Annotated in this window: 41 protein-coding genes, 3 tRNA genes and 1 pseudogene; 28 read left to right on the top strand and 17 right to left on the bottom strand. The window is 72.9% G+C overall.

Features of this window, described 5'->3' with window-relative positions; translation table 11 throughout:
* Positions 1-135: 135 nt before the first annotated feature.
* Positions 136-1,530, top strand: a pseudogene (locus ACZ4VT_RS33875) (sensor histidine kinase); the annotation flags it as partial.
* Between the two features lie 175 nt (positions 1,531-1,705).
* On the opposite strand, the gene ACZ4VT_RS33870 reads toward ACZ4VT_RS33875, so the two are convergent.
* On the bottom strand, positions 1,706-2,140 hold the full coding sequence (locus tag ACZ4VT_RS33870; protein ID WP_467955233.1) for an Lrp/AsnC family transcriptional regulator: 435 nt from the start codon (positions 2,138-2,140) through the stop codon (positions 1,706-1,708).
* A 68-nt stretch (positions 2,141-2,208) separates the two neighbouring features.
* Between ACZ4VT_RS33870 and ACZ4VT_RS33865 the strand changes: the two genes are divergently transcribed.
* The 3 genes from ACZ4VT_RS33865 to ACZ4VT_RS33855 all read left to right on the top strand — a co-directional run bounded on the left by ACZ4VT_RS33865 (position 2,209) and on the right by ACZ4VT_RS33855 (position 4,491).
* On the top strand, positions 2,209-2,559 hold the full coding sequence (locus ACZ4VT_RS33865) for a LysE family transporter (protein ID WP_467955232.1): 351 nt from the start codon (positions 2,209-2,211) through the stop codon (positions 2,557-2,559).
* Positions 2,560-2,786: 227 nt separating this feature from the next.
* Positions 2,787-2,912, top strand: coding sequence for a hypothetical protein (locus ACZ4VT_RS33860; RefSeq protein ID WP_467955231.1), 126 nt, complete (start codon positions 2,787-2,789; stop codon positions 2,910-2,912).
* Positions 2,913-3,144: 232 nt separating this feature from the next.
* Positions 3,145-4,491, top strand: coding sequence for a carboxyl transferase domain-containing protein (locus ACZ4VT_RS33855; RefSeq protein ID WP_467955230.1), 1,347 nt, complete (start codon positions 3,145-3,147; stop codon positions 4,489-4,491).
* 703 nt (positions 4,492-5,194) lie between these two features.
* Here ACZ4VT_RS33855 and ACZ4VT_RS33850 read toward each other — a convergent pair.
* The gene (locus ACZ4VT_RS33850; RefSeq protein ID WP_467955229.1) at positions 5,195-6,028 is read right to left on the bottom strand and encodes a helix-turn-helix domain-containing protein; all 834 of its coding nucleotides are present in this window, start codon (positions 6,026-6,028) and stop codon (positions 5,195-5,197) included.
* 48 nt (positions 6,029-6,076) lie between these two features.
* On the opposite strand from ACZ4VT_RS33850, the gene ACZ4VT_RS33845 reads away from it, so the two are divergent.
* Positions 6,077-6,439 carry a cupin domain-containing protein gene (locus ACZ4VT_RS33845; RefSeq protein ID WP_467955228.1) on the top strand — a complete coding sequence of 121 codons (363 nt, stop codon included), beginning with the start codon at positions 6,077-6,079 and terminating at the stop codon, positions 6,437-6,439.
* A gap of 339 nt (positions 6,440-6,778) precedes the next feature.
* On the opposite strand, the gene ACZ4VT_RS33840 is transcribed toward ACZ4VT_RS33845, so the two are convergent.
* The gene (locus tag ACZ4VT_RS33840) at positions 6,779-8,119 is read right to left on the bottom strand and encodes an MFS transporter (RefSeq protein ID WP_467955227.1); all 1,341 of its coding nucleotides are present in this window, start codon (positions 8,117-8,119) and stop codon (positions 6,779-6,781) included.
* Between the two features lie 137 nt (positions 8,120-8,256).
* Between ACZ4VT_RS33840 and ACZ4VT_RS33835 the strand changes: the two genes are divergently transcribed.
* On the top strand, positions 8,257-9,414 hold the full coding sequence (locus ACZ4VT_RS33835) for a carboxylate-amine ligase (protein WP_467955226.1): 1,158 nt from the start codon (positions 8,257-8,259) through the stop codon (positions 9,412-9,414).
* Between the two features lie 106 nt (positions 9,415-9,520).
* On the opposite strand, the gene ACZ4VT_RS33830 is transcribed toward ACZ4VT_RS33835, so the two are convergent.
* The 3 genes from ACZ4VT_RS33830 to ACZ4VT_RS33820 all read right to left on the bottom strand — a co-directional run bounded on the left by ACZ4VT_RS33830 (position 9,521) and on the right by ACZ4VT_RS33820 (position 9,935).
* Positions 9,521-9,594: transfer RNA gene (locus ACZ4VT_RS33830), tRNA-Ile, on the bottom strand.
* A 190-nt stretch (positions 9,595-9,784) separates the two neighbouring features.
* Positions 9,785-9,857: transfer RNA gene (locus ACZ4VT_RS33825), tRNA-Asn, on the bottom strand.
* 5 nt (positions 9,858-9,862) lie between these two features.
* A tRNA-Asn gene (locus tag ACZ4VT_RS33820) sits at positions 9,863-9,935 on the bottom strand.
* A gap of 145 nt (positions 9,936-10,080) precedes the next feature.
* Between ACZ4VT_RS33820 and ACZ4VT_RS33815 the strand changes: the two genes are divergently transcribed.
* The 5 genes from ACZ4VT_RS33815 (at position 10,081) to ACZ4VT_RS33795 (ending at position 16,359) form a co-directional block, all read left to right on the top strand.
* Positions 10,081-10,380, top strand: a complete 300-nt coding sequence (locus ACZ4VT_RS33815; RefSeq protein WP_467955225.1) for a YtxH domain-containing protein — start codon at positions 10,081-10,083, stop codon at positions 10,378-10,380.
* A gap of 98 nt (positions 10,381-10,478) precedes the next feature.
* Entirely contained in the window at positions 10,479-11,936 is a 1,458-nt protein-coding gene (locus ACZ4VT_RS33810) for an FGGY family carbohydrate kinase (protein ID WP_467955224.1), read from the top strand.
* A gap of 145 nt (positions 11,937-12,081) precedes the next feature.
* Positions 12,082-13,815, top strand: a complete 1,734-nt coding sequence (locus ACZ4VT_RS33805) for an ABC transporter ATP-binding protein (protein ID WP_467955223.1) — start codon at positions 12,082-12,084, stop codon at positions 13,813-13,815.
* A complete protein-coding gene (locus ACZ4VT_RS33800; RefSeq protein ID WP_467955222.1) occupies positions 13,812-15,734 on the top strand; it encodes an ABC transporter ATP-binding protein in 1,923 nt (640 codons plus the stop codon). The genes ACZ4VT_RS33805 and ACZ4VT_RS33800 overlap by 4 nt, the downstream gene beginning before the upstream one ends.
* 109 nt (positions 15,735-15,843) lie before the next feature.
* Positions 15,844-16,359 (top strand): GNAT family N-acetyltransferase, encoded by a 516-nt coding sequence (locus tag ACZ4VT_RS33795; protein WP_467955221.1) that lies wholly within the window; start codon positions 15,844-15,846, stop codon positions 16,357-16,359.
* A gap of 65 nt (positions 16,360-16,424) precedes the next feature.
* Here the strand turns inward: ACZ4VT_RS33795 and ACZ4VT_RS33790 are convergent, their stop codons facing one another.
* The gene (locus ACZ4VT_RS33790) at positions 16,425-17,477 is read right to left on the bottom strand and encodes an RNA polymerase sigma factor (RefSeq protein ID WP_467955220.1); all 1,053 of its coding nucleotides are present in this window, start codon (positions 17,475-17,477) and stop codon (positions 16,425-16,427) included.
* Between the two features lie 173 nt (positions 17,478-17,650).
* Between ACZ4VT_RS33790 and ACZ4VT_RS33785 the strand changes: the two genes are divergently transcribed.
* Positions 17,651-18,238 carry a hypothetical protein gene (locus ACZ4VT_RS33785; protein ID WP_467955219.1) on the top strand — a complete coding sequence of 196 codons (588 nt, stop codon included), beginning with the start codon at positions 17,651-17,653 and terminating at the stop codon, positions 18,236-18,238.
* Positions 18,235-19,194, top strand: a complete 960-nt coding sequence (locus ACZ4VT_RS33780) for a nucleotidyl transferase AbiEii/AbiGii toxin family protein (protein ID WP_467955218.1) — start codon at positions 18,235-18,237, stop codon at positions 19,192-19,194. Before ACZ4VT_RS33785 ends, ACZ4VT_RS33780 begins: the two co-directional genes overlap by 4 nt.
* Here ACZ4VT_RS33780 and ACZ4VT_RS33775 read toward each other — a convergent pair whose 3' ends face one another.
* The 3 genes from ACZ4VT_RS33775 to ACZ4VT_RS33765 all read right to left on the bottom strand — a co-directional run bounded on the left by ACZ4VT_RS33775 (position 19,195) and on the right by ACZ4VT_RS33765 (position 22,965).
* A complete protein-coding gene (locus tag ACZ4VT_RS33775) occupies positions 19,195-21,270 on the bottom strand; it encodes a molybdopterin oxidoreductase family protein (RefSeq protein ID WP_467955217.1) in 2,076 nt (691 codons plus the stop codon).
* 137 nt (positions 21,271-21,407) lie between these two features.
* Positions 21,408-22,178: a glucose 1-dehydrogenase gene (locus tag ACZ4VT_RS33770; protein WP_467955216.1), complete on the bottom strand. Its 771-nt coding sequence runs from the start codon at positions 22,176-22,178 to the stop codon at positions 21,408-21,410.
* 79 nt (positions 22,179-22,257) lie between these two features.
* Positions 22,258-22,965: a SanA/YdcF family protein gene (locus tag ACZ4VT_RS33765; RefSeq protein ID WP_467955215.1), complete on the bottom strand. Its 708-nt coding sequence runs from the start codon at positions 22,963-22,965 to the stop codon at positions 22,258-22,260.
* A gap of 313 nt (positions 22,966-23,278) precedes the next feature.
* On the opposite strand from ACZ4VT_RS33765, the gene ACZ4VT_RS33760 reads away from it, so the two are divergent.
* The 4 genes from ACZ4VT_RS33760 to dnaG all read left to right on the top strand — a co-directional run bounded on the left by ACZ4VT_RS33760 (position 23,279) and on the right by dnaG (position 28,662).
* Positions 23,279-23,998, top strand: a complete 720-nt coding sequence (locus ACZ4VT_RS33760) for a sirohydrochlorin chelatase (RefSeq protein WP_467955214.1) — start codon at positions 23,279-23,281, stop codon at positions 23,996-23,998.
* A 37-nt stretch (positions 23,999-24,035) separates the two neighbouring features.
* Positions 24,036-25,361, top strand: a complete 1,326-nt coding sequence (locus ACZ4VT_RS33755; RefSeq protein ID WP_467955213.1) for a deoxyguanosinetriphosphate triphosphohydrolase — start codon at positions 24,036-24,038, stop codon at positions 25,359-25,361.
* Between the two features lie 93 nt (positions 25,362-25,454).
* On the top strand, positions 25,455-26,729 hold the full coding sequence (locus ACZ4VT_RS33750; protein WP_467955212.1) for an NAD(P)/FAD-dependent oxidoreductase: 1,275 nt from the start codon (positions 25,455-25,457) through the stop codon (positions 26,727-26,729).
* 34 nt (positions 26,730-26,763) lie between these two features.
* Positions 26,764-28,662, top strand: coding sequence for a DNA primase (dnaG, locus tag ACZ4VT_RS33745; protein ID WP_467955211.1), 1,899 nt, complete (start codon positions 26,764-26,766; stop codon positions 28,660-28,662).
* Positions 28,663-28,668: 6 nt separating this feature from the next.
* On the opposite strand, the gene ACZ4VT_RS33740 is transcribed toward dnaG, so the two are convergent.
* Entirely contained in the window at positions 28,669-29,133 is a 465-nt protein-coding gene (locus ACZ4VT_RS33740) for a gamma-glutamylcyclotransferase family protein (protein ID WP_467955210.1), read from the bottom strand.
* A gap of 402 nt (positions 29,134-29,535) precedes the next feature.
* Here ACZ4VT_RS33740 and ACZ4VT_RS33735 point away from each other — a divergent pair, with 402 nt between their 5' ends.
* Both ACZ4VT_RS33735 and ACZ4VT_RS33730 read left to right on the top strand, forming a co-directional pair.
* Positions 29,536-30,078, top strand: coding sequence for a hypothetical protein (locus ACZ4VT_RS33735; RefSeq protein ID WP_467955209.1), 543 nt, complete (start codon positions 29,536-29,538; stop codon positions 30,076-30,078).
* Between the two features lie 129 nt (positions 30,079-30,207).
* Complete coding sequence (locus ACZ4VT_RS33730) at positions 30,208-30,924, top strand: class F sortase (RefSeq protein ID WP_467955208.1); 717 nt, start codon at positions 30,208-30,210, stop codon at positions 30,922-30,924.
* A gap of 7 nt (positions 30,925-30,931) precedes the next feature.
* Here the strand turns inward: ACZ4VT_RS33730 and ACZ4VT_RS33725 are convergent, their stop codons facing one another.
* Complete coding sequence (locus tag ACZ4VT_RS33725; protein ID WP_362852541.1) at positions 30,932-31,708, bottom strand: sulfite exporter TauE/SafE family protein; 777 nt, start codon at positions 31,706-31,708, stop codon at positions 30,932-30,934.
* Positions 31,709-31,977: 269 nt separating this feature from the next.
* Here ACZ4VT_RS33725 and ACZ4VT_RS33720 point away from each other — a divergent pair, with 269 nt between their 5' ends.
* From ACZ4VT_RS33720 to nirD, 3 genes are read left to right on the top strand one after another with little or no spacing between them, the layout of a single operon-like run.
* Positions 31,978-33,423 (top strand): NAD(P)/FAD-dependent oxidoreductase, encoded by a 1,446-nt coding sequence (locus ACZ4VT_RS33720; protein ID WP_467955207.1) that lies wholly within the window; start codon positions 31,978-31,980, stop codon positions 33,421-33,423.
* 1 nt (position 33,424) lies between these two features.
* Positions 33,425-35,950 carry a nitrite reductase large subunit NirB gene (nirB, locus tag ACZ4VT_RS33715; protein WP_467955206.1) on the top strand — a complete coding sequence of 842 codons (2,526 nt, stop codon included), beginning with the start codon at positions 33,425-33,427 and terminating at the stop codon, positions 35,948-35,950.
* Positions 35,947-36,279, top strand: a complete 333-nt coding sequence (gene nirD, locus ACZ4VT_RS33710; protein WP_030711012.1) for a nitrite reductase small subunit NirD — start codon at positions 35,947-35,949, stop codon at positions 36,277-36,279. Before nirB ends, nirD begins: the two co-directional genes overlap by 4 nt.
* Positions 36,280-36,294: 15 nt before the next feature.
* Here nirD and ACZ4VT_RS33705 read toward each other — a convergent pair whose 3' ends face one another.
* On the bottom strand, positions 36,295-36,708 hold the full coding sequence (locus tag ACZ4VT_RS33705; RefSeq protein WP_362811817.1) for a VOC family protein: 414 nt from the start codon (positions 36,706-36,708) through the stop codon (positions 36,295-36,297).
* 301 nt (positions 36,709-37,009) lie between these two features.
* Between ACZ4VT_RS33705 and ACZ4VT_RS33700 the strand changes: the two genes are divergently transcribed.
* Complete coding sequence (locus ACZ4VT_RS33700) at positions 37,010-38,170, top strand: alkaline phosphatase PhoX (RefSeq protein WP_467955205.1); 1,161 nt, start codon at positions 37,010-37,012, stop codon at positions 38,168-38,170.
* Between the two features lie 269 nt (positions 38,171-38,439).
* Here the strand turns inward: ACZ4VT_RS33700 and ACZ4VT_RS33695 are convergent, their stop codons facing one another.
* The 3 genes from ACZ4VT_RS33695 to dusB form a co-directional block, all read right to left on the bottom strand.
* Positions 38,440-39,438, bottom strand: a complete 999-nt coding sequence (locus ACZ4VT_RS33695) for an ArsR/SmtB family transcription factor (protein ID WP_362811823.1) — start codon at positions 39,436-39,438, stop codon at positions 38,440-38,442.
* Between the two features lie 386 nt (positions 39,439-39,824).
* Complete coding sequence (ppdK, locus tag ACZ4VT_RS33690; protein WP_467955204.1) at positions 39,825-42,533, bottom strand: pyruvate, phosphate dikinase; 2,709 nt, start codon at positions 42,531-42,533, stop codon at positions 39,825-39,827.
* Positions 42,534-42,897: 364 nt separating this feature from the next.
* On the bottom strand, positions 42,898-44,058 hold the full coding sequence (gene dusB, locus ACZ4VT_RS33685) for a tRNA dihydrouridine synthase DusB (RefSeq protein ID WP_467955203.1): 1,161 nt from the start codon (positions 44,056-44,058) through the stop codon (positions 42,898-42,900).
* Between the two features lie 34 nt (positions 44,059-44,092).
* Between dusB and ACZ4VT_RS33680 the strand changes: the two genes are divergently transcribed.
* Entirely contained in the window at positions 44,093-45,541 is a 1,449-nt protein-coding gene (locus ACZ4VT_RS33680; protein WP_467955202.1) for an MFS transporter, read from the top strand.
* Positions 45,542-45,574: 33 nt separating this feature from the next.
* On the opposite strand, the gene ACZ4VT_RS33675 is transcribed toward ACZ4VT_RS33680, so the two are convergent.
* On the bottom strand, positions 45,575-46,039 hold the full coding sequence (locus ACZ4VT_RS33675; RefSeq protein WP_467955201.1) for a MarR family winged helix-turn-helix transcriptional regulator: 465 nt from the start codon (positions 46,037-46,039) through the stop codon (positions 45,575-45,577).
* Between the two features lie 79 nt (positions 46,040-46,118).
* Here ACZ4VT_RS33675 and ACZ4VT_RS33670 point away from each other — a divergent pair, with 79 nt between their 5' ends.
* The 4 genes from ACZ4VT_RS33670 to ACZ4VT_RS33655 all read left to right on the top strand — a co-directional run bounded on the left by ACZ4VT_RS33670 (position 46,119) and on the right by ACZ4VT_RS33655 (position 49,054).
* Complete coding sequence (locus ACZ4VT_RS33670) at positions 46,119-46,475, top strand: DoxX family protein (RefSeq protein WP_467955200.1); 357 nt, start codon at positions 46,119-46,121, stop codon at positions 46,473-46,475.
* 54 nt (positions 46,476-46,529) lie between these two features.
* Positions 46,530-47,576: an aldo/keto reductase gene (locus ACZ4VT_RS33665; protein WP_467955199.1), complete on the top strand. Its 1,047-nt coding sequence runs from the start codon at positions 46,530-46,532 to the stop codon at positions 47,574-47,576.
* Between the two features lie 21 nt (positions 47,577-47,597).
* Positions 47,598-48,191: a TetR/AcrR family transcriptional regulator gene (locus ACZ4VT_RS33660; protein WP_467955198.1), complete on the top strand. Its 594-nt coding sequence runs from the start codon at positions 47,598-47,600 to the stop codon at positions 48,189-48,191.
* Between the two features lie 140 nt (positions 48,192-48,331).
* A complete protein-coding gene (locus tag ACZ4VT_RS33655; protein ID WP_467955197.1) occupies positions 48,332-49,054 on the top strand; it encodes a VC0807 family protein in 723 nt (240 codons plus the stop codon).
* The last annotated feature ends 146 nt before the right edge of the window (positions 49,055-49,200 follow it).

Below are 49,200 nucleotides of genomic sequence, written 5' to 3'. Positions count from 1 at the left end.
CGGGGGGGGGGGGGGGTGTGGGGGGGCCCCCCCCCCTCCCCCCCCCCCCCCCCCCCCCCCCCCCCCACCCCCACCCCCCCCCCCCCCCCCCCCCCCCCCCCCCCCCCCCCCCCCCCCCCCCCCCCCCCCCCCCCCCCCCCCCCCGCCCGGCTGACCGGGCTGTTCACGGCCGGGCTGACCGAGGCGGAGCGGGCCGCGATCCCCCGCCTCCCGGACGGGCGCTCCGGGCTGCTCGGCGTCCTCATCAGCGACCCGCGCCCGCTCGTGCTGGACGACCTCACCCAGGACCCCCGGGCCGCCGGATTCCCGCCGGGCCACCCTCCCATGCGCAGTTTCCTGGGCGTCCCGATCCGGGTGCACACGGAGGTCTTCGGCAACCTCTACCTCACCGAGAAGCGGGGCGGCGGCCCGTTCACCGACGAGGACCTCGCCCTGGTGCGCGTACTGGCCTCGCAGGCGGGCATAGCGATCGGCAACGCCCGGCTGTACGAGACCGCGCGCCGCCGGGAGCGCTGGATCGACGGCGCCGCCGCCGTGACCACGACCCTGCTGGCCGGCCGCCCGGCGGCCGACGCCCTGATGTGCGTGGCGGAACGGGCCCGGCTGCTCGCGGACGCCGCGGCCGGCGTGGTGCTCCAGCCGACCCCCGAGGGCGGCATGGAGATCGTCGCCGCCTCCACCCACGGGGACCCCGGCGACCTGGTCGGCACCGCGATCGCCCCCGGCAGCCCGGTCCTCACGCAACTCCTCGGCGGCGAGCCGGTCTTCATAGAGGACTCGGCGACCGACTCCCGGATGACCACGCACGTGCGGGAACGGTTCGGCCCGAGCATGATGCTGCCCCTCCAGAGCGGCGGCCAGCTGATCGGCACCCTGGCCCTGCCGCGCGCCCGGGGCGGCCCCCCGTACGACGCGGTGGACCGGCTGCTCGCCTCGCAGTTCGCCTCCCAGGCCGCACTGGCCCTCGTCCTCGCGGACGCCCAGCACGACCGGGAACAGCTCGCCGTGTACGAGGACCGCGACCGGATCGCGCGGGACCTGCACGACCTCGTGGTCCAGCGGCTCTTCGCCACCGAGATGATGCTGGAGAGCACCCGGCGGCGCGCCGCGAACGCCCCCTCCGGAGACACCGTGGGCGACGAACTCAGCCGCGCCGTCGACGAACTGGACTCCACCATCCAGGAGGTCCGCACGGCCATCTTCGCCCTCCAGCAGCCGCCGACCGACGCCCCGACGACCTTCAGGGGACGGGTCCTGCGCGAGACGGGCGGGGCGGCCGTCCTGCTCGGTTTCCAGCCGTCGGTGCATTTCACGGGCGCGGTGGACGCCCTGCTGCCGGATCCGGTCGCGGGCGGCCTCCTGGCCGCCCTGCGCACCGCCCTGGCCGCGGCGCACCGGCGCAGCGGGGTCACCTCCATCGAGGTGAAGGTCGACGCGACCCCGTCCCGCGTCCGCCTGACGGTGAGTGACGACGGTCGTACGGAGTCGGGCGCGCGGGGCACGTCGGCGACGTGGGAGTCGGCGCTGTAGGAGGCCGGGCGGGGCGGCTGCGGGATCGTACCGATCCCTGACGTCCCCTCCGGCGAGGAGGCCGACGCGGCCCGCCGGGAACGCGGTGACCTCGCCCTGGAGGTCGAGCGGCACCGCGTCGGGCACCGGGCGTAGGGGAGCCGGCTCCGGCCACGGCACGGTCCGTGCCCGGAGTTCAGGCCGGGCGGTTGGCGGCGCGGAGGGCGATCCGGGTGTTGGACTGGGCCACGCCCGCCTCCCGTTTCAGCCGGCGGAGCAGCCCGTCGAGGGCGGCGGGGTCGGCGGCCCGGGCGCGCAGGAGGTAGTCGTGCGCGCCAGTCACGTGCACGGCCTCGGTGATCCCGGGCAGCTTGGCGACCTTCCGCTCGAACTCCTCGTTGGTGGTGTCCTGGCGCAGGGTGACGTCGATGAAGACGACGAGCCCGCCGGCGGTGTCGGCGGCCGGATCCACCACGACGGTGAACCCGCGGATCACCCCCTCCCGGCGCATCCTGCGCACCCGGTCCGCGGTGGCGTTGGCGCTGAGGCCGACGCGGACACCGAGATCCCGGTACGAGATCCGCGCATCCTCCCGCAGGATGCCGAGGATTTCCCTGTCGAGGCGGTCCATACCGCGATTCTCGCAGCCGGGCCCGGTATTCGCGCGCATCCCCCGGGGCCGGGGCCGACCCTCGCCGTATGAGCGAACTGATGACGCCGGCCCTGGCGGGCGCGGTCGCGGGCCTGGGCGTGGCGATGCCGATGGGGGCGATGAGCGTCCTGCTGCTCCAGGAGGCCGTGCGGCACCGCCGGACGGCGATGGCCGCGGCCGCGGGCATCGCCCTGGTCGACCTCGGCTACGCGGCCCTGGCCACGGCCGTCGGCCCCTGGGTGGCCTCCCACGTCTCCCCGATCGAAGCCTGGGTCCGCCTCACCTCGGCCGCCGTCCTCCTGACCATCGCAGCCCACGGCCTCACCTCCGCAACCGGCCCGGCGCGAAGCCCCGACTCCCAGCCCCGCCGGCGTTTAAGGCGCGGGGCCCGGGGCTGAGCCCCGGCAACGGCGCGGCACCCGGCCCGGAACCCCGCACCGTCACGCACCCCGCGGCAACGGCCTTCGCGCGCTACATCGGCCTCACCGCCCTCAACCCCACCACCGCCCTCTACTTCGCCGCCCTCACCACCGCCCAGGGCGCCACCCTGCGCACCGGCCCGGCCGGAGCCGCCTTCCTCCTCGGTGTCAGCGCCGCCTCGCTCCTCTGGCAGCAGACCCTCGTCGTGCTCGGCTCGCTCGCCGGCACCCGGATCTCCGCCACCGCCCGCGTCTGGACCTTCCGCCTCGGTTACGGCCTGGTCGCCGCCTACGCCCTGAAGATCGCCTTCCCCCTCCCCTCCCTCGGGTAAGGCGGTCAGGGAGCCCCGGGGGACGCCTCGGGGTGCCCTCGGGGTGATGCCGGATACGGCCCGGCACCCTGCCGAACATGATCAGCGCGGGTGACGGTCGTGATCACCACGGCTGAGCCTCGACCTGCTGCCGCTCGCCGGCCTCCTCTTCGCCGCGGCGCTCATCCCGCCGGCCCGCCCCCGCCCTCCGCGAGCCCGGCCTCATCGGCAAGACACCCCCTAGGGTGACCCCGTGACGACGACCCGCCTCTCGGCCCGCGCGGCCATCGCCTCCGTGACCGACCCCGGCAGCTTCGCCGAACTCCCCTCCCCCCGAAGGGAGTCCCCCGCCGACGGGCCCCTGGCCTGGACCGGCTACGACGACTCCCGCGCCCGCGCCGCCGACCGCACGGGCGAGCACGAGTCCGTCGTCGTCGGCACCGCCCGCATCGGTGGCCGCGAAGCCACCCTCGTCTCCTTCGAGTTCGGCTTCCTCGGCGGGTCCCTCGGCGAACGCACCGGAGACCGGCTCGAAGCCGCGTACGCCCACGCCCGCGAGCACCGCCTCCCCCTCGTCTCGCTCATCGCCACCGGCGGCTCCCGCATGCAGGAGGGCATGCTCGCGCTGACCCAGCTCCAGCGCGTGGCCCGCCAGAGCGTCCTGACCCGGGCGGCGGGCCTCCCCCAGCTGGCCGTCCTGCGCGATCCGACCACCGGCGGCGGCTGGGCCACGCTCGGGGCCGGGGCCGACGTGGTCCTCGCGCTCCCCGGTGCGCAGGTCGGCTTCGCCGGCTCCCGGGTGCGCCCGGCGGACGCGGATCCGGCGGCCTACTCCGCCGAGGGCCAGTACGCCGCCGGCCACGTGGACGCCGTGGTCCCCGCCGCCGAGCTGCCCGGCGCCCTCGCCGACTGGCTGCGCGTGCTGGCCGCGCCCCGCCCCGCCGGGCCCGTCGAGCCCCCGGCCGCACTGGCCGACACGGCGCCGCCGGCCACCGGCTGGGACGCCGTCGGCCAGGCCCGCCACCCGGACCGCCCGCACGCGCCGGCGTACCTGGACGCGTACTTCGAACTCCGCCTGCCCCTCTCCGGGGACCGGGCGGGCGGCACCGACCCCGGCATGCTGTGCGGATTCGGGCTGCGGGAGGGCCGGGCCGTGGCCTACGCCGCCCAATGCGGCACCGCCACCCGCCCGGCGGGCTACCGAACGGCGGCCCGTGTCATCCGCCTCGCGGACCGGCTCGGCATCCCCGTGCTCACCCTGGTGGACACCCCGGGCGCGGCCAACGACGCCGCCGCCGAACACGCGGGCGCGGGCGCGGCCATCGCCGACACCTTCGCCGCGCTGGCGGGCGCCTCGGTCCCGGTCACCACCCTGCTGATCGGCGAGGGCGGCTCGGGCGGCGCCCTCGCCCTGGCCGCGCCGGGCAACACCTGGGTCACCCCGGACAGCTACTTCTCGGTCATCGCCCCGGAACTGGCGGCGGCCATCCTCAAGCGCCCCCCGTCGGCCGCCCCGGCCACCGCGGACCAGCTCCGCATCCGCCCCCAGGACCTGGTGGCACTGGGAATCGCCCGCGGCATCGTCAGCACGCGGCCTTAGGCCCTGCCGATTGGCTGCCGGTTGGCTGCGCCGCTCGGACGGTGGCCGGTCGTGGCGGGGCCGGGCGCCCGGTCGGCTGCGCCGCCGGTTGGCTGCGCCGCTCGGACCGTGGCCGGTCGTGGCGGGACCGGGCGCCAGTCGGCTGCGCCGCGGGTTGGCTGCGCCGCTCGGACGGTGGCCGGTCGTGGCGGGGCCGGGCGCGGGTCGGCTGCGCCGCTCGGGCCGGATCGGAGGGGGCCGGTTGTGCCGGGGTCGGGCGCGCGCCGGGGCGTCTCCTCGGGCGCCGAACGTGTCGGGGCGTCGGAGAGCGGAGGCACCTTGCGTTCGACGCCCTGCGGGGATCACCCCGACACACACCCGACCCCGGCCCAACCGGCCGGTGCGATCTCAGCCCTGCGGCCCCGCCGGACCACCTCCAGCCTGACCGCACAATCCGGCCTCGCCGCACCAATTCAGCCCCTCCGGCGTTTGAGGAGCGGGGTGCGGGGCGGAGCCCCGGCCCCGACCGGCGGACCTTCGGCGAGTAAAGCGCCGACCTGTCGGAGACCGCGGCGACCGTGCCGTCCTTGTCGACGGCGAGGCCCCCGTCGCTCGTGGTCTTGTCGGGCGCGTCGGAATAGCCCGCGACGGAGAGGTACGGCGAGCAGGCCCGGCTCTCCTTCGGGGCCGCGACGGCGAGCGGCACGAGCATGCCCACTCCGCTTCACATCCGGCCGGAACGGGCGAACCGCGCCGGGCTGATCCCCACGTGCCGCCCGAAGTGCCGGGTCAAGTGCGCCTGGTCGTAGAAGCCCGCGGCCGTCGCCGCCTCGGCGGGCCGCATGCCCGCCAGCAGCAGCCGCCGTGCCAGCTCCACCCGCCGCCCCGTCAGATACGCGTGCGGCGGCAGCCCGTACGCCGTCCGGAAGCTCCGGATCAGGTGGGTGGGGTGGACATGGCCGAGCTCCGCCGAGGCCTCCTCCAGGCCGATCCCCTCGGTCACCCGCGCGTCGATCAGCTCGCGCAGCCGTACGGCGAGCCCCGCGCCCGGCGCCCCGTACTCCGTCGGCGCGCGGCCCGCGAGCCACCGGTGCAGCCGCTCCCGTACGAAGGCCAGCCGCGACTGCGCCTCCAGCCGCTCGACGGCCCCGGCCGGCAGCTCCCGCGTGCCGAGCGCCCGGTGCAGCCCGTGGACGCGCTCCCGCAGCACCGGGTCGAGCAGCAGCGGCGCGTCGACGGCGGCCCCGGTGAGGCTCTCGGGCAGGACGGAGGCGTCGAGGTAGAGGTTGCGCTTGCGGAAGCCGGCCTCGGTGACGGTCCGCCCGTCGTGGACCACCCCGGGCGGCAGCAGGATCACGCAGTCCCGGACCCCGGCGCCGTGCCGCTCGCGGTCGAGCGTGAAGTCGACCCGGCCGCCGTCCAGGATCATCAGCGTCCAGGTGTCGTGCACGTGCGCCGGATAGGCGTGGTCGGTGAACCGCGCGTGGAAGACCTCGGCGATCCCCGGGACCGGCGGCTGCCAGGCGGAGACCGTACTGCGCGGACGTATCGCGGCCATGTCAGGAACGTACAAGACCGCCCGCGTCCGCTCCGCGAGGCTGTCCGCATGACGACACACAAGGTCAACATCGCCGAGAAGCTGGCCGGTTTCACCGAGCACTGGGCCCCGCACCGCATCGCCCGCGTCAACGACTACGAGGTCAAGACCGCCAAGCTCCAGGGCGAGTTCGTGTGGCACAGCCACGAGGACACCGACGAGCTCTTCCTCGTGATCAGCGGCACGCTGACGATCCGCCTGCGCGACGGGGAGGTGGTGCTGGGCCCGGGCGAGATGTACGTCGTCCCGCGCGGGGTGGAGCACTGCCCGGCGGCGGACGAGGAGACGGCGATCCTGCTGTTCGAACCGGCGGGCACCACCAACACCGGCACCGCCGGCGGCCCCCGCACCCGCACCCCCATCAACGCCTAGCCCCCCGCGTGCGCCGCCTCCGTTCCCAGGTTGGGCTGCGCCACCGGGACTCCGCCCCGCACCCCGCTCCTCAAACACCGGAGGGGCTGCATTTGTGCGGCAAGGTGGCAGGGTCTGGGGTAGCAGCCGGGCCGGTTGGGCCGGGGTCGGGTGTGTGTCGGGGTGTCCCCGCAGGGCGCCGAACACAACAAGGCTCCGCTCTCCGACCCCTCGCCACGTTCGGCGCCCGAGGAGACACCCCGGCGCGCGCCCGACCCCGGCACAACCGGCCCCCACCCCACCCCGCCCGAGCGGCGCAGCCAACCGGCAGCCAACCGGCCGGCCCAGTGGTCCCAACGGCTACGCCTGCGGCGACCTCGCGTCGTACCGGGCGAAGTTCCGCCACCGCAGCGCGAGCAGCCCCAGGACGAGCACGCACGCCAGCCCCCCGCCCGTGACCGCGAGGCCCGGGGAGGTCAGGTCGGCGGTGCTGCCGGCGATGAAGTCCCCGAGCCGGGGCCCGCCCGCGACGACCACGATGAACACGCCCTGGAGGCGGCCCCGCATCTCGTCGGGCGTGGCGGCCTGGAGCATCGTGCTGCGGAACACCATCGAGACGGTGTCCGCGGCCCCGGCGAGGGCCAGGAAGAACAGCCCGAGCCACAGGTTCCGGGTGAGTCCGAACGCGGCGATGGCCAGCCCCCAGCCGGCGACGGAGAGCAGGATCGCCAGCCCGTGCCGCCGGATGCGGCCCTGCCAGCCGGAGAAGAGTCCGCCCAGCAGCGCCCCGGCGGCGATCGCTGCCACCATCAGGCCGACCGTCTTCGCGTCGCCGCCGTACCAGAGCACGGCGGCGGCCGGGAACAGTGCCTTCGGCTGCGCCAGCACCATGGCGGACATGTCGGTGAAGAAGGTCATCCGGATGTTGGGCCGGGTCCCGAGGAAGCGCAGTCCGTCGACCACAGAGGCCCGGCCCCGCGCCTCCTCGGCCCGGTCCGGCTTCATCGACGGCAGCCGCCACATCGCGTAGAGCGCGGCGGTGAAGGTCACGGCGTCGATCAGGTACGCCGTCTGGTAGCCGCCGACGGCGACGATCAGGCCGCCCAGCGCGGGTCCGACCATCGTCCCGAAGGTCATGGTCACGGAGTTCAGGGCATTGGCGGCGGGCAGCTGCTCGGCCGGCAGCAGCCTCGGGATCATCGCGGACCGCGCCGGTCCGGTGAGCGCCCCGCACACCGCCTGGAGGGCGACGACCCCGTACAGGAACCAGACCCGGTGGTAGTCGAGCAGCGCGGCCCCGGCGAGGGCGACCGACAGGGCGGCGGCGCCGAGGGAGCTGTAGAGGCCGAGTTTGCGCCGGTCCACGGTGTCGGCGATGGCGCCGCCGTAGAGACCGAAGACGACGAGCGGGACGAGCGAGAAGAGCCCGACGAGTCCGACGGAGAAGCTGGACCGGGTGATGTCGTAGACCTGGAGCGAGATCGCGAGGGCCGTCATGGCCTGGCCGACCCACGAGATGGTGCCGCCGACCCACAGCCGCCGGTAGTCCGCGGACGTGCGCAGCGGGGTGAGGTCGGCGAATATTCGCCGCCGGGGGCGGGTGGGAGCGGTCGTCGGGGGCACAGGGGATCCTAACCGCCGGCCGTTCGGCGCACCGAGTGGTGATCGCGTGGCTTCGCACACCGGCAACAGTCGCCCCATCCGGCCCGGCGGTCCCGCCGCGGATGGCGCCTTGCCGGTAACTCGCCACTATCACCGGACATTTGACTGAATCGACCCGCGCTCCTCACCTCGTGTTCAGCTCATGATGAAAAGACTCGTATGTCCAGGGAGGCGTAGTGATCGAACCTGGCAACAGCACCACGAGCACCGGCACGACGCAGAAAACGGTGCGCCCCACCGTCCCCCTCACCGTCGGCGTCGAGGAGGAGTTCCTGCTCGTCGACGCCCGTACCTTCCGGGTGGTCCCCGCCGCCCCGCTGGTCCTCGCGACGGCCGGCGGGCTGCCGGGCGAGCTGCACCCCGAGGGCACGCGCTACCAGGTGGAGATCTCCACCCCGATAGCCCATTCCGCGGCCGCGCTGCGCACCGAACTCGCCGCCCTGCGGCGCACCCTCGGCCGGGCGGCCCGCGCTCACGGCTGCCGGCTGCTGGCCGCGCCCTCGCCGGTGGTCGCGGTGGAGGGGCCGCTGCACCTGACCGACGACGAGCCGCGCCAGCGCGAGCAGCACCGCCGCTTCGGCGCGCTCACCGACACCCTGGTCAGTTGCGGCCGGCACATCCACATCGGCACGCTCGACGTGGACACCGCCGTGGCGGTGTCCAACCGGATCAGACCGTGGCTGCCCACGCTGATCGCCCTGGCGGCCAACTCGCCGTTCTGGGGTGGCCGTGACACGGGGCATGCCAGCTGGCGGGCGATGGCCTGGTCCGGCTGGCCCTCGGCGGGACTGCCGCCGCATTTCACGTCGACCGCCCACTTCCGGCGTTCGGTGCAGACGCTGCTCGGCTCCGGGGCGGCCCTGGACGTCAAGATGGTCTATTGGGACCTCCGCCCGTCCGGGCACTGGCCGACGCTGGAGATCCGGGCGCCCGACATGTCCCCGAACATCGACTCGGCGATCCTCCAGGCCGAACTGGCCCGCGCGCTGGTCTCCACGGCCCTGCGCGAGATCGAGGAGCGGCGCCCCGAGCCGGCCGTACGGGACGACGTACTGCGCCTCGCCCGCTGGCGGGCCGCCCACGACGGACTGGAGGGCTTCGGGCTCGACCCGTACACGGGCACGGAACTCCCCGCGGCCGACCTCGCGGAGGCCCTGCTGGACCTGGTCGCACCGGACCTGGCCGCCGCCGGCGACCTCGACCACGCGGCCAAGACCCTGGCGGGCCTCCTGCGCGATGGCTCGGGCGCCCACCGCCAACGCGTGGCCTTCGCCCGCCGCCAGGACCTGACGGACGTACTGCGCCACCTCGCGGACGAAACGGAGGACTTCTGACCCGGTCCGGCCCGGGGCGGGCCCGCACCGGCCCGCGGGAACCCCGAAGTGACCCACAACACGCCGAAGCCGCAGGTGCGATCGTTTCTGCACCTGCGGCTCGCAGTGGGGCGGGTGGGACTCGAACCCACGGCCGACGGATTATGAGTCCGCTGCTCTAACCGGCTGAGCTACCGCCCCTTCACGGCGTGGCGCGTACACGTGTGCGCGCCGTCTGCCGCAGCATAGCCGCTCATACGATCTCCTGCCTCGGATGCCTCGCATGATCGGCTTCGCCTGTTCAGAGAGACCGCGCTGAGGGCTGCCCGGTTCCCGGACGGGGTGGCAAAGAAAAGAAGAGGACCCCGTGGGGCCCTCTTCTTCTTCCTTGCTCCCCCGGCTGGACTCGAACCAGCAACCCTCCGGTTAACAGCCGAATGCTCTGCCAATTGAGCTACAGGGGACCGCGCTCCCCCGACTGGACTCGAACCAGTAACCTGCCGGTTAACAGCCGGCTGCTCTGCCAATTGAGCTACAGGGGATTGCTGCGGTGCATCGAACAGCCCACCTCCGGCCTTGCCGGGGGGCGACTGCCCGTTGCGAGTCATAGATTAGCGCAAGCAGGGGGGTGCTCCGCCAATCGGTATCGACAGCGGGCCGGGCACCACACGACGAAGGGTGGCAGGCATGCGGTACAAGGTCACGTTCGTGGTCGGACTGGCCCTCGGGTACGTGCTCGGAACCCGGGCCGGGCGCGAGCGCTACGACCAGCTGAAGAAGTCCGCACGCGAGATCGCGCAGAACCCGGCGGTGCGCAACGCCGCCGAGACCGCGGGCCACACCGGGCGCGAGTACGCCGGCAAGGCCTTCGCCGTGGTGAGCGAGAAGGTCGGCGACGCCGTGCCCGCCTCGCTGGCCGGGCGGGTACGGGGACTGCGCGACCGGTCCGGCGGCGGTGAGGACGACTGGGGCACGAGCAACACCTGAGGCGTCCGGCGTCCGCCGCGCGGGGTTCCCGGGACCGGTGAGGTTCCGGGGGCTCCGCGGCGGTCGAGACCGGCCCCGCGTGCGGCAGAATCCTCCACATGGGGATAGTCGCCGGGCTGGACAGCTCTTCCGCCTTCACACGCATCGTCGTCTGTGACACCGAGACCGGCGCCGTGCTGCGCCAGGGGTACGCACCCCATCCGCAGCCCACGGGCGAACCCGACGGCGCCAGCCCCCACGAGACCGATCCACAGGCCTGGCTGCTCTCCCTCGGCGAGGCCGCCGGCGGCGGGCTCCTCGAAGGGGTCCAGGCCATAGGGGTCTCCGCGCAGCAGCACGGCCTGCTGCCGCTGGACCCGCAGGGCGGCCTGGTCCGCCCCGCCCTCGTCGGCAACGACAAGCGCCCTCAGGTCGCCGCCGTCGACCTCACCGAAGCACTCGGCGGCCGGCAGGCCTGGACCGAGGCCGTGGGCTCGGTCCCGCACGCCGCGCAGCCGGTCGCGAAGCTCGCCTGGCTGGCCCGCAACGAACCCGAGGCGGCCCGCCGGGTGGCCGTGCTGATGTCCCCGCACGACTGGCTGGTGTGGCAGCTGCTGGGCCGGCCGGCCCGGCGGACCACCGACCGGGGCGGCGCCTCGGGCACCGGGTACTGGTCGGCGGCCTCCGGGTCCTGGCGGCCCGACCTGGTGGAGCTGGCGCTCGGCCACCGGACGCTGCTGCCCGAGGTGCTCGGCCCGGCCGACACCGCCGGGACCACACCCGAGGGGCTCCTCATATCCGCCGGCACCGGCGAGACGATGGCGGCCGCGCTCGGGCTGGGGCTGGGCCCCGGCGACGCGGTGGTCTCGCTCGGCGCCTCCGGTTCGGTGATGGCGGTGCACCACGAGGCGCTGTCGGAGCCGGGCGGACTGATCACCTCCCTGGCCGACGCCACCGGCATGCACCTGCCCGTGGTGAACACCTCCAATGCCGTACGGGCCCTGCGCGGCACCGCCGAGCTGCTCGGCACCGATCTGGAGGGCCTGTCCGAGCTCGCGCTGAAGTCGACGCCGGGCGCGCACGGCCTCGTACTCCTGCCGTACCTGGAGGGTGAGCGGACGCCGAGCCTGCCGCACAGCGCCGGGACCCTGTCCGGGCTGCGCCGGGACTCGATGAAGCCGGAGCACCTGGCCCGGGCCGCCTTCGAGGGCATGCTCTGCGGGCTGGTGGACGCGCTCGACGTGCTGCGCTCGCGCGGGGTCGAGATCCGCCGGGTGTTCCTGCTGGGCGCGGCGGCCGAGCTGCCCGCCGTACAGGCCGCGGCTCCCGGGCTGTTCGGGACGCAGGTCGTCGTACCGGCGCCGGCGGACTACGCGGCGCTGGGCGCGGCGCGGCAGGCGGCCTGGGCGCTGGGCGTGGCGCAGGGCACGCTGTCCCCGCACACCCCGCCGGTCTGGCCGGCCCCCTCGGCTCAGATCTTCGAGCCGGGTGAGGAGTTCCCGGCGTGGCAGGCGGTGCGCCAGCAGTACATCGCGACGCGTGAGCAGATCCACCCCGGGGCGTTCCAGCAGGCGTGAGGGGCGCGGCTGCGTTCGCGGACCTAGGGCGGCGCCCGGTGGCCTACTCCTTTTGACCGGCCTTTGCGAAATCCGCTGGGGATCGATGGGCCGGTTGGCCCAAGATGGGGTGAACCCCCTCGATCATGCCGACCGGAGCCTGCGCGTGCTCATACGACTTCTGCGGACCCATCTGGGTCCGTACCGGAAACCCATCGCGGTGCTGGTCCTGCTGCAGCTGCTGCAGACCAGCGCCAGCCTCTACCTGCCCACCCTCAACGCCGACATCATCGACAGGGGGGTGGTCAACGGCGACACCGGCTACATCCTCCGCTTCGGCGCCCTGATGCTCGGCGTCTCGCTCGTCCAGCTCGTCTGCAACGTCGGTGCCGTCTACTACGGCGCCCGGACGGCGGCGGCCTTCGGGCGGGACGTCCGCGCGGCCGTCTTCGATCGCGTGCAGAGCTTCTCCGCACGGGAGCTCGGCCAGTTCGGCGCCCCGTCCCTGATCACCCGTACGACGAACGACGTCCAGCAGGTCCAGATGCTGGTGCTGATGACCTTCACCCTGATGGTCTCGGCCCCGATCATGTGCGTCGGCGGCATCGCCATGGCGCTCTCGCTGGACGTGCGGCTGTCGGGCGTCCTGCTCGCCGTGGTCCCGGTGCTCGGGATCTCGGTCGGCGCCATCGTCTTCAAGACGCGGCCGCTGTTCCGCCAGATGCAGGACCGCCTGGACACCGTGAACCGGGTGCTGCGCGAGCAGATCACCGGCAACCGGGTGATCCGGGCCTTCGTCCGCGACGACTACGAGAAGGACCGTTTCCGCGAGGCCAACGCCGACCTGACCGGCGTCTCGCTGGCCTCCGGCAAGCTCCTGGCGTACATGTTCCCCACGGTCATCGTGGTCGTGAACATCTCCAGCGTGGCCGTCATCTGGTTCGGCGCGATGCGCGTCGACAGCGGCGGCATGGAGATCGGCCAGCTGACGGCCTTCCTCGCCTACCTGATGCAAATCGTCATGTCCGTGATGATGGCCACCTTCATGTTCATGATGGTGCCGCGCGCCGAGGTCTGCGCCGAGCGCATCCAGGAGGTCCTGGACACGGAGTCGAGCGTGGTGCCGCCCACCGACCCGGTGCGCGAACTCGCCCGCCGCGGGCGCCTGGAGCTGCGCGGCGCGGACTTCCGCTACCCGGGCGCCGAGGCCCCGGTGCTGCGCGGGGTGGACCTGGTGGCCCGCCCCGGCGAGACCACGGCGGTGATCGGCTCCACCGGAAGCGGCAAGTCCACGCTGCTGGGCCTGGTCCCGCGGCTGTTCGACGCGACCGGCGGCGAGGTGCTGGTCGACGGGGAGGACGTACGCCGGCTCGACCCGGAGCTGCTGGCCCGGACGGTCGGCATGGTTCCGCAGAAGCCCTACCTGTTCTCCGGCACCATCGCCTCCAACCTGCGCTACGGGCGCCCGGACGCGAGTGACGAAGAGCTGTGGGAGGCGCTGGAGGTGGCGCAGGCCAAGGAGTTCGTGTCCGCGCTGGAGGGAGGCCTGGAGGCCCCCGTCACCCAGGGCGGAACCAACCTCTCCGGCGGTCAGCGCCAGCGTCTGGCCATCGCCCGCACCCTCGTGCAGCGCCCCGAGATCTACCTGTTCGACGACTCCTTCTCGGCCCTGGACTACGCGACGGACGCGGCGCTGCGCGCGGCGCTCGCCCGCGAGACCGGGGACGCGACGGTGGTCATCGTCGCCCAGCGGGTGTCCACGATCCGCGACGCCGACCGGATCATCGTCCTGGACGAGGGCCAGGTCGTGGGCGAGGGGCGCCACCACGAGCTGATGGCCGGCAACGAGACCTACCGGGAGATCGTGCTCTCCCAGCTGACGGAGGCGGAGGCCGCATGAGCGGGCCCGGAGGACGAATGATGATGGGGCCGGCCGCTCGGTCCATGGACTTCAAGGGCTCGGGCAAGCGGCTGCTGGGCCAGATCGCGCACGACCGCGCCAAGATCTGGGGCATGGTCGCGGCCGTGGTCGGCAGCGTCGGCTGCGCGGTGGTCGGCCCGAAGATCCTCGGTGAGGCCACCGACCTGGTCTTCGCCGGGATCGTGGGCCGTGAGATGCCGGCCGGGACCACGAAGCAGCAGGCCCTGGACGGGCTGCGGGCGCGGGGCCAGGACGGCATGGCGGACATGCTCTCCGGCACCGACTTCACCCCGGGGCAGGGCATCGACTTCGGCGCCGTCGGGGTCGTGGCGGTCTGGGCGCTGGTGGTCTTCACCCTGGCGGGCCTGCTGATGCTGGTCGCGACCCGGCTGTCGAACCACGTCATGAACGGCACCGTCTACCGGATGCGCGAGGAGCTCCAGGCGAAGCTGTCGCGGCTGCCGCTGTCGTACTTCGACCAGCAGAAGCGCGGCGAGGTGCTGAGCCGGGCCACCAACGACATCGACAACATCGGCCAGACGCTCCAGCAGACGATGGGTCAGCTGCTGAACTCGCTGCTGACGATCGTCGGCGTGCTCGCCATGATGTTCTGGATCTCGCCACTGCTGGCCCTGGTCGCGCTGCTGACCGTGCCGCTGTCGGTCTTCGTCGCGGCGAAGATCGGCAAGAAGTCGCAGCCTCAGTTCGTGGCGCAGTGGAAGACGACCGGATCGCTCAACGCCCACATCGAGGAGATGTACTCGGGGCACAACCTGGTGAAGGTCTTCGGCCGGCAGAAGGAGTCCGCGGCCGTCTTCGCCGAGCAGAACGAGGCGCTCTACCGGGCCTCGTTCAAGGCGCAGCTGGTCAGCGGCGTCATGCAACCGGTGATGTTCTTCATCTCGAACATCAACTACGTGCTGATAGCCGTCGTCGGCGGGCTGCGGGTCGCCTCCGGCACCCTGTCGATCGGTGACGTGCAGGCCTTCGTCCAGTACTCGCGGCAGTTCTCGATGCCGCTGACGCAGGTCGCCTCGATGGCGAACCTCGTGCAGTCCGGTGTCGCCTCGGCGGAGCGGGTCTACGAGCTGCTGGACGCGTCGGAGCAGGAGGCGGACGCCGATGTTCCGGAGCGTCCGGAGGAGCTGCGGGGTCAGGTCACCTTCGACAAGGTGGCCTTCCGCTACGAGCCGGACAAGCCGCTGATCGACAACCTCTCGCTGTCGGTCGAGCCGGGCCACACGGTCGCGATCGTCGGCCCGACGGGCGCCGGCAAGACGACGCTGGTGAACCTGCTGATGCGGTTCTACGAGGTCACGGGTGGGGAGATCGCCCTCGACGGGGTGGACATCGCGAAGATGACCCGCGAGGAACTGCGCGGCGGCATCGGCATGGTGCTCCAGGACACCTGGCTGTTCGGCGGCACCATCGCGGAGAACATCGCCTACGGGGCTTCGCGCGAGGTCGCGCGCGCCGAGATCGAGGAGGCGGCGCGGGCCGCGCACGCGGACCGCTTCATCCGCACCCTGCCGGACGGCTACGACACCGTGCTGGACGACGAGGGCGCGGGCGTCAGCGCGGGCGAGAAGCAGCTGATCACCATAGCCCGGGCGTTCCTGTCGGACCCGGTGATCCTGGTGCTCGACGAGGCGACGAGCTCGGTGGACACCCGTACCGAGGTGCTGATCCAGAAGGCGATGGCGCGGCTCGCGCACGGCCGTACGTCCTTCGTGATCGCGCACCGGCTCTCCACGATCCGCGACGCGGACGTGATCCTGGTGATGGAGAGCGGCTCGATCGTGGAGCAGGGCACGCACGAGGAGCTGCTGGCCTCGGACGGCGCTTACGCGCGCCTGTACGCGGCGCAGTTCGCGCAGGCGGTCGTCGAGGTCGACTAGGGCTCGCTCCCGTGCGTCGCACGGCGCGGGGCACTCGGGTACGGGACGTACTCGGGTGCCCCGACGGCCCCGGGGGTCCGCGGCGCGACGGCGTGGCTAGCATGACGGCATGGCATTGGACGTGGTGATACGCCCGGCCCGGGCGGAGGACGAACACGAGATCCTGGAGCTGCACCGCTCGGCGTGGTCGCGCGTGAGCGAGCCCGGCCCCAAGCGCCCGGCCGACGCGGCCGTCTTCGACGAGCGCCACCCCGTGGAGAACTTCCTCGTCGCGGAACACGGCCGGAGGATCGTCGGGTACGTCACCCAGTCCCCGGCCAGCCCCCTCGAATCCAATCGGCACGTCCGTCACATCCAAGGGCTGGCGGTCCTCGAATCCGCCCGCGGCGGCGGAGTCGGGCAGGCCCTCGTCGAGGCCGCCTGCGCCGCCGCCCGGGCCGGTGGTGCCCGCCGTATGACCCTGCGCGTGCTCGGCCACAACGGGCCGGCGCGGCAGCTCTACCGGCGGTGCGGCTTCGCGGTGGTCGGTGTGCTGCCCGAGGAGTTCCTGCTGGACGGGGCCTATGTCGACGATGTCTGGATGAGCCGGAGCCTGTCCGACCCGCACGAGCCCGCGCAGCCGTAGCGGTAGCCGGGCCGTCGCCGGGGCGACCCGGGCGGGGGCGCCTGGCGGGGCGCCCCCTGCCGCGTTCAGTCCAGGTAGCCCCTGAGCTGGTCGGCGAAGGCGTGGTCGCGGAGCTTGTTGAGGGTCTTGGACTCGATCTGGCGGATCCGCTCGCGGGTCACGCCGAAGATCCGGCCGATCTCCTCCAGGGTGCGCGGCCGCCCGTCGGCGAGCCCGTAGCGCAGCTGTACGACCTTGCGTTCGCGTTCGCCGAGGGTCGACAGGACCGCTTCCAGGTGTTCGCGCAGCAGGAAGAACGCGGCCGACTCCACGGGGGAGGCGGCGTCCCCGTCCTCGATGAGGTCACCGAGGGCGACGTCGTCCTCCTCGCCGACCGGCGCGTGCAGCGAGACCGGTTCCTGGGCGAGGCGGAGCACTTCCATGACCCGTTCGGGGGTCAGCTCCAGGTGGACGGCGACCTCTTCGGCGGTGGGCTCGTACCCGCGCTCCTGGAGCATGCGGCGCTGGACGCGCACGACGCGGTTGATCAGCTCGACGACGTGGACGGGCACGCGGATGGTCCGGGCCTGGTCGGCGAGGGCCCGGGACATCGCCTGCCGGATCCACCACGTGGCGTAGGTGGAGAACTTGTACCCGCGGGCGTAGTCGAACTTCTCAACGGCGCGGATGAGCCCGAGGTTTCCCTCCTGTACGAGGTCGAGCATGGTGAGCCCGCGGCCCACGTAGCGCTTCGCGACGGAGACGACGAGCCGCAGGTTCGACTCGATGAGCCGGCGTTTGGCCATCCGCCCCATGACGACGAGCTTGTCGAGGTCCAGGGCGAGCCGGGAGTCGAGATCGGGGGTGTTGCCGAGCTTCTCCTCGGCGAACAGCCCGGCTTCGACGCGCCGCGCGAGGTCCACCTCCTCGGCGGCGGTCAGCAGGGGGATCCTGCCTATCTCGCGGAGGTATTGCCGGAACAGATCGGCGGAGGGACCCGCTCCGCCCCCGCCGTCGCTGTTGCTGCGCCTGCGCGGCGCGGGCACCGGATCGATCAGCTCCAGTACCTCGGGCTCTTCGTCCACGGCCTTGGCCTCCGAGGACTCGCTCGCGTTCACGGTCAGGGTCCGGGTCTGCACGGGGGCGACCTCCAGGGCTCCGAGGACGGGGGCACCGCCTTCAGTGTGGGGTACGACACATCGCGGCCACGAGGGGCGTGCGAGCACTTTCTGAGTCCGGTGCGTGACCGGATGGTTACCCCCCGGCGAGAACCCCGATGCGGATCGGACGCATGTCCGAGATGATCGTCTTCATGTCTGAGTACGAAACCCACGTGACGGTGCGCTGCGCGGACGCGGCGGCACTGGACCGCCTCGACGCGTGGGCCCGGGCGCGGGATCTGAAGGTCACGCACATCGTGCTGGCCCGGGGCCGGATGGTGTCCCAGCCGATGCTGACGCTGCGGGACCGCACGAGCCACGAGAGCCTGGTCCCGCAGCTGCGGGCGGCCGGCTTCGACCCGGTGCGCGTGAAGGTGGAGACGGTCCCGTGGACCACGGACCCGCCAGGCCCGGGCGGCGGCTACTTCGAGCACCACCTGAAGCTGCTGCTGCCGGCGGACTTCGACCGCGCGGCGCTGGAGGCCGTGGTGGCCCCGCACGGCGCCCACCTGTCCTGGAACGCGCGCCGGGTAGGGAACGGGGACTGGCACGTGCGGTTCGTGACGCAGCGGTGGCGCGGCGCCGCGGGGGCGGCCGGTGCGGGTGCGGCCTTCGACGCGCTGGTCGAGGCGCTCGGGTCGGCCGGGTACGAAATGGGCCCGGGTGAGCGGGAGTTCGTGCTGTACGACAGCGACCTGTCGGTGGACGACGGGTGGATCGGTGAAGGGGTGACGGCATGACCGGGACGAGTGCGCAGGACGCGGCCGAGGACGACTGGAGGCGGCGCCAGGACGAACTGCCGCGTACCTCCACGGCCGGGCTGGATGCCGCGGGCGCCGGGGACCGGGTCTTCGACCCGGCGCTCAAGCACTTCGCCGACGGCTACCGGATCACCGACACGGTGGTGGCTCCCGCGCTGCGGCCCGCCTGGCAGACCGCCCGCCGGACGGCGCTCGACGTGGTCGCCCGCGGGGTCGCCCGGTCCGGGTGGGCGGACTCGCTGGTGCTGCGCGGCAGCATGCTCATGTCCGGGTGGTTCGGGGCGGCGGCGCGGGAGCCGCACGACCTGGACTTCGTGGTCGTCCCCCAGGACTGGGGGATCGAGGAGCCGCGGACGGGCCGGCTGCTGACCGCCGTCGCGGAGGCGGCCGGGCGGGCCGCCTCCGAACACGGCGGGCTGGTGATCACGGCCGACGCGGCGGTGTCCGAGGACATCTGGACGTACGAGCGCGTCCCCGGGCGCCGTCTGGTCCTGCCCTGGTCGGCGCCGGGGCTGCCCGGCGGCCAGGTCCAGCTGGACTTCGTCTTCAACGAGCGGCTCCCGGCGGCACCGGAGCCGGCCGACGTCGCGGGGGTGCGCCTGCAAGCGGCCACGCCGGAGCTGTCGCTGGCGTGGAAGCTGATCTGGCTGGCCACGGACTTGTACCCGCAGGGCAAGGACCTCTACGACGCGGTCCTGCTCGCCGAGCGCTGCACGGCTCCGTACGAGCTGGTCCACACGGTCTTCCGGGAATCGGGCGAGTACTTCCCGCCCGTCCCGTGGGTCAGGAAGCTGGACCTGGACGCCTTCTCCGAGGTCAAGTGGGCCGACTGGGACACCTTCCGGTCGGAGTACCCGGGGCTCCCGGGCTCCGCCGAGTCCTACGCCGAGCGGCTGCTGGCGGCGCTGGCGCCGACCTTCGCGGACGCCCCCTGATCAGGCCGGCTCGACGCGGACCGCGCAGACCTTGAACTCCGGCATCCGGGAGACCGGGTCGAGGGCCGGGTTGGTCAGGGTGTTGGCGCGGCCCTCGCCCGGCCAGTGGAAGGGCATGAAGACCGTGTCCGCGCGGATGGTGTCGGTGATCCGGGCCGGGGCCACCGCGCGGCCGCGGCGGGAGGTCACCGCGAGGGGGCTGCCGTCGACCGCGCCGATGCGGGCGGCGAGGCGCGGGTGGAGTTCCACGAAGGGGCCGGGGGCGGCCGCGTTGAGCTCGTCCACCCGCCGGGTCTGGGCGCCGGACTGGTACTGGGCGACCACGCGCCCGGTGGTGAGCAGCACCGGGTACTCGGCGTCGGGGACCTCGTCGGCGTCGCGGTGGGAGACGGGGACGAAGCGGGCCCGGCCGTCGTCGGTGGCGAAGCGGTCCAGGAAGAGGCGCTCGGTGCCCGCGGAGCCCTCGGGGCAGGGCCAGAAGACGCCCTGTTCGGCCTCGATGCGGGCGTAGGTGATGCCCGAGTAGTCCGCCGGGCCGCCGGCGGAGGCCCGGCGGAGTTCCTCGAAGACCTCCTCCGGCGCGGTCGGGAAGCCCTTCTCGATGCCCATGCGGGCGGCGAGTCCGTGGAGGACGTCCAGGTCGGAGCGGACGCCCGGGGGCGGGGTCAGGGCGCGGCGGCGGAGCAGGACGCGCCCTTCGAGGTTAGTGGTGGTGCCGGTCTCCTCGGCCCACTGGGTGACCGGGAGGACCACGTCGGCGAGGGCCGCCGTCTCGGAGAGGACGACGTCGGCGACCGCGAGGAAGTCCAGGGAGCGGATGCGGTCCTCGATGTGGGCGGCGCGGGGGGCCGAGACCACCGGGTTGGAGCCCATCAGGAGCAGGGCCCGGACGTCCGTGCCGAGGGCGTCGAGGAGTTCGTAGGCGCTGCGGCCGGGGCCGGGGAGGTCGTCGGGGTCGACGCCCCACACCTCGGCCACGTGCGCGCGGGCCGCGGGGTCGGTCAGCTTGCGGTAGCCGGGGAGCTGGTCGGCCTTCTGGCCGTGCTCGCGGCCGCCCTGTCCGTTGCCCTGCCCGGTGAGGCAGCCGTAGCCGGAGAGCGGGCGGCCGGCCCGGCCGGTGGCGAGACACAGGTTGATCCAGGCGCCGACGGTGTCGGTGCCCTTGGACTGCTGCTCGGGGCCGCGGGCGGTGAGGACCATGGCGGATTCGGGGGCGCAGAACAGGGCGACGGCCTCGCGGAGCTTGGGCACGGGGACGCCGGTGATGCGTTCCACCAGCTCGGGCCAGTGGGCCATGGCGGCCGCCCGGGCCTCCTCCCAGCCGGTGGTGCGGGCGGCGATGAACTCCTCGTCCGTGCGCCCCTGCGCGACGACCAGGTGCAGCAGGCCGAGGGCGAGCGCGAGGTCGGTGCCCGGGCGGGGCGCGAGGTGCAGGTCGGCCTGGTCGGCGGTGCGGGTGCGGCGCGGGTCGATGACGATCAGGGTGCCGCCGGCCGCCTTGAGCTCGGTGAGGTAGCGCAGGGCGGGCGGCATGGTCTCGGCCAGGTTCGAGCCGACGAGGATCACGCAGCCGGTGCGCGGGATGTCCTCCAGCGGGAAGGGCAGCCCGCGGTCGAGCCCGAAGGCCCGCTGGTGCGCGGCGGCGGCCGAGGACATGCAGAACCGGCCGTTGTAGTCGATCTGCGAGGTGCGCAGGGCGACGCGGGCGAACTTGCCCAGCGCGTACGCCTTCTCGTTGGTGAGCCCGCCGCCGCCGAAGACCCCGACCGCGTCCGGACCGTACGCGCGGCCCGTGCGGGCGAGGCCCTCGGCGACGGCGTCGAGGGCCTCCTCCCAGGTGGCCGGCTCCAGCCGCCCGGCGTGGGTGCGGACGAGCGGGCCGGTCAGGCGCACCCGGGAGGAGAGCACGGCGGGGGCGGTGCGGCCCTTGCCGCACAGCGCGCCCCGGTTCACGGGAAAGTCGGCCCGCTCCTCCACGGTCACACCCGAGCCGCCGTCCGCGGGGCGCAGGTTCATGCCGCACTGCAGCGCGCAGTACGGGCAGTGCGTGGCGGTGGCCGGCTCCGGGGTGTGCATGCGACCAGGCTGCGCCGCCGGTGTTACGCGGACCGCAGCCCCGCGTTACGGGCCGGGATGCTCTGCCTCAGCGCGGGCCGGCGGCGCCGGTGAGGAAGCCGCGGCGGGCCGGCCGCGAGCGGGGCCCGCCGGGCGGGCTACTGGCCCGTCAGGTGCTTCACCGTCAGGCCCGCGGTCCAGCCGCCGTCCACCGCCAGCTCGGCGCCCGTCATGTAGCCGGCGGCGTCCGAGAGGAGGAAGGCGATCGCTGCGGCGATCTCCTCGGGGACGCCGACGCGGCCCAGCGGGGCGCCGGGGTAGTTGCCCTCGCCCGCCCGGATGCCGACGGGGGCGGTCATCGGGGTCAGCGTCATGCCGGGGTGGACGGAGTTCACGCGGATCCCCGCCTCGGCGAGCTCGACCGCGCCGATCTTCGACAGGCCGCGCACGCCCCACTTGGAGGCCCCGTAGCCGGCGGTGAGGGCGAGGCCGGTCAGGCCGGCGGCGGAGGAGATGTTGACGATGGAGCCGCCGCCGTTCGCGCGCAGCAGCGGGACGGCGGTCTTGATGCCGATGAACACGCCGACCAGGTTGATCTCGACGACCTGGCGGAAGTGCTCGACGCTCTCGTGTTCCAGGAACTGGCCGGTGGCTATGCCCGCGTTGTTCACCAGGCCGTCGACGCGGCCGAATGCGGCGACCGCGTACTCCAGTGCCGCCCGCCAGTCGGCCTCGCTGGTCACGTCGTGCCGCAGGAAGCGGGCGGCGTCGCCGAGCCTGGCGGCCGTCTCGGCGCCCTCCGCCTCCAGGATGTCGGTGATCAGCACCTTGCCGCCGCCGTCCACGACGGCCCGCGCGGCCGCGGCGCCCAGGCCGCGGGCGCCGCCGGTGATGACGACGACCTTGTCGCTGAGGTCCACAGCAGCCACGGTTCCACACCTCTGATGCTCGAACGGACGGACCGGACCGGCTCTCGCATATGACTGTTCGAAATAGCCGGTGGGCGCGTCAGTCTGCCAGAGCGGCCAGCGCCCGCGACACCCCCTGCTCCTTCGGTCCGAGGAACCGCGGGGCCGGCTTGAAGGCCGCGTCCAGCGCCGCCTTGCCGGCCGCGAAGACCTCGCGGGTCTCGCCGTAGTACCAGGTGGCGTCGTGCACGTCGGCGACCCCGACGCCGTACGAGTCCAGGCCCGCCGCCTGGCAGAGGGCGACGGCCCGGCGGATGTGGAAGCCCTGGGTGACCAGCACGGCCCGCTCGACCCCGAAGATCTGCCTGGCCCGCACGCAGGAGTCCCAGGTGTCGAAGCCCGCGTAGTCGCTGACGATCTGCGTGTCCGGCACGCCCTTCCCCGTGAGGTACGTGCGCATCGCGTTCGGCTCGTCGTACTCGGTGCGGCTGTTGTCCCCGGTGACCAGCACGACCTTGACCTTGCCGGTGCGGTACAGCTCGGCGGCGGCGTCGAGCCGGTCCGCCAGGTAGGGGGTGGGCCGGCTCCCCAGCAGGCCCGCCCCGAACACCACCGCCACCTCGGCGGCCGGCGCGTCGGCCGTGGTCCGCAGCCGGTCGGCGGCCACCGCGTGCATCCACGCCGAGGGCAGCAGCGCCAGCACGCAGCCCGCCATGACGGTCCGCACCGCCCGCCTCCGCAACCGTACGGTGCGCAGCGCGGCCGCCGTCCGGCTCCACGTGACTCTCGGCAGGCGCGGTCCGCGCATCGTCCATCCCCTGGTGTCTCGACTACTGGTCCCCTGGTCAGGACGTCGCCGGGGGCCGCTTGGTTCGCCGGCCCTCCCCGCCGGGGGCACACCCGACCGTCGCGCGGGCGGTCCTGTGAGCACCCGGCAAAGACCCGTCACCCCCGCGCAACGCACCGGCAATGTCCGGCGCGCAGGATCGGTTCATGACGGAGCCGGTGCACCCTCCCGAGTTTCCCGCCCTCCCTTTCGACAGCGCGGCCGAGCTCCTCGGCCGCATCACCCTCCAGCTGGGCGACCAGCTCAGCGGCCTGCGCCGATCCGGAGTCCGCCCATGCAGCCCACCCTCGTCGCCGTGGCCCACGGCAGTCGCGACCCGCGCGCCCTGCACACCGCCCTCGCTCTCCTCGAACGGGTCCGCGAGCTCCGTCCCCGGCTCGACGTCCGGCTCGGCCACATCGAACTGAACGAGCCCCTGCTCGACTCCGTCCTCGGGGAGCTGCGCGGTGCGGCGGTGCTCGTCCCGCTGCTGCTCGGCCGGGGGTACCACGTCAAGCGCGACCTGCCCGCGGCCGCCGGCCGGGCCGCGCACCTGCGCACCCGCATCGCCGCCCCGCTGGGCCCGCACCCGCTGCTCGTCGAGGCCCTGTACGAACGGCTCGTGGAGGCCGGCTGGAGCGCCGGCACCGCGGTCGTGCTCGCCGCCGCCGGTTCCCGCGACCCCGATGCGGCGGCCGACACCCGCAGCACCGCGGGCCTGCTCGCCGAGCGCCTCGGCGGTGTCCCGGTGGTCCCGGCCTATGCCTCCGCAGCCGCGCCGAGCGCCCCCGAGGCGGTCCGTGCGCTGGCCGCCCGCGGCCACCACCGGATCGCCGTGGCCTCGTACTTCGCCGCTCCCGGACGGTTCGCCGCGCAGACCGCCGCGGCGGCGCCCGCGCTCGCCGCCGCCCCGCTGGGCGACCACCCGGCCCTGGCCCGCCTGTTGCTGCACCGCTACGACGAGGCCCTCGCGCGCCCCGCCCGGCCCGTGCGGCCGGAACTCGTCTCCGCCTGATCCCGGTTTGTCAGTCATTCCGGTTACCGTCTCTTCCATGGAAGGCACCGCGCACGCCCCCGCAGACGATCACGACGACCTCTACGACGCAGCCGACACCGAGCGCTGGGCCGCCGAGCCCGACAAACGGCCCGGCCGGACCGCCTTCCAGCGTGACCGCGCCCGTGTGCTGCACTCCGCCGCGCTGCGCCGTCTCGCCGGGAAGACCCAGGTCGTCACGCCGGGCACCCGCTCGTACGACTGGGACGCGAGTCCCCGCACCCGCCTCACCCACTCCCTGGAGTGCGCCCAGGTCGGGCGGGAGCTCGGCGCCGCGCTGGGCTGCGACCCCGACCTGGTCGAAGCCGCGTGCCTCTCGCACGACATGGGCCACCCGCCCTTCGGCCACAACGGCGAGGAGGCGCTCAACGAGTTCGCCAAGGACTGCGGGGGCTTCGAGGGCAACGCCCAGTCGCTGCGGCTGCTGACCCGGCTGGAGCCCAAGCGGTTCGTGCCCGACCCGGCGAGCGGTGAACTCGTGAGCGTCGGCCTCAACCTGACCCGGGCCTGCCTGGACGCCGCGACCAAGTACCCGTGGGCGCGCGGGGACCACCCCACCGATCCCGGCTCGGTGAAGTTCGGGGCGTACGAGGACGACCTGCCGGTCTTCGCCTGGCTGCGCCGCGGGGCGCCCGCGGACCGCAAGTGCTTCGAGGCGCAGGTCATGGACTGGGCGGACGACGTCGCGTACTCCGTCCACGACTTCGAGGACGGCCTGCACGCCGGCCACCTCGACCCCAACCTCCTCTTCGCCGAGCCCGAGCGCACCGCGATCTGGCGGGTGGCCATCGGCCGCTACGTGCCCGCCGACACCGAGCCGGAGGAGCTGCGGGCCGCCCTGGACCGGCTGATGGAGGAGGAGTGGTGGCCGCACGGGTACGACGGTTCGGCCGTCGCCCAGGCCCGGCTGAAGGACGCGACGAGCCAGCTGATCGGCCGGTTCTGCCTGGCCGCCGAGGGGGCCACGCGGGAGGCGTACGGTTCCGGCCGCCTCACCCGGTACGGTGCCGAACTGGTGGTCCCGCGGGAGGCGCGCAACGAGTGCGCGGTGCTCAAGGCGGTCGCCGACCTGTACGTCATGCAGCGCGACGATCAGGAGCGGATCCGCGCCGACCAGCGCATCGTCCTGGCCGAACTCGCGGAGGCGCTCAGCGCCCGCGCCCCCGAGGGGCTGGACCCGCAGTTCCGGGCGATCTTCGACGCCGCTCCGGACGACCGGGCCAGGAAACGGGCGGTCATCGACCAGATCGCTTGTCTCACCGACGCAGCCGCCCGTTCCCTGCACGCACGTCTCACGCGGCGCACCCGACGCGCCGATGGGTGAGCCGATCGCGCCACTCCCCCTTCACGCGGCAGGCTCAGTGCGGGACGCTCGCATGTGGTCGCATGTGGCGGAGAGGTTATGAGGAGGCATCAGGTGGTCGACGCACACCGGACATTCGTCATCGTCGGCGCAGGGCTCGCCGGGGCAAAGGCGGCCGAAGCGCTGAGGTCCGAGGGGTTCACGGGGCGGGTGATCCTGATCGGCGACGAGCGCGACCATCCGTACGAGCGGCCCCCGCTCTCCAAGGGCTACCTGATGGGCAAGGAGGACCGCGAGAGCGTCTTCGTCCACGAGCCGTCCTGGTACGCGGCCTCCGACATCGAGCTGCACCTCGGCCAGCCGGCGGTCCAGCTCGACCGGGACGCCAAGAAGGTGGTCCTCGGCGACGGCACGGCCCTGCACTACGACAAGCTGCTGCTGGCCACCGGCGCCGAACCGCGCCGCCTGGACATCCCCGGTACGGGTCTCGCCGGGGTGCACCATCTGCGGCGCCTCGCGCACGCCGAGCGGCTGAAGGGGGTCCTCGCCGGACTCGGCCGGGACAACGGCCACCTGCTCATCGCGGGCGCCGGATGGATCGGCCTGGAGGTCGCCGCCGCGGCCCGCGGGTACGGCGCGGAGGTCACCGTCGTCGAGCCGGAGGCCACGCCGCTCCACTCGGTGCTCGGCCCGGAGGTCGGCCGGCTCTTCGGCGATCTGCACACCGATCACGGGGTGCGGTTCCACTTCGGGTCGCGGCTGACCGAGATCGTGGGTCACGACGGGATGGTGCTGGCCGCCCGTACGGACGACGGGGAGGAGCACCCGGCGCACGCGGTGCTCGCCGCGATCGGGGCCGCGCCGCGGACCGCGCTCGCCGAGACCTCCGGGCTGGCCCTGGTCGACCGGGAGCACGGCGGCGGCATCGCCGTGGACGAGTCCCTGCGCACCTCGGACCCGGACGTCTACGCGGTCGGGGACGTGGCCGCCGCCCACCACCCGGTGCTCGGGACCCGGCTGCGGGTCGAGCACTGGGCCAACGCGCTGAACGGCGGACCGGCCGCCGCGCGGGCGATGCTGGGCCGGGAGGTCGGCTACGACCGTGTGCCGTACTTCTTCTCGGACCAGTACGACGTGGGTCTGGAGTACTCGGGGTACGCGCCGCCCGGCGGCTACGACCAGGTGCTGATCCGCGGGGACGCGGGCAAGCGGGAGTTCATCGCCTTCTGGCTCTCCGAGGGGCGGGTGCTGGCCGGGATGAACGTGAACGTGTGGGACGTCACCGACCAGATCCAGGCCCTGATCAGGTCGAAGGCGCCGGTGGACCGCGAGGCCCTCGCGGATCCGTCTGTTCCGCTTGAGTCGCTGGTCACGGCGGAGGGTGCCTGACAGGTTTGCCCGCGCCCGGCCGTAGACTTCACGGGTGGCTGGACGGATCAATGACGACGACGTGAAGGCGGTACGGGACGCGGTCCCGATCGACGCCGTCGTCTCCGAATACCTCCAGCTGCGCAACGCGGGCGGCGGCAACCTCAAGGGCCTGTGCCCCTTCCACGACGAGAAGTCCCCGTCCTTCCAGGTCAGTCCCAGCAAGGGCCTGTACCACTGCTTCGGCTGCCAGGCGGGCGGGGACACCCTCGACTTCGTCATGAAGATCGACCACCTCTCCTTCTCGGAGGCGGTCGAGCGCCTGGCCGGCCTGGCCGGCATCACCCTGCGGTACGAGGAGGGCGGCTACACCTCCGGCACCAGCGGCCGCGGTGACCGCATCCGGCTGGTCGAGGCGCACAAGGCCGCCGCCCAGTTCTACGTCGACCAGCTCGGCAGCCCCGAGGCGGAGATCGGCCGCAAGTTCCTGGCGGAGCGCGGCTTCGACCAGGCCGCGGCCACCCACTTCAGCGTGGGCTACAGCCCGGCCGGCTGGGACCACCTGACCCGCTTCCTGCGCGGCAAGGGCTTCACCGACAAGGAACTGATCACCTCCGGGCTCTCCCAGGACAGCCGCAGCGGCAAGCCCATCGACCGCTTCCGCGGCCGGCTGATGTGGCCGATCCGCGACATCAGCGGCGAGGTCGTCGGCTTCGGCGCGCGCAAGCTGCGCGACGACGACAACGGTCCCAAGTACCTGAACACCCCCGAGACGGCGATCTACAAGAAGTCCCAGGTGCTCTACGGCATCGACCTGGCCAAGAAGGAGATCGCGAAGACCTCCCGGGCGGTCGTGGTCGAGGGCTACACCGACGTGATGGCCTGCCACCTCGCCGGCGTCACCACCGCCATCGCCACCTGCGGCACCGCCTTCGGCGGGGACCACATCAAGATCCTGCGCCGGCTGCTGATGGACAACGCGACCGCCGAGGTGATCTTCACCTTCGACGGCGACGCGGCCGGCCAGAAGGCCGCGCTGCGCGCCTTCGAGGACGACCAGAAGTTCGCCGCCGAGACCTCCATCACCATCGCCCCGGGCGGGATGGACCCCTGTGACCTGCGGCTCGCCCAGGGCGACGTGGCCGTCTCGGGGCTGGTGGAGTCCCGCACCCCGCTGTTCGAGTTCGCGCTGCGGCACATCGTCTCCCGGCACAACCTGGAGAACCCGGCGGGCCGCGCCGCCGCGCTGGCCGAGGCCGCGCCGGTCGTCGCGAGCATCAAGGACCTCTCGATCCAGCACGAGTCGGCGGTCCAGCTGGCGGGGATGCTGGGCATCCTCGACGAGCAGTTCGTCGTCAAGCGGGTCGCGCAGCTCGCGCGGTGGGCGCGCGAGCGCGGCAACCAGCCGCAGCAGCAGGGCCGGGGCAGACCCCAGGAGCCGGCCCCCGCCGCGCCGTCCCCGGTCGGCGGCGGACCCGCCCTGAACCTGCGCAGCCCCGCCCACCGCACCGAGCGGGAGCTGCTCAAGCTGGCGCTCCAGCGGCCCGCGCTGGTCTCCCCCGCGTTCGACGCGTACGGGACCGACGAGTTCACCGCCCCGCCCTACGCCGCGGTCCGCCGGGCCATCCAGGACGCGGGCGGCGCCTCTCAGGCCGCCGACGACTACCTGGCCCGCGTCCGCGACGCCGCCCCGAACGACACCGTCCGCGCGATGGTCACGGAGCTGGCGGTGGAGGCCATCCACGCCAAGACGGTGGACGAGGTCTACGCCGGGGTCCAGCTGGTCCAGGTCCGCCTGCGCGCCGTCGACCGCCGGGTCCTGGAGATCCAGGGCGCCATGACCCGCCTGAGCCCGCAGGCCCCGCCGGAACAGCACGCGGCGGTCCAGGAGGAGCTGTGGGTGCTCCAGCAGTACGGCCAGCGCCTGCGCAACCGCGGCGCCGAGGGCCTCTGACCCCGGCTACCTCGTCCCGGCCCGGCCCCGGCGCGTGAACCAGTCGCCGCCCGGTATCTCGCTTCCCGATGTCCGCAGGTCGCGGGCGAGCAGCGGGGCCGCCAGGTAGACCCAGGCCCGGACCGGGCTGCCGTCGGGACGCAGGGCCCGGCGAGCGATCCGGTCGTAGACGTTCCCCGGCCGGTCCGGACCCCCGTACTCCTCCAGCACGTCCAGCGCGGCCAGCAGCTCCCCGTACGCGCCCGGCGCCGCCGTGATCAGCTCGCCGACGACGGCCGAGCCGGGCCGGTGCACCGCGTACGGGTAGCCGGGGCCGTCGTAGAGCACCGCGTCGGGGAGGGTGGCGGGCTCCTCCGAGGCCGTGCGGCCGCGCAGGAACAGGCCGTGGTTGACCTCGCCGGGACGCAGGGTGCCGTAGACGAAGAACGGGAGCGGGGCGGTCGGGTCTGGTGGCCGTTCGACCGATGTCACGGGGCCCTCCCTCGGGATAAGGCGCAGCGTCCGCCGGCCGGGCCGAAAGTCCCGGCTTCCCTGCGCCCCACCACCGTACGCACCGCTGTTGCACAACCTCCCGGTGCCCGTGACCCGCGCCGTCTGGCGTCGGCCTCTTCCCCTCCCCCTCACGGTTCTGCGCCCATGACACCTTCGTCCCGCCGCCCGCTCGCCGCCCTGACCCGCGCCCGCGCCAGGCGGAGTCACCCGGACGGCGCGGACCGCGCGGACGCCCCGGATGGCGGCACGAGCGGCCTTGACCTGTGGATACGGCTCGCGCGTGGACCACGTACGGGCATATCTGACGGGACATCAGCAGGCGCGGGGCGGGCGGGCCGGGTTATCTCGGAAGCACGACCCCGTGTCTTCAGGAGAGTTCCCATGCGCCGACGTACCGCACACGTGCTGACCGCGACCGCGCTGACCGCCGCCGCGTTCACCGGGCCGGTCGCCGGCGCGGTCGCCGCCGTGGACCTGGGCATGGTGGGCTTCGCGCCCGGGGACTTCGCCCGGCTGGAGGTGTGGCCCAAGTCCGCCGCCCCCGGAGCCACCGTGACCGTGAACACCACCGCCTGTGGGTCCGGCAGCCACGCCGAGGGCGATGCCACCACGGTCGGCGGCGGCCGGTTCAAGCTGGTCCCGGGCACCCACAAGGAGGTGGTCGTGGGGCAGTTCCAGGTGGCTCACGGCACCCGGCCCGGCACCTACGGCATCGGCGCGACCTGCGCGAACGGCAAGTTCGCCACCGGCGACCTGGTCGTCACCGAACGCGGCCCGCAGGGCCACGTCAACACCGGGGTGGGCGGTGGGACGACCACCACCACCGACCCCGCCAAGATCGCGGTGGGAGCTGCCGTACTGGCCGCTGCCGCCGTCGGCGGTACCTGGCTCCTGCGTCGCCGGGCGAGCGGCACGCGGAGCTGACGGACGCCCACCGCGGCTCCGGCCGCGGTCCGACCGGTACCGTCCCCCGTCGCCCGCCCCGCGAGGTCCCCCCGTTCGCGGGGCCGGGCGACGGCCAGTCACCCCGAAACGGAAGCCGAGGGGGTACGCATGGGTGGCGCATTCGGTGGTGTCCGGGGCACCGGCCGACAGCCCTGGCCCCCGGCCGGCGACCGCCCCGGATCAGCCGCCCGGCCCCCGGCCCGGGCCATCCGCCCGACCGCCCGTCACGGGGGACTCGTCGCGCTCGCCGCCTGCATCGGCATCTGGCTCGTCACCAGCGGTTCCCGGGAGCCGGTCGGACCGCCGCTGCCCTCCCCCGCCGAGGCCCTGACCGCCGCCGGCGTCCTGGGCCCTGGCATCGCCCCGCTCCCCGGGTCCCCGCCCGGCAGGATCCGGATCCCCTCCATCCGGGTCGACGCCCCGCTGACCGGACTGGGTCTGGAGCGGGACGGCAGCCTCGAAGTGCCGCCGCCGGACCGGCGCGACCTGGCCGGCTGGTACCGCGAGGGCACCACCCCGGGCGCCACCGGCACGGCCGTCATCGCCGGGCACGTGGACGACGCCGCCGGACCGGGGGTCTTCTACCACCTGGGCGCGCTGCGCCGGGGGGCCGCGATCGAGATCCCGCGCGCGGACGGCCGTACGGCGGTGTTCACCGTCCACGCGGTCGAGGTCTACGACGCCAAGGCCTTCCCGGACACCCGCGTGTACGGCCCTTCGGCGCGGGCCGAGCTGCGGGTGATCACCTGCGGCGGCGGTTTCTCGCCACGCACGGGCTACCGCGGCAACGTGGTCGTCTTCGCGCACCTCACCGGGACGTACTGAGCACCGGTCAGCCCCACTGCTCGAAGCCGAGCTTGACCACCAGCGCGCCCACGACGGTGAGCAGTACGCCGCGGACGAAGCCGCTGCCCTTCTTGAGCGCCATGCGGGCGCCGATCATGCCGCCGGCCAGGTTGAAGACCGCCATGAGCGCGGCGAGCTGCCACAGCACCATGCCCTGGTAGGCGAACATCGCGAGCGCCCCCGCGTTGGTGCAGCAGTTGACGATCTTGGCGGTGGCGGAGGCGGTGACCAGGTCGAGGTGGAGCAGCGCCGTGAGCGCGAGGACGAGGAAGGTGCCGGTTCCGGGCCCGATGAGGCCGTCGTAGAAGCCGATGCCGAGGCCGGCGAGCGCGATGGCCAGGAGCACCCGCTGCCGGCTGACGGGCGCGGTGGAGGGGGCGGTGCCGAAGCCCGGCTTGAAGATCACGACGCCCGCGACGATCACGAGTACGCCCATGATGAGCGGCCGGAGCGCGTCCTTGCTGATGCCGCCGGCGAGCGCGGCGCCGCCCATCGAGCCGGCGAGCGCGGCCAGGCCGATGCGGACGGCGAGCTTCACGTCCACCGGGGCCTTGCGGACGTAGGTGACCGCGGCGCCCGCCGTGCCGACGATGGCCACGGCCTTGTTGGTACCGAGGACGGTGGCCGGATGGGCGTTCGGCAGGCCGAGCAGGAGTGCGGGCAGGAGCAGCAGGCCGCCGCCGCCCACCACGGCGTCGATCCAGCCGGCCGCCGCCGCTGCCACGCACAGGACGATGATCATGGTCGTTGATATGTCAGGCACGAGATGACCTTATGGAGCTGTCAGGTGCAGGGACCATCAATCTCCGGAAACTTGCGCAAAGGTTGAGCTTCGCCGGGCCGGAGCCAGGTCCGAAGCCACCGGAGCCGCCGGGTCCACACCGCCGTGAGAGCCCGGCAGCGGCCTCGGTGATCCTTAAGTCGGCCTTGAGGAAGGCCTCACCGACCCTTGACCCGGGCGCTGAGGTCGGCGTTCCGTCCGGGTAACAGGGGCGATGCGGCGGGGAAACAGCGGCCGCGCACGCTCGTGCCATGACCTCGAACCAGCGTGTGGTGGTGATCGGCGGCGGCCTCGCGGGCCTGCGACTCGCCGCGCGGCTGACCGGTGGGGCGGCGGTGACCGTCCTCGGCGAGGAGCCGCACGTGCCCTACAACCGGGTCCTGCTCGCGGAGGTCCTCGCCGGCCGCTACGCACCGGAGGTCACCGCCCTCCCGGCACCCGGCCCGGCGCTGCGCCGGGGCGTCCGCGCGGTACGGATCGACCGCGCGGACCGGACCGTACGGTGCGACGACGGCACGGTGGCGGAGTACGACACGCTGGTGCTGGCCACGGGCTCGAACGCGGTGCTCCCGCCGCTGCGCGGGCTGTTCGAGCCCGAGGGGCGGGACCTCCCGGACGGGGTCCACGCGTTCCGTACGATGGACGACTGCCTGGCCCTCTCGGCGGCCGTACGCCCCGGGGCGCGGGCGGTGGTGATCGGCGGGGGCCTGCTGGGCGTCTCCGCGGCCCGTGCGCTCGCCGCGCGGGGGGCGGTGGTGGTCCTGGCCCAGCAGGGCGAGCGCCTGATGGAACGCCAACTGGACACCGAGGCCTCCGCCCTGCTGGCCGCGCACCTGACCTCGCTCGGCGTGGAGATCCACACGGAATGCCGCGTCCGCGGCCTGGCGACGACCGGAGTTTCGCCCGCGGCTCGGTTGCCGGGGCTCCGCCCCAGACCCCGCGCCTCAAGCGCCGGCGGGGCCGAACGTGCCCCCGATGGCGCTGCTCTCCCCTCCGGCGGGGCTGGTCTTGCGCTCCGCGCGGTCCAGCGGCGCCCGGCGGACGGCATCAGCCAGAACCCGGCCCCGCCGGTGTCTGAGGCGCGGGGGCGCGGGGGCAGAGCCCCCGGCAGCGGCGCCGCGCCCGGGCAGCGGCGGGTCACCGGGGTCGAGCTCGCCGACGGCTACCGGCTGGAGGCCGATCTCGTCGTGCTCGCCTGCGGCGTACGCCCCCGCACGGGCCTGGCCCAAGCGGCCGGACTGGAGACCCGCCGGGGCATCGTGGTCGACGACCACCTCCGCACCAGCGACCCCCGCATCCACGCCATCGGCGACTGCGCCGAGCACGCCGGCCAGGTGTACGGCCTGGCGGGCCCCGCCCTGGAGCAGGCCGACGCCCTCGCCGCGGTCCTCACCGGAACACCCGCGCCCTACACCGGCACCCGCGCCCTCACCCGCCTCACCCTCGGCGGAGCCGAGAACGGCTCCCTGGACCTCGCCGCCTTCGGCGAGACCACCCCCCGCCCCGGCGACGACGTGGTCCGCCTCGCCGACGCCACCCGCCGGACCTACCGGAAGGTCGTCGTCCGTGACGACCGGCTCGTCGGCGGGGTCCTGCTCGGCGAGCTCTCCACCGTGGGCGCCCTCGCCCGCACCTGGGAGGGCGGCGAGTCCCCGCACGACCTGTTCCACCTGCTCACCGACGACGGAGGCCACTGAGATGACCGAGCCCCTGCCCACGATCGTGCTCATCGGGCACGGCATGGTCGGCCAGCGCTACCTCGAAGCGCTCGCCGAGCGCGGGGTCACCGCCACGCACCGGATCACCGTGCTCTGCGAGGAGCCCCGGCCCGCCTACGACCGCGTGCACCTGACCTCGTACTTCTCCGGCAGCACCGCCGAGGACCTGTCCATGACCCCGGCCGGGTTCATGGCGGAGCACGGCATCGCCCTCCACCTCGGCGACCCCGCCGAGCACATCGACCGGGCCGCCCGCACCGTCACCTCCCGCTCCGGGCGGGTGTTCGCGTACGACGTCCTGGTCCTGGCCACCGGCAGCTACCCCTTCGTGCCGCCCGTCCCCGGCAAGGACGCCCCCGGCTGCTTCGTCTACCGCACGATCGAGGACCTCCTCGCGATCGAGGAGTACGCCAAGACCCGCACCAGCGGCGCGGTCGTCGGCGGCGGGCTGCTCGGGCTGGAGGCCGCCGGCGCCCTCCAGGGGCTCGGCCTCACCACCCGCATCGTCGAGTTCGCCCCGCGCCTGATGCCCGTCCAGGTCGACGAGGGCGGCGGCGCGGCCCTGCTGCGCACCATCGAGTCCATGGGGCTGACCGTCCACACCGGGGTCGGCACCCAGGAGGTGGTGACCGGCGAGGACGGCCACGTCAGCGGCATGCGGTTGTCCGACGGCTCCACCGTCGACACCGACCTCGTCGTCTTCTCCGCGGGCGTCCGCCCCCGCGACCAGCTGGCCCGCGACGCCGGGCTGGACGTCGGCGAGCGCGGCGGCATCGCGGTCGACGCCCACTGCCGCACCTCCGATCCGCACGTCTACGCCATCGGCGAGTGCGCCCTCGCCGTGGACGGCCGGGTCTACGGGCTGGTCGCCCCCGGCTACGAGATGGCCGAGACGGCCGCCGAGGACCTGCTGGGCCGCGAGAAGGAGTTCACCGGAGCCGACCTCTCCACCAAGCTCAAGCTGCTCGGCGTGGACGTGGCCTCCTTCGGCGACGCCCACGGCGCCGCCCCCGGCAGCCTCGACGTCGTCTGGTCGGACTCCCGCACCGGCGTCTACAAGAAGCTGGTCGTCTCCCCCGACGGGGTCCTCCTCGGCGGTGTCCTGGTCGGTGACGCCGACGCGTACGGCCTGCTGCGCCCGCTCACCGGCAGCGTCCCGCCCGTCGCCCCCGAGCAGCTGGTGCTGCCCGCCGGGGTGGGCGCGCCCGTCGCGCTCGGCCCGTCCTCGCTCCCCGACCACGCCGTGATCTGCTCCTGCCACAACGTCACGAAGAAGGCCATCGCCGCCTGCGCCACCCTCGCCGAGGTCAAGAAGTGCACTAAGGCGGGCACTGGCTGCGGCAGTTGCGTCAAGGTGATCGGCCAGCTGCTGCCGGCCGCCGCCGACAAGGGGCTGTGCGGCTGCTTCCCGTACACCCGCTCCGAGCTGTACGAGATCGTCCGCACCCGGCGGCTGGCCTCCTACGAGCAGCTCCTCGACGGCCACGGCCGCCCGGAGGCCCGAGGCGGCGACGGCTGCGAGGTCTGCAAGCCCACCGTCGGCTCGATCATCGCCTCGCTCGCCCCGACCCTCGGCGCCAGCGGCTACGTCCTGGACGGGGAGCAGGCAGCCCTCCAGGACACCAACGACCACTTCCTGGCGAACCTGCAGCGCAACGGCTCGTACTCGGTCGTCCCGCGCATCCCCGGCGGTGAGATCACCCCCGACAAGCTGATCGTGATCGGCGAGGTGGCCCGCGACTTCGGCCTCTACACGAAGATCACCGGTGGGCAGCGGATCGACCTCTTCGGCGCGAGCGTGGACCAGCTCCCGCGGATCTGGGCCCGGCTCGTCGACGCCGGCTTCGAGTCCGGGCACGCGTACGGGAAGGCCCTGCGGACGGTGAAGTCCTGCGTGGGGCAGACCTGGTGCCGCTACGGGGTCCAGGACAGCGTCAGGATGGCCATCGACCTGGAGCTGCGCTACCGCGGGCTGCGCGCCCCGCACAAGCTCAAGTCGGCGGTGTCCGGCTGCGCCCGCGAGTGCGCGGAGGCGCAGAGCAAGGACTTCGGGGTCATCGCGACGGCGAGTGGCTGGAATCTGTACGTCGGCGGCAACGGCGGGGCCACACCGCGCCACGCCGACCTGCTGGCCCAGGACCTGTCGGACGCGGAACTGGTCCGACTGATCGACCGGTTCCTGATGTTCTACATCCGCACCGCCGACCGGCTGGAGCGGACCTCCACCTGGCTGGAGCGGCTGGAGGGGGGCCTGGCGCACCTGCGGGACGTCATCGTGCACGACTCGCTCGGGCTCTGTGCGGAGCTGGAGTCCCTGATGGCCGACCACGTGGCGCACTACCGGGACGAGTGGGCCGAGACGCTCCAGGACCCGGAGCGGCTGCGCCGGTTCGTGTCCTTCGTGAACGCGCCCGGCGCCCCCGACCCGACCGTGAGGTTCGTCCCCGAGCGCGACCAGGTCAAGCCCGACCTGGCCGTCCTGACCATAGGAGGTGCCGTCCGATGACCGTGGAACTGCAAGTGGCGCAGGGCTGGCTGACGGTGTGCGAACTGTCCTCGCTGGTCCCCGGGCGCGGGGTCGCGGCCCTGCTGCCCGACGGGAGCCAGGCCGCGGTGTTCGTCGACCGCGCGGGGCGCCCGTACGCGATCGGCAACCAGGACCCCTTCACCGGGGCGCACGTGCTCTCGCGCGGGCTGGTGGGGGCCGTGGCGGGCCGGCCCTTCGTGGCCTCGCCGCTGCTGAAGCAGCGCTTCGACCTGGAGTCGGGGCGCTGCCTGGACGACGAGGAGGTGGCGGTCCGGACCTACCCGGTACGGACCGCCGCGACCTCGTGATCATCCGGCGGACGGTCAGCCCTGGTCCTGGACCATGGACGGGTCCATCCACATGATCTCCCAGGTGTGGCCGTCGAGGTCGTCGAAGGCGCGGCCGTACATGACGCCGTGGTCCTGGGCGGGGCGGGGCTCGGTGGCACCGGCCGCCAGGGCCCCGTCCACCAGCTCGTCGACGGCGGTGCGGCTGGGGGCGCTCAGACAGAGCAGCACCTCGGAGGTCTTCGTCGCGTCCGCGATCTCCTTGTGGGTGAAGTCCTTGTAGCGGTCCTCGGTCAGGAGCATCGCGACGATGGTGTCGCTGATGACCATCGAGGCGCAGTTCTCGTCGGTGAACTGGGCGTTGAAGGTGTAGCCCAGCTTGCCCCAGAAGGTCTTGCTGGCCTCCAGGTCCTTGACCGGCAGGTTGACGAAGATCATGGTGGCGGACATCGGGGTCCCTCTTCTCTGGGGTGCGGTGCTCCGGGCGTGCCGCTCGGTGCTTTCGGGAGGTAGACCGAGGGGCCGGGAGAAACTCATCGCTCCCCGCGAAGTTTTTTCGGGCAGCGGATCCCGCCGTACGCGGCACGGCACGAAACGGCACGACACGGCACGTCCGGAGGATTGAACGTCGAGCGGTCGCTCGTGCGTAATGAGGAGTTGGCGCCCCGGCAACTGGCGCCTCCTAGGTTCCTCGACGCGTGCGACCCCGCACTCGACCGGGTGCGGGGGCCTTCCTCCCACAGGAGTGACCGTGGAACGTCGTACCTTCCTGCGCGGTGCCGTCATCGGCTCGTCGGCCGCCGCCTTCGGCGGCACGTTGATGCACGGGGCCGCCTACGCGGCGCCCGCCCAGCCCGGCGCCGGCCCCTACGGGGCGCTCGGCGCGGCGGACGCCAACGGCATCATGCTGCCCAGCGGCTTCACCAGCCGGGTGATCGCCCGCTCGGGCCAGACCGTCGGCGGCACCTCGTACACCTGGCACAACGCCCCCGACGGCGGCGCGTGTTTCGCCGACGGCTCGGGCTGGATCTACGTGTCCAACTCGGAGATCAACCCCTCCGGCGGGGCGAGCGCGGTGAAGTTCAACTCCTCCGGCACCGTCACCGGCGCCTACCGGATCCTCTCCAACACCCGGCAGAACTGCGCGGGCGGCAAGACCCCGTGGAACACCTGGCTGTCCTGCGAGGAGGTCGACCGCGGCTTCGTCTACGAGACCGACCCGTACGGCGTGAACGCGTCCGTGCAGCGTCCCGCGATGGGCCGCTTCAAGCACGAGGCGGCCGCCGCCGACCCGGTGCGCCAGGTGATCTACCTGACCGAGGACGAGACGAGCGGATGCTTCTACCGGTTCGTCCCGACCACCTGGGGCAACCTCTCCTCCGGCACCCTCCAGGTCCTCAAGGCCGGCACCGCCACCTCGGGCTCCTTCACCTGGGCCAACGTCCCCGACCCGGACGGCTCCCCGACCGCGACCCGCAGCCAGGTGTCCGGCTCGAAGAAGTTCAACGGCGGCGAGGGCTGCCACTACGCCAACAACACGGTCTGGTTCACCACCAAGGGCGACAACCGCGTCTGGCAGCTCAACCTCACCGACAACACGTACGAACTGGCCTACGACGACTCCCTCGTCCCCGGCGGCGCGGCCCCGCTGACGGGCGTCGACAACGTCACGGGGTCCTCGTTCGGCGACCTGTACGTCGCCGAGGACGGCGGCAGCATGGAGATCTGCGTGATCACCCCGGACGACGTCGTGGCCCCCTTCCTGCGGATCACGGGCCAGTCCTCCTCGGAGATCACCGGCCCGGCCTTCTCCCCGGCCGGCAACCGCCTCTACTTCTCCAGCCAGCGCGGCACCACCGGCAGCTCCTCCGCCGGCATCACGTACGAGGTCACGGGCCCCTTCCGCGTCTGAACCCCACCACCCTCCAGCCCCGCTGCCCCCTCCAGCACCTCCGCCCCCTCCAGCCCCTCCGGCGTTTGAGGCGCGGGGCCGGGGGCAGAGCCCCGCTCCTCCAGCTCCTCCGGCGTTTGAGGAGCGGGGTCCGGGGGCGGAGCCCCGCTCCTCCAGCCCCGCCGGCGTTTGAGGCGCGGGGGCTCGGGGGCAGCGCCCCCGCAACGGACCGGCACCCGCACAACCGGCCGCACCCCCACGGGCAACCCCGCAGGGGCGCGGCGGCCCCGTCACGACGCCACGGCCCCGCCCTTCAGCAGGGCGGCCCCGAGCGGCGTCACCGTGTGCAGCACCGCGTTCCCCCGCCGCAACGTGGTGACCAGCCCCGCCTCCCGCATCACACACGCGTGCTGACTCGCGGACGCCAGCGAGACCCCGGCCCGGCGGGCCAGCTCACTGGTGGTCGCCCCGTCCCCTATGGCCCGCAGCACCACCGACCGCGTGTGCCCCACCAGCTTGCCCAGGGTGCGCTGGCGCTGCTCCTCCACGGGCCGCGCCGCCTCACCCCCCGCGGGCGCCGAGGCCAACTGCGCCGCCGCCGGATAGACCAGCACCGGCGGCAGCTCCGGATCGTGCAGGGTCACCGCGGTGCGCCGGCAGAAGAAGGACGGCTGGAGCAGCAGCCCGCGCCCCCGCAGCCGTACGTCCCGGTCCACCGGGTAGTCGCACTCCAGCACCGGCGCCCGCCAGCGCAGCATCGGCGGCAGCGAGTCCAGCAGCTCGTCCGCGCCGCCGTCCAGCAGGGCCCGGCCGCGCGCGGCCCGCTCGGCCTCGATCTGGGCCTGGATGTGCGTCCAGTACGGCTCCACGGCGGCCCGGTGGTACGCGCGGAGCTCGCCCATGAGCCGCGGCAGCTGCTTGTCACCGCTGTCCATGAACTCCCGTAGCCGCGGCGTCATGGGCGCACCGGCGCCCAGCAGCTGCAGCTCGCGCCGCATGCGCTCGGGACGGATCCCGCGCAGCGCGTCGAGGCCCACGTCCCACCCGTACTGCCCCTCCACGGGGGTCAGGAAATCGGGGAAATAACCACGACTCGGTATGAGCATACCGAGCGTGCGTGTTTCACTATTCAACCTGCTCCGGGTTTCCGTACGCCATTCACCGAACAACCGGGCATCGCGCCGGTCTCTTAAGCGGTGAAAGCTGAGAATCGTTTCCCACAACGCATCGGGACGCCCTGCCATCCGTACGCGTGCCAGGTCCACTCCAGTGAAATGGATACGCAGCACCGAACCCCCACCTGTGCAACCGCAATCCCCCCGCCCCATGAGTATGCATGCCGTCACACGTTGTCACCACGCCCTTTCGGCCACAGTTGAAACCCCTTTCGGCAGGGGCGTGACAACCGAAATCCTGTACTCCGCCGGGCACACTCCGATGCGACCGAAACGCTCCGTGAAGGCCGTGGGGGGCTTTGCGGGGCCTGGCGGTCGGTCGCACCGGGAAGCGCCGACGTGCCCGGCAGAATGACAGCGGCGGTGGACGGGTGGGGATCCGTCCACCGCCTGCTGGCGTAAAGATTTGTTGAACAACGGAAATAGGCGCGCCCGCCACCGGGCAGTCAGGGAACCCGGGGGCAGGCGCGGTCTATGGGAGCCCTTGGCAGGGCCGGGGGTCAGCGGCTGTCGCTGCCCTTCGCCTCGGCGGCCGCACGACCGGCCTCCAGGCGCGCCACCGGAATCCGGAAGGGCGAGCAGGAGACGTAGTCGAGGCCGACCTCGTGGAAGAAGTGGACGGACTCGGGGTCGCCGCCGTGCTCACCGCAGACGCCGAGCTTGAGGTCGGGGCGGGTGGCCCGGCCGGCCTGGACGGCGCTGCGGACCAGCGCGCCGACGCCGTCCTTGTCGATGGTCTCGAAGGGCGAGACCCCGAAGATGCCCTTCTCCAGGTACGCGGTGAAGAAGCTGGCCTCGACGTCGTCGCGGGAGAAGCCCCACACCGTCTGGGTCAGGTCGTTCGTACCGAAGGAGAAGAACTGCGCGGCCTCGGCGATCTGGGCGGCGGTCAGCGCGGCGCGCGGCAGCTCGATCATGGTGCCGATGGACAGCTTGAGGCTGGTGCCGGTGGCGGCCTCGACCTCGGCGATGACCTGGTCGGCCTCCTCGCGGACGATCTCCAGCTCCTGGACGGTGCCCACGAGCGGGACCATGATCTCGGCGCGCGGGTCGCCCTTGGCGTTCTTGCGCTCGGCCGCGGCCTCGGCGATCGCCCGGACCTGCATCTTGAACAGGCCGGGGATGACCAGGCCGAGGCGGACGCCGCGCAGACCCAGCATCGGGTTCTGCTCGTGCAGCTTGTGCACGGCCTGGAGCAGGCGCAGGTCGTTCTCGTTGGCGTCCTGGCGGGACTCGGCGAGGGCGACGCGCACCGACAGCTCGGTGATGTCGGGCAGGAACTCGTGCAGCGGCGGGTCGAGCAGGCGGACGGTGACGGGCAGGCCGTCCATCGCCTCGAACAGCTCGACGAAGTCCTTCTTCTGCAGCGGCAGGAGGGCACTGAGTGCCTCCTCGCGCTCGCCGTCGGTGTCCGCGAGGATCAGTCGCTCCACCAGTTCGCGGCGCTCGCCGAGGAACATGTGCTCGGTGCGGCACAGGCCGATGCCCTGGGCGCCGAAGCGGCGGGCGCGCAGCGCGTCCTCGGCGTTGTCGGCGTTGGCGCGCACCCGCAGGCGGCGGACGCGGTCCGCGTAGGCCATGATCCGGTGCACGGCGGCGACGAGCTCGTCGGCGTCGTCGGCGCCGGCGTGCATGCGGCCCTCGAAGTACTCGACGACCGGGGAGGGTACGACGGGTACCTCACCCAGGTACACCTTGCCGGTGGAGCCGTCGATGGAGACGACGTCGCCCTCTTCGATGACCGTCTCGCCGACCGTCATGCGGCGGCGCTTGGTGTCGACGTCGAGCTCCTCGGCGCCGCAGACACAGGTCTTGCCCATGCCGCGGGCGACGACGGCGGCGTGCGAGGTCTTGCCGCCGCGCGAGGTCAGGATGCCCTCGGAGGCGATCATGCCGTCCAGGTCGTCCGGGTTGGTCTCGCGGCGGATCAGGATGACCTTCTCGCCCGAGCGGGACCACTTGACGGCCGTGTAGGAGTCGAAGACGGCCTTGCCGACGGCCGCGCCCGGGGAGGCGGCGATGCCGCGGCCGAGCAGGGTGGTCTTCGCGCCCTCGTCGAAGCGGGGGAACATCAGCTGCGCCAGCTGGTGACCGGTGACGCGCTGGAGGGCCTCGGCCTCGTCGATCAGGCCCTGGTCCACGAGCTGGGTGGCGATGCGGAAGGCGGCGCCGGCGGTGCGCTTGCCGACACGGGTCTGGAGCATCCACAGCTGGCCGCGCTCGATGGTGAACTCGATGTCGCAGAGATCCTTGTAGTGGGTCTCCAGCGTCGTCATGATCGTCATGAGCTGGTCGTACGAGGCCTTGTCGATGGCCTCCAGGTCCGCGAGCGGCACGGTGTTGCGGATGCCCGCGACGACGTCCTCGCCCTGGGCGTTCTGGAGGTAGTCGCCGTAGACGCCCGCGTGGCCGCTGGCGGGGTCGCGGGTGAAGGCGACGCCGGTGCCGGAGTCGGGGCCCAGGTTGCCGAAGACCATGGAGCAGATGTTGACCGCGGTGCCCAGGTCGCTCGGGATGCGCTCCTGGCGGCGGTAGAGCTTGGCGCGGTCGGTGTTCCACGAGTTGAAGACGGCCTCGACGGCGAGGTCCATCTGCTCGCGGGCGTCCTGCGGGAACTCGCGGCCGGCTTCCTTCGCCACGATCTTCTTGAAGTGCTTGACCAGCTTCTTCAGGTCGGCGGCGTCGAGGTCGGTGTCGACGGTGACCTTCTTGGCGGCCTTGGCCTCGTCGAGGGCGTCCTCGAAGAGCTCCCCCTCGACGCCGAGGACGGTCTTGCCGAACATCTGGATGAGGCGGCGGTACGAGTCCCACGCGAAGCGCTCGTCACCGGCCTGGGAGGCAAGGCCGGTCACGGACTCGTCGGAGAGACCGATGTTCAGGACGGTGTCCATCATGCCGGGCATCGAGAACTTGGCGCCGGAGCGGACGGAGACCAGCAGCGGGTCGTCCGACTGTCCGAGCTTCTTGCCCATCTTCGCCTCGAGGGCCGCAAGGTGGGCGCTGACCTCTTCGCGCAGCGCGGCCGGGGCCGTGCCGCTCTCGAGGTAGACCTTGCAGGCCTCGGTGGTGATGGTGAAGCCGGGAGGGACCGGCAGACCCAGGTTGGTCATCTCGGCGAGGTTGGCTCCCTTGCCGCCGAGAAGGTCCTTGAGGTCGCGGTTGCCCTCGGTGAAGTCGTAGACGAACTTCTGATCTTTGTTTTCCGACACGGGTCTCGACTCCTCGAGGCTCGGTGGCTGCCCTGACGGCCAGGAACATACCCAGATCGAAGGCTTCTGGGTACGTCCACTTGGTCGTCATGCGGCTGTAACCACCCGTGCGCCAGCAGATCGAAAGTAACTCATGGGTAATCAGAAAGTACGAAGAGCGTTCACCTCTCGAAGGAGAAGGGGACTCCTGAGGCGTAATCCCGCTCGGATGAGCGATCATCGATCCATTTGCATTCGAGAGTTGAACGCACAAAGGGTGGCACCCAGTGCCACCCTTTGAAAGTCTTACCCGTGACTTCAGTGCTCATCTGAGCGAAACCCTTCCCATGCGTGGCGTATATCACGCGCCACGGAGGGCGATTTGTCAGCCTCCGGAGGTGTCCAGTTCAGCGTCCTCGCTCACACCCGCGCAGTCGTACGGGTCCTTCAGCCAGCCGTCGGGCAGGACAACTCGGTTGTTTCCGGACGTCCGACCGCGCGGACCGTCCGCACTCTCGGGCCACGCCTGGTCCAGGTCCAGCTCGCTCAGATGAGCGTCCAGCTCGGCCAGGGAAGAGGTCACCGCGAGCTTCTTGCGCATCTCGGACCCGACCGAGAAGCCCTTGAGGTACCAGGCCACGTGCTTACGGAAGTCGATCACCCCGCGCGCCTCGTCGCCGATCCACTCCCCCAGCAGCTGCGCGTGCCGGTGCATGGTGGCCGCGACCTCGCGCAGCGTCGGCTTGTGGAAGTCCTCCGGGCGCCCCTCGAAGGCCGCCACCAGGTCGTTGAACAGCCACGGCCGCCCCAGGCAGCCACGGCCCACGACCACGCCGTCGCAGCCGGTCTCGCGGACCATGCGCAGGGCGTCCTCGGCGCACCAGATGTCGCCGTTGCCGAGCACGGGGATCTCCGGCACGTGCTCCTTGAGCCGCGCGATGGCGTCCCAGTCGGCGGTGCCGCCGTAGTGCTGGGCCGTGGTCCGTCCGTGCAGGGCTATCGCGGTGACCCCCTCCTCGACGGCGATCCGGCCGGCGTCGAGGTAGGTGAGGTGGTCGTCGTTGATGCCCTTGCGCATCTTCATGGTGACCGGCAGGTCGCCGGCGCCGGCGACGGCCTCGCGGAGGATCGCGCGGAGCAGGTTGCGCTTGTACGGGAGCGCCGAGCCGCCACCCTTGCGGGTGACCTTGGGGACCGGGCAGCCGAAGTTGAGGTCGATGTGGTCGGCGCGGTCCTCTTCGACGATCATCCGGACGGCCTTGCCGACCGTCGCCGGGTCGACCCCGTACAGCTGAATCGAGCGAGGCTTCTCGGTCTCGTCGAAGTGGATCAGCTGCATGGTCTTCTCGTTGCGCTCGACCAGGGCGCGGGTCGTGATCATCTCGCTCACGAACAGCCCCTTGCCGCCCGAGAACTCGCGGCAGAGGGTACGGAACGGGGCATTGGTGATGCCGGCCATGGGCGCGAGCACCACCGGGGGCTGCACGGTGTACGGGCCGATCGCGAGAGGCGGAGGGAGCGTGGTCATCCGCCCATTGTCCCGCATGCCGAGGGGGTGTGGCGGACGTAGCATCGGCGGCATGATCGAGCCGAGTCCCCGGCAGCGCATGCTCGTCCTGGCGATCTGCTGCATGAGCCTGCTGATCGTCAGCCTCGACAACACCGTGCTCAACGTCGCGCTGCCGTCGATGCGCCGAGAACTCGACGCCTCGGTCGCGGGCCTGCAGTGGACCATCGACGCGTACACCCTGGTCCTGGCCTCGCTGCTGATGCTGGCCGGCTCCACGGCCGACCGGATCGGCCGCCGCAAGGTGTTCGTCGCCGGCCTGCTGGCCTTCGGCCTGGGCTCCCTGCTGTGCTCGCTCGCCCCCAGCCTCGGCTGGCTCATCGTCTTCCGGATGGTGCAGGCGATCGGCGGCGCGATGCTCAACCCGGTGGCGATGTCGATCATCACCAACACCTTCACCGATCCGGCCGAGCGGGCCCGGGCCATCGGCGTGTGGGGCGCGGTCGGGGGCATCTCCATGGCCGCGGGGCCCCTGATCGGCGGGGTGCTGGTGGACACCGTGGGCTGGCGCTCGATCTTCCTGATCAACCTGCCGATCGGTCTGGCGGCGCTCGTACTGACCCTGCGGCACATCCCCGAGTCCCGGGCGGCCCGGCCGCGGCGGCCGGACCCGGTGGGGCAGGTGCTGGTCATCGCCCTGCTCGGCAGTCTGACGTACGGGATCATCGAGGCCCCGGCCGCCGGCTGGCGCTCGCCTCTGATCATGGGGTGCGCGGTGGTGGCCGTGGCCTCGCTCGTGGGGCTGCTGGTCTACGAGCCCCGGCGCGAGGAGCCGCTGATCGACCTCCGGTTCTTCCGGAGCGCGCCCTTCAGCGGCTCGACCGTGATCGCGATCAGCGCCTTCGCCGGTCTGGCCGGCTTCCTCTTCCTGAACACGCTGTACCTCCAGGACGTACGGGGGCTCAGCGCCCTGCACGCCGGGCTCTACATGCTGCCGATGGCGGCCCTGACCGTCCTGTTCGCGCCGCTGGCGGGGCGGCTGGTGGGCAGCCGGGGGCCGCGGATCTGCCTGCTGATCGCGGGCGTGGCGATGGCGGCGAGCGGGCTGCTGTTCGCCCTGTTCGAGGCCGAGACCTCCAACCCGCTCCTGTTCACCGGGTACGTGCTGTTCGGGCTCGGCTTCGGCATGGTGAACGCGCCGATCACCAATACGGCGGTGTCTGGGATGCCGCGTTCCCAGGCGGGCGTCGCGGCCGCCATCGCCTCCACGAGCCGCCAGACCGGCGGCACGCTGGGCGTCGCGGTCATCGGCTCGGTCCTGGCGGCCGGGTTGGCCAGTGGCTCCGACTTCTCCGGGGCGGCCCAGCCGGCCTGGTGGATCATCACGCTGTGCGGACTGGCGGTGCTGGTCGTGGGTGCGGTGACGAGCGGCAGCTGGGCCCGCGGGACGGCGGAGCGCACGGCCCGCACTCTGGAGGAGCCCGTCAGCCCGTCCGCGACGGCGGGTTCGCCGCGCGCCTGACCGCGAGCCCGGCCTTGGCCGGGCGGCCGGCCCCTACGGCGCCTGTTCGTCGCACTCGAAGTCCTCGGCCGAGGTGTTGACCCGGTCGAGGAGGCCGCGCAGGAGGGCGCACTCCTGCTCCGACAGTCCCGCGAACATGCCGCCTTCGACCTCGTCGAGGGCGGCGTTCGTCTTGCGCAGGGCGGCTTCCCCGGCGGCGGTGATGGCCACGTTGTGACGGCGCCGGTCGGCCGGGTCCCGGCGGCGTTCGGCCAGGCCGTCGCCCTCCAGGTCGTTCAGGATCCCGACGAGCACGCTCGGGTCCACCTCCAGCCGCTCGGCGAGCGCCCGCTGGCTGATGGGGCCGCCCTCCAGGTGCATCAGCGTCATCGCGTGCCGCGGGGTGAGCCCGGCGGCGCTGAGTGCCCTCTTCATCCGGGTCTGGGTGACCGCTCCGTGCCAGGCGAGCAGCAGGCCCAGCCGCTGCGGGGGGTGCAATCCGTCCTGATCTGCCGTCATGGTCCACATCGTAGCAATCGAGAAATGATTGCGTTGGCGATATCGTTGATGCTATTCAATGATTCCACATCATCGACCGTTGGAGACTCTCATGTTCATCGCCTACGCCGTCGTCGCCGGCCTGCTCGCCCTCGTCCTCGCCGCCTCCGCCACCTTCACCCTCCAGCGCAACGACCAGATCGTGGCGAGCATGCAGAAGGTCCGGGTCCCGGACGCATGGCTGCCACGGCTGGCCACGCTCAAGGCCGCCGGGGCGATCGGCCTGGTCGCCGGTCTGTGGGTGACGCCGCTCGGCGTGGCCGCCGCCATCGGCGTGACCCTCTACTTCATCGGCGCGGTCATCAGCCACCTGCGCGTCAAGGACTACGACCTCGCACCGGCGGCCGTTCTCGCCGTGGTCGCGGCGGCGGCCCTGGCGCTGCGGATCCTGGCATAACACTGACGAGTGACAGATGTTGAAATCTGTCAGCCGTCATGCCATTCTCGTTCCATGACGAAGAACGAGAACACCCGGACCCCCACCCAGCCCACCACCCTTGGCAGCACCGGCCCCTCCGTCTTCCCGCTGGGGCTGGGCTGCATGGGGATGTCCGCCCTCTATGGCGAGGCCGACCGAGCCGAGTCCCTCGCGACCATCCACGCCGCCCTGGACGCGGGCATCACGCTGCTCGACACCGGCGACTTCTACGGCATGGGCCACAACGAGCTGCTGATCAACGAAGCCCTGCGCACGGCACCCGCCGCGGCCCGCGAGCAGGCGCTGACCAGCGTCAAGTTCGGCGCGCTACGCACGGTCGAGGGCGGCTTCACCGGCTATGACGGACGGCCCGCGGCCGTCCGGAACTTCCTGGCCTACTCGCTCCAGCGGCTCGGCCGGGACCACATCGACATCTATCGGATCGCCCGCGTGGACCCGGACGTGCCGATCGAGGAGACGGTCGGGGCCATCGCCGAAGCGGTCCAGGCCGGGCACGTGCGCCACATCGGCCTCTCCGAGGTCGGCGCGGACACCATGCGACGGGCCGCCGCCGTGGCCCCGATCTCCGACCTCCAGATCGAGTACTCGCTGATCTCCCGCGGCATCGAGAAGGAGATCCTGCCGACCGCCCGCGAGCTCGGGATCGGGATCACGGCGTACGGAGTGCTGTCCCGCGGCCTGATCAGCGGCCACTTCAGCCGCGACCGCGCGCTGGCCCCGGGCGACTTCCGCGGCATGAGCCCCCGCTTCCAGGGCGACAACCTCGACCGGAACCTCGACCTGGTCGACGCTCTGCGCAAGGTCGCCGGGGACAAGGGGGTCAGCGTCGCCCAGACCGCGATCGCCTGGGTGCTCGCACAGGGCCCCCGGCAGGGTGTGGACCTCGTGCCGCTGGTGGGCGCCCGGCGCCGGGACCGGCTCGCCGAGGCACTGGGTGCCATGGACATCACCTTCAGCGCTGCGGACCTGGCCGCCATCGAGGAGGCCGTGCCCGCCGGCGCGGCGGCCGGCGAAAGGTACCCGGAGGCCCAGATGGCCCACCTCGACAGCGAGCACTGAGCTGACGGTACGGTCGTACCCATGCCCCCCGCAGCCGCCGAGCCCCTGACCCCCGAGCGCATCCTCGAGACCACCGAGGAGGTGCTGCGCCGCTTCGGCCCCACGAAGGCGACCGTGGTGGACGTGGCGCGCGCCCTCGGTGTCAGCCACGGCAGTGTGTACCGGCACTTCCCGTCCAAGGCGGCGCTGCGCGAGGCCGTCACGGACCGCTGGCTCGCCAGGAGCGTGGTCATGCTGGAGGAGATCACCTCGGCACCCACCGGGAGCGCCCCCACCAAGCTGGAGGCGTGGCTCGGAGCCCTCTTCGAGGCCAAGCGCCACAAGGCGGGTGCGGATCCGGAGCTGTTCGCGACCTACACCGTGCTGCTCGCCGAGAACAGCGGCGTGGTGGACGCGCATCTGGCCGAGCTGATCGACCAGCTGGCCCGCATCATCGCGGAGGGCGTCGCCGCCGGGACGCTCGCCGCCGAGGACGTGCCGGCCGCCGCCCGGGCGGTCTTCGACGCCACCGGCCGCTTCCACGACCCGCAGTACGCGGCCGACTGGCTCTCGCCCACGATCTTCACGGAGTTCGAGGCGGTCACCACGCTGGTCATCCGGGGTCTGCGCGCCTGACCCGGGCCGGCGGGCCTGTCCGGAACCGCCCGGTCCGCAGAACTTGATGATCATTTTGGGTGCGCTCGTCTTGTCCCTGCCGTTCCCCCGTCCCTACGGTCCCCCTACCGCACTCCATCAGGCTCGTTCCAGGGGGAACCTTGTCCACCCAAGCAGCACGACCCGCGCCTCCCGCCCGCTCGGGGGCCGCGACCGCCATCGGCTGGATCCTGACCATCGGCCTCAACGTGGTCGCGCCGATCATCACGTACAACACGCTCGTGGACGACCACGGCTGGAGCGAGTTCTCCGCGCTGCTCGTCAGCAGCGCCTGGCCCGTGCTCGACAGCGCCATCAGCGTGGCCTGGCACCGCAAGCTCGACGAATTCGCCGTGGTCACCCTGGTGTTCATCGTGATAACGGCCGGGGTCTCGCTCGTCGGTGACCCCTCGGCGCGCGCCCTGCTGGTCAAGGACTCCGCCGTGACCGGGCTGTTCGGGCTGCTCTGCCTGTCCACCCTGCTGGCGAAGCGCCCGTTGATGTTCTACTTCGGCCGCAAGTTCGCCACCGACGGCACTCCCGAGAGCACGGCCTGGTGGAACGGCCTGTGGCAGTACGAGGGCTTCCGGACCACGATGACCCGGATGACCCTGGTCTGGGGCGTCGTCTACGTCATCGAGGCCGTCGTCCGCGTCATCCTGGCGTACACGCTCAGCACCAAGACCATGGTGACCCTCAGCCCGATCATGATCTACGCGGTGCTCGGCGCCCTGGGCGTGTGGACCGCCCTGTACGGCAAGCGCTCCCAGGCGGAGGGCGAGCGCCGCGCCGCGGAGGCCGCCGAAGCCGGGGCGGCCGGGGCGGCCGGGGGCTCCGCGGCCTGACCCCGCCGAGGAAGACGAAAGACCGGTGGCGGGGGGGGGGGGGGGGGGGGGGGGGGGAGGGGGGGGGGGGGGGGGGGGGGGGGGGGAAGGGGGGAGGGGGGGGGGGGGGGGGGGGGGGGGGGGGGGGGGGGGGGGGGCGTCTTCTT

The organism is Streptomyces sp. NPDC029164, from assembly GCF_055563995.1.
This window is presented reverse-complemented; position numbering and strand designations above follow the sequence as displayed.

Excerpts from the sequence above, each read along its gene's own strand:
- ACZ4VT_RS33870 (WP_467955233.1), bottom strand. The coding sequence starts at position 2,140 with ATGGACCGCCTCGACAGGGAAATCCTCGGCATCCTGCGGGAGGATGCG.
- ACZ4VT_RS33865 (WP_467955232.1), top strand. The coding sequence starts at position 2,209 with ATGAGCGAACTGATGACGCCGGCCCTGGCGGGCGCGGTCGCGGGCCTG.
- ACZ4VT_RS33850 (WP_467955229.1), bottom strand. The coding sequence starts at position 6,028 with ATGGCCGCGATACGTCCGCGCAGTACGGTCTCCGCCTGGCAGCCGCCG.
- ACZ4VT_RS33845 (WP_467955228.1), top strand. The coding sequence starts at position 6,077 with ATGACGACACACAAGGTCAACATCGCCGAGAAGCTGGCCGGTTTCACC.
- ACZ4VT_RS33840 (WP_467955227.1), bottom strand. The coding sequence starts at position 8,119 with ATGGGGCGACTGTTGCCGGTGTGCGAAGCCACGCGATCACCACTCGGT.
- ACZ4VT_RS33815 (WP_467955225.1), top strand. The coding sequence starts at position 10,081 with ATGCGGTACAAGGTCACGTTCGTGGTCGGACTGGCCCTCGGGTACGTG.
- ACZ4VT_RS33810 (WP_467955224.1), top strand. The coding sequence starts at position 10,479 with ATGGGGATAGTCGCCGGGCTGGACAGCTCTTCCGCCTTCACACGCATC.
- ACZ4VT_RS33800 (WP_467955222.1), top strand. The coding sequence starts at position 13,812 with ATGAGCGGGCCCGGAGGACGAATGATGATGGGGCCGGCCGCTCGGTCC.
- ACZ4VT_RS33795 (WP_467955221.1), top strand. The coding sequence starts at position 15,844 with ATGGCATTGGACGTGGTGATACGCCCGGCCCGGGCGGAGGACGAACAC.
- ACZ4VT_RS33785 (WP_467955219.1), top strand. The coding sequence starts at position 17,651 with ATGTCTGAGTACGAAACCCACGTGACGGTGCGCTGCGCGGACGCGGCG.
- ACZ4VT_RS33780 (WP_467955218.1), top strand. The coding sequence starts at position 18,235 with ATGACCGGGACGAGTGCGCAGGACGCGGCCGAGGACGACTGGAGGCGG.
- ACZ4VT_RS33775 (WP_467955217.1), bottom strand. The coding sequence starts at position 21,270 with ATGCACACCCCGGAGCCGGCCACCGCCACGCACTGCCCGTACTGCGCG.
- ACZ4VT_RS33765 (WP_467955215.1), bottom strand. The coding sequence starts at position 22,965 with ATGCGCGGACCGCGCCTGCCGAGAGTCACGTGGAGCCGGACGGCGGCC.
- ACZ4VT_RS33760 (WP_467955214.1), top strand. The coding sequence starts at position 23,279 with ATGCAGCCCACCCTCGTCGCCGTGGCCCACGGCAGTCGCGACCCGCGC.
- ACZ4VT_RS33755 (WP_467955213.1), top strand. The coding sequence starts at position 24,036 with ATGGAAGGCACCGCGCACGCCCCCGCAGACGATCACGACGACCTCTAC.
- ACZ4VT_RS33735 (WP_467955209.1), top strand. The coding sequence starts at position 29,536 with ATGCGCCGACGTACCGCACACGTGCTGACCGCGACCGCGCTGACCGCC.
- ACZ4VT_RS33730 (WP_467955208.1), top strand. The coding sequence starts at position 30,208 with ATGGGTGGCGCATTCGGTGGTGTCCGGGGCACCGGCCGACAGCCCTGG.
- ACZ4VT_RS33720 (WP_467955207.1), top strand. The coding sequence starts at position 31,978 with ATGACCTCGAACCAGCGTGTGGTGGTGATCGGCGGCGGCCTCGCGGGC.
- nirB (WP_467955206.1), top strand. The coding sequence starts at position 33,425 with ATGACCGAGCCCCTGCCCACGATCGTGCTCATCGGGCACGGCATGGTC.
- nirD (WP_030711012.1), top strand. The coding sequence starts at position 35,947 with ATGACCGTGGAACTGCAAGTGGCGCAGGGCTGGCTGACGGTGTGCGAA.
- ACZ4VT_RS33705 (WP_362811817.1), bottom strand. The coding sequence starts at position 36,708 with ATGTCCGCCACCATGATCTTCGTCAACCTGCCGGTCAAGGACCTGGAG.
- dusB (WP_467955203.1), bottom strand. The coding sequence starts at position 44,058 with ATGCGGGACAATGGGCGGATGACCACGCTCCCTCCGCCTCTCGCGATC.
- ACZ4VT_RS33680 (WP_467955202.1), top strand. The coding sequence starts at position 44,093 with ATGATCGAGCCGAGTCCCCGGCAGCGCATGCTCGTCCTGGCGATCTGC.
- ACZ4VT_RS33675 (WP_467955201.1), bottom strand. The coding sequence starts at position 46,039 with ATGACGGCAGATCAGGACGGATTGCACCCCCCGCAGCGGCTGGGCCTG.
- ACZ4VT_RS33665 (WP_467955199.1), top strand. The coding sequence starts at position 46,530 with ATGACGAAGAACGAGAACACCCGGACCCCCACCCAGCCCACCACCCTT.
- ACZ4VT_RS33660 (WP_467955198.1), top strand. The coding sequence starts at position 47,598 with ATGCCCCCCGCAGCCGCCGAGCCCCTGACCCCCGAGCGCATCCTCGAG.